This is a genomic window from Marivita hallyeonensis, from assembly GCF_900129875.1.
GTDB classification, from domain to species: domain Bacteria; phylum Pseudomonadota; class Alphaproteobacteria; order Rhodobacterales; family Rhodobacteraceae; genus Marivita; species Marivita hallyeonensis.
Genome location: NZ_FQXC01000001.1, coordinates 1 through 57671 on the forward strand (window position 1 = coordinate 1; position 57671 = coordinate 57671).

General features: G+C 58.9%; 53 protein-coding genes, 1 tRNA gene, 1 rRNA gene and 2 riboswitches (1 of these 57 running past the window's edge). Of the genes, 31 read left to right on the forward strand and 24 right to left on the reverse strand.

Annotated features, from left to right (window positions below; all coding sequences use genetic code 11):
• Positions 1-350 precede the first annotated feature (350 nt).
• The 3 genes from rrf to BUA42_RS00015 all read left to right on the forward strand — a co-directional run bounded on the left by rrf (position 351) and on the right by BUA42_RS00015 (position 2466).
• Positions 351-465 (forward strand): 5S ribosomal RNA (gene rrf / locus BUA42_RS00005).
• A 64-nt stretch (positions 466-529) separates the two neighbouring features.
• Positions 530-606 (forward strand) — tRNA-Met (locus tag BUA42_RS00010).
• Positions 607-831: 225 nt separating this feature from the next.
• Complete coding sequence (locus BUA42_RS00015) at positions 832-2466, forward strand: ABC transporter permease (protein ID WP_425435021.1); 1635 nt, start codon at positions 832-834, stop codon at positions 2464-2466.
• A 48-nt stretch (positions 2467-2514) separates the two neighbouring features.
• Here BUA42_RS00015 and BUA42_RS00020 read toward each other — a convergent pair whose 3' ends face one another.
• Complete coding sequence (locus BUA42_RS00020) at positions 2515-3540, reverse strand: extracellular solute-binding protein (protein WP_072775677.1); 1026 nt, start codon at positions 3538-3540, stop codon at positions 2515-2517.
• A gap of 307 nt (positions 3541-3847) precedes the next feature.
• On the opposite strand from BUA42_RS00020, the gene BUA42_RS00025 reads away from it, so the two are divergent.
• Positions 3848-4276: a hypothetical protein gene (locus BUA42_RS00025; protein WP_072775678.1), complete on the forward strand. Its 429-nt coding sequence runs from the start codon at positions 3848-3850 to the stop codon at positions 4274-4276.
• Between the two features lie 107 nt (positions 4277-4383).
• Entirely contained in the window at positions 4384-4854 is a 471-nt protein-coding gene (locus tag BUA42_RS00030; protein WP_072776649.1) for a Dps family protein, read from the forward strand.
• A gap of 51 nt (positions 4855-4905) precedes the next feature.
• Here BUA42_RS00030 and BUA42_RS00035 read toward each other — a convergent pair whose 3' ends face one another.
• The 3 genes from BUA42_RS00035 to hemP are packed head-to-tail and all read right to left on the reverse strand — an operon-like array spanning position 4906 to position 5853.
• Entirely contained in the window at positions 4906-5163 is a 258-nt protein-coding gene (locus BUA42_RS00035) for a DUF1289 domain-containing protein (protein ID WP_072775679.1), read from the reverse strand.
• Between the two features lie 37 nt (positions 5164-5200).
• The gene (locus tag BUA42_RS00040) at positions 5201-5674 is read right to left on the reverse strand and encodes a hypothetical protein (RefSeq protein WP_245818898.1); all 474 of its coding nucleotides are present in this window, start codon (positions 5672-5674) and stop codon (positions 5201-5203) included.
• A gap of 2 nt (positions 5675-5676) precedes the next feature.
• Positions 5677-5853: a hemin uptake protein HemP gene (hemP, locus tag BUA42_RS00045; protein WP_072775681.1), complete on the reverse strand. Its 177-nt coding sequence runs from the start codon at positions 5851-5853 to the stop codon at positions 5677-5679.
• A 329-nt stretch (positions 5854-6182) separates the two neighbouring features.
• A riboswitch (cobalamin riboswitch) is annotated at positions 6183-6396 on the forward strand.
• A gap of 130 nt (positions 6397-6526) precedes the next feature.
• On the opposite strand from hemP, the gene BUA42_RS00050 reads away from it, so the two are divergent.
• The 3 genes from BUA42_RS00050 to BUA42_RS00060 all read left to right on the forward strand — a co-directional run bounded on the left by BUA42_RS00050 (position 6527) and on the right by BUA42_RS00060 (position 11122).
• Positions 6527-8356: a TonB-dependent receptor plug domain-containing protein gene (locus tag BUA42_RS00050; protein WP_072775682.1), complete on the forward strand. Its 1830-nt coding sequence runs from the start codon at positions 6527-6529 to the stop codon at positions 8354-8356.
• A gap of 3 nt (positions 8357-8359) precedes the next feature.
• On the forward strand, positions 8360-9184 hold the full coding sequence (locus BUA42_RS00055) for an ABC transporter substrate-binding protein (RefSeq protein ID WP_072775683.1): 825 nt from the start codon (positions 8360-8362) through the stop codon (positions 9182-9184).
• Between the two features lie 174 nt (positions 9185-9358).
• The gene (locus BUA42_RS00060; RefSeq protein ID WP_072776650.1) at positions 9359-11122 is read left to right on the forward strand and encodes a sugar phosphorylase; all 1764 of its coding nucleotides are present in this window, start codon (positions 9359-9361) and stop codon (positions 11120-11122) included.
• On the opposite strand, the gene BUA42_RS00065 is transcribed toward BUA42_RS00060, so the two are convergent.
• Genes BUA42_RS00065 through BUA42_RS00080 form a run of 4 tightly spaced genes read right to left on the reverse strand, consistent with a single transcriptional unit; the run spans position 11116 to position 15265 of the window.
• A complete protein-coding gene (locus tag BUA42_RS00065; RefSeq protein WP_072775684.1) occupies positions 11116-12336 on the reverse strand; it encodes a glycosyltransferase family protein in 1221 nt (406 codons plus the stop codon). The two genes, BUA42_RS00060 and BUA42_RS00065, sit on opposite strands and share 7 nt — an antisense overlap.
• Positions 12329-13132, reverse strand: a complete 804-nt coding sequence (locus tag BUA42_RS00070) for an HAD-IIB family hydrolase (protein WP_072775685.1) — start codon at positions 13130-13132, stop codon at positions 12329-12331. Before BUA42_RS00070 ends, BUA42_RS00065 begins: the two co-directional genes overlap by 8 nt.
• A 60-nt stretch (positions 13133-13192) precedes the next feature.
• A complete protein-coding gene (locus BUA42_RS00075; protein ID WP_072775686.1) occupies positions 13193-13864 on the reverse strand; it encodes a hypothetical protein in 672 nt (223 codons plus the stop codon).
• A complete protein-coding gene (locus tag BUA42_RS00080) occupies positions 13865-15265 on the reverse strand; it encodes a selenium-binding protein SBP56-related protein (RefSeq protein ID WP_072775687.1) in 1401 nt (466 codons plus the stop codon).
• A gap of 359 nt (positions 15266-15624) precedes the next feature.
• Between BUA42_RS00080 and BUA42_RS00085 the strand changes: the two genes are divergently transcribed.
• Positions 15625-17406 carry a gamma-glutamyltransferase family protein gene (locus BUA42_RS00085; RefSeq protein ID WP_072775688.1) on the forward strand — a complete coding sequence of 594 codons (1782 nt, stop codon included), beginning with the start codon at positions 15625-15627 and terminating at the stop codon, positions 17404-17406.
• Here BUA42_RS00085 and BUA42_RS00090 read toward each other — a convergent pair.
• Positions 17388-17861, reverse strand: a complete 474-nt coding sequence (locus BUA42_RS00090) for a MarR family winged helix-turn-helix transcriptional regulator (protein ID WP_072776651.1) — start codon at positions 17859-17861, stop codon at positions 17388-17390. The genes BUA42_RS00085 and BUA42_RS00090 overlap by 19 nt on opposite strands.
• Positions 17862-17992: 131 nt before the next feature.
• Here BUA42_RS00090 and BUA42_RS00095 point away from each other — a divergent pair, with 131 nt between their 5' ends.
• The 5 genes from BUA42_RS00095 to fahA are packed head-to-tail and all read left to right on the forward strand — an operon-like array spanning position 17993 to position 23473.
• Positions 17993-18943: an MBL fold metallo-hydrolase gene (locus tag BUA42_RS00095; protein WP_072775689.1), complete on the forward strand. Its 951-nt coding sequence runs from the start codon at positions 17993-17995 to the stop codon at positions 18941-18943.
• 22 nt (positions 18944-18965) lie between these two features.
• A complete protein-coding gene (locus BUA42_RS00100; RefSeq protein ID WP_072775690.1) occupies positions 18966-20600 on the forward strand; it encodes an FAD-dependent oxidoreductase in 1635 nt (544 codons plus the stop codon).
• On the forward strand, positions 20600-20788 hold the full coding sequence (locus BUA42_RS00105) for a DUF2783 domain-containing protein (RefSeq protein WP_072775691.1): 189 nt from the start codon (positions 20600-20602) through the stop codon (positions 20786-20788). The genes BUA42_RS00100 and BUA42_RS00105 overlap by 1 nt, the downstream gene beginning before the upstream one ends.
• A 41-nt stretch (positions 20789-20829) precedes the next feature.
• Complete coding sequence (gene hmgA, locus BUA42_RS00110) at positions 20830-22185, forward strand: homogentisate 1,2-dioxygenase (protein ID WP_072775692.1); 1356 nt, start codon at positions 20830-20832, stop codon at positions 22183-22185.
• A 46-nt stretch (positions 22186-22231) separates the two neighbouring features.
• Positions 22232-23473 carry a fumarylacetoacetase gene (fahA, locus tag BUA42_RS00115; protein WP_072775693.1) on the forward strand — a complete coding sequence of 414 codons (1242 nt, stop codon included), beginning with the start codon at positions 22232-22234 and terminating at the stop codon, positions 23471-23473.
• A 65-nt stretch (positions 23474-23538) separates the two neighbouring features.
• On the opposite strand, the gene BUA42_RS00120 is transcribed toward fahA, so the two are convergent.
• Positions 23539-24489, reverse strand: coding sequence for a LysR family transcriptional regulator (locus tag BUA42_RS00120; RefSeq protein ID WP_072775694.1), 951 nt, complete (start codon positions 24487-24489; stop codon positions 23539-23541).
• An 87-nt stretch (positions 24490-24576) separates the two neighbouring features.
• On the opposite strand from BUA42_RS00120, the gene BUA42_RS00125 reads away from it, so the two are divergent.
• The 12 genes from BUA42_RS00125 to BUA42_RS00180 all read left to right on the forward strand — a co-directional run bounded on the left by BUA42_RS00125 (position 24577) and on the right by BUA42_RS00180 (position 38320).
• On the forward strand, positions 24577-25638 hold the full coding sequence (locus BUA42_RS00125; RefSeq protein WP_072776652.1) for a maleylacetate reductase: 1062 nt from the start codon (positions 24577-24579) through the stop codon (positions 25636-25638).
• 30 nt (positions 25639-25668) lie between these two features.
• Positions 25669-26943: an ABC transporter substrate-binding protein gene (locus BUA42_RS00130; protein ID WP_072775695.1), complete on the forward strand. Its 1275-nt coding sequence runs from the start codon at positions 25669-25671 to the stop codon at positions 26941-26943.
• Positions 26944-27018: 75 nt separating this feature from the next.
• The gene (locus BUA42_RS00135) at positions 27019-27738 is read left to right on the forward strand and encodes an ABC transporter ATP-binding protein (RefSeq protein WP_072775696.1); all 720 of its coding nucleotides are present in this window, start codon (positions 27019-27021) and stop codon (positions 27736-27738) included.
• Positions 27738-28445, forward strand: coding sequence for an ABC transporter ATP-binding protein (locus BUA42_RS00140; protein WP_072775697.1), 708 nt, complete (start codon positions 27738-27740; stop codon positions 28443-28445). Before BUA42_RS00135 ends, BUA42_RS00140 begins: the two co-directional genes overlap by 1 nt.
• On the forward strand, positions 28442-29305 hold the full coding sequence (locus BUA42_RS00145) for a branched-chain amino acid ABC transporter permease (RefSeq protein WP_072775698.1): 864 nt from the start codon (positions 28442-28444) through the stop codon (positions 29303-29305). The genes BUA42_RS00140 and BUA42_RS00145 overlap by 4 nt, the downstream gene beginning before the upstream one ends.
• Entirely contained in the window at positions 29305-30375 is a 1071-nt protein-coding gene (locus BUA42_RS00150) for a branched-chain amino acid ABC transporter permease (RefSeq protein WP_072775699.1), read from the forward strand. The genes BUA42_RS00145 and BUA42_RS00150 overlap by 1 nt, the downstream gene beginning before the upstream one ends.
• 3 nt (positions 30376-30378) lie before the next feature.
• Entirely contained in the window at positions 30379-32163 is a 1785-nt protein-coding gene (locus BUA42_RS00155; RefSeq protein ID WP_072775700.1) for an FAD-dependent oxidoreductase, read from the forward strand.
• 5 nt (positions 32164-32168) lie between these two features.
• Positions 32169-33053 (forward strand): intradiol ring-cleavage dioxygenase, encoded by an 885-nt coding sequence (locus tag BUA42_RS00160; RefSeq protein WP_072775701.1) that lies wholly within the window; start codon positions 32169-32171, stop codon positions 33051-33053.
• Positions 33054-33158: 105 nt separating this feature from the next.
• Positions 33159-34907, forward strand: a complete 1749-nt coding sequence (gene acsA, locus BUA42_RS00165; RefSeq protein ID WP_084066045.1) for an acetate--CoA ligase — start codon at positions 33159-33161, stop codon at positions 34905-34907.
• The gene (gene pdhA / locus BUA42_RS00170) at positions 34904-36898 is read left to right on the forward strand and encodes a pyruvate dehydrogenase (acetyl-transferring) E1 component subunit alpha (protein ID WP_072775702.1); all 1995 of its coding nucleotides are present in this window, start codon (positions 34904-34906) and stop codon (positions 36896-36898) included. Before acsA ends, pdhA begins: the two co-directional genes overlap by 4 nt.
• 16 nt (positions 36899-36914) lie before the next feature.
• The gene (locus BUA42_RS00175; protein ID WP_281249769.1) at positions 36915-38081 is read left to right on the forward strand and encodes a dihydrolipoamide acetyltransferase family protein; all 1167 of its coding nucleotides are present in this window, start codon (positions 36915-36917) and stop codon (positions 38079-38081) included.
• Positions 38078-38320 carry an acyl carrier protein gene (locus tag BUA42_RS00180; protein WP_072775704.1) on the forward strand — a complete coding sequence of 81 codons (243 nt, stop codon included), beginning with the start codon at positions 38078-38080 and terminating at the stop codon, positions 38318-38320. Before BUA42_RS00175 ends, BUA42_RS00180 begins: the two co-directional genes overlap by 4 nt.
• Positions 38321-38390: 70 nt before the next feature.
• On the opposite strand, the gene BUA42_RS00185 is transcribed toward BUA42_RS00180, so the two are convergent.
• Positions 38391-39047, reverse strand: a complete 657-nt coding sequence (locus tag BUA42_RS00185) for a GntR family transcriptional regulator (RefSeq protein ID WP_072775705.1) — start codon at positions 39045-39047, stop codon at positions 38391-38393.
• Positions 39048-39161: 114 nt separating this feature from the next.
• Between BUA42_RS00185 and BUA42_RS00190 the strand changes: the two genes are divergently transcribed.
• The 5 genes from BUA42_RS00190 to BUA42_RS00210 all read left to right on the forward strand — a co-directional run bounded on the left by BUA42_RS00190 (position 39162) and on the right by BUA42_RS00210 (position 43017).
• Positions 39162-39455 (forward strand): ribbon-helix-helix domain-containing protein, encoded by a 294-nt coding sequence (locus tag BUA42_RS00190; protein WP_072775706.1) that lies wholly within the window; start codon positions 39162-39164, stop codon positions 39453-39455.
• A 109-nt stretch (positions 39456-39564) separates the two neighbouring features.
• A complete protein-coding gene (locus tag BUA42_RS00195) occupies positions 39565-39960 on the forward strand; it encodes a VOC family protein (RefSeq protein WP_072775707.1) in 396 nt (131 codons plus the stop codon).
• A 20-nt stretch (positions 39961-39980) separates the two neighbouring features.
• A complete protein-coding gene (locus tag BUA42_RS00200) occupies positions 39981-40505 on the forward strand; it encodes a twin-arginine translocation signal domain-containing protein (protein ID WP_072775708.1) in 525 nt (174 codons plus the stop codon).
• 21 nt (positions 40506-40526) lie between these two features.
• Complete coding sequence (locus BUA42_RS00205; protein WP_072775709.1) at positions 40527-42098, forward strand: GMC family oxidoreductase; 1572 nt, start codon at positions 40527-40529, stop codon at positions 42096-42098.
• Between the two features lie 106 nt (positions 42099-42204).
• Positions 42205-43017 (forward strand): class II aldolase/adducin family protein, encoded by an 813-nt coding sequence (locus BUA42_RS00210; RefSeq protein ID WP_072776654.1) that lies wholly within the window; start codon positions 42205-42207, stop codon positions 43015-43017.
• 56 nt (positions 43018-43073) lie between these two features.
• Here the strand turns inward: BUA42_RS00210 and BUA42_RS00215 are convergent, their stop codons facing one another.
• The 13 genes from BUA42_RS00215 to BUA42_RS00275 all read right to left on the reverse strand — a co-directional run.
• Complete coding sequence (locus BUA42_RS00215) at positions 43074-43493, reverse strand: hypothetical protein (RefSeq protein ID WP_072775710.1); 420 nt, start codon at positions 43491-43493, stop codon at positions 43074-43076.
• Positions 43483-44727 carry an agmatinase family protein gene (locus BUA42_RS00220; protein ID WP_072775711.1) on the reverse strand — a complete coding sequence of 415 codons (1245 nt, stop codon included), beginning with the start codon at positions 44725-44727 and terminating at the stop codon, positions 43483-43485. The genes BUA42_RS00215 and BUA42_RS00220 overlap by 11 nt, the downstream gene beginning before the upstream one ends.
• Entirely contained in the window at positions 44708-45475 is a 768-nt protein-coding gene (locus BUA42_RS00225; RefSeq protein WP_072776655.1) for an ABC transporter ATP-binding protein, read from the reverse strand. Before BUA42_RS00225 ends, BUA42_RS00220 begins: the two co-directional genes overlap by 20 nt.
• Positions 45472-46284: an ABC transporter permease gene (locus BUA42_RS00230; RefSeq protein ID WP_072775712.1), complete on the reverse strand. Its 813-nt coding sequence runs from the start codon at positions 46282-46284 to the stop codon at positions 45472-45474. The genes BUA42_RS00225 and BUA42_RS00230 overlap by 4 nt, the downstream gene beginning before the upstream one ends.
• A 23-nt stretch (positions 46285-46307) precedes the next feature.
• Positions 46308-47366: a putative urea ABC transporter substrate-binding protein gene (locus BUA42_RS00235; protein ID WP_072775713.1), complete on the reverse strand. Its 1059-nt coding sequence runs from the start codon at positions 47364-47366 to the stop codon at positions 46308-46310.
• Positions 47367-47457: 91 nt separating this feature from the next.
• Positions 47458-47570: riboswitch (guanidine-I (ykkC/yxkD leader) on the reverse strand.
• A gap of 429 nt (positions 47571-47999) precedes the next feature.
• Complete coding sequence (locus tag BUA42_RS00240) at positions 48000-48785, reverse strand: hypothetical protein (RefSeq protein WP_072775714.1); 786 nt, start codon at positions 48783-48785, stop codon at positions 48000-48002.
• A 3-nt stretch (positions 48786-48788) separates the two neighbouring features.
• Complete coding sequence (locus BUA42_RS00245) at positions 48789-49121, reverse strand: hypothetical protein (protein ID WP_072775715.1); 333 nt, start codon at positions 49119-49121, stop codon at positions 48789-48791.
• Between the two features lie 94 nt (positions 49122-49215).
• Positions 49216-50292, reverse strand: coding sequence for a dynamin family protein (locus BUA42_RS00250; protein ID WP_084066047.1), 1077 nt, complete (start codon positions 50290-50292; stop codon positions 49216-49218).
• Positions 50289-52463 carry a dynamin family protein gene (locus BUA42_RS00255; RefSeq protein ID WP_072775717.1) on the reverse strand — a complete coding sequence of 725 codons (2175 nt, stop codon included), beginning with the start codon at positions 52461-52463 and terminating at the stop codon, positions 50289-50291. The genes BUA42_RS00250 and BUA42_RS00255 overlap by 4 nt, the downstream gene beginning before the upstream one ends.
• A gap of 132 nt (positions 52464-52595) precedes the next feature.
• The gene (locus tag BUA42_RS00260; protein WP_072775718.1) at positions 52596-53882 is read right to left on the reverse strand and encodes a GTPase; all 1287 of its coding nucleotides are present in this window, start codon (positions 53880-53882) and stop codon (positions 52596-52598) included.
• Positions 53882-54874 carry a PP2C family protein-serine/threonine phosphatase gene (locus BUA42_RS00265; protein ID WP_084066048.1) on the reverse strand — a complete coding sequence of 331 codons (993 nt, stop codon included), beginning with the start codon at positions 54872-54874 and terminating at the stop codon, positions 53882-53884. Before BUA42_RS00265 ends, BUA42_RS00260 begins: the two co-directional genes overlap by 1 nt.
• On the reverse strand, positions 54858-55697 hold the full coding sequence (locus BUA42_RS00270) for an FHA domain-containing protein (RefSeq protein WP_072775719.1): 840 nt from the start codon (positions 55695-55697) through the stop codon (positions 54858-54860). Before BUA42_RS00270 ends, BUA42_RS00265 begins: the two co-directional genes overlap by 17 nt.
• 34 nt (positions 55698-55731) lie before the next feature.
• Positions 55732-57671, reverse strand: partial view of a serine/threonine-protein kinase gene (locus tag BUA42_RS00275; RefSeq protein WP_072775720.1) — the 3' portion only. It continues 376 nt past the right edge of the window; only the last 1940 of its 2316 coding nucleotides appear in the window; its start codon lies beyond the right edge, outside the window; it ends in the stop codon at positions 55732-55734.

Genomic DNA, 57671 nt, shown 5'->3' on the forward strand with positions numbered 1-57671 from the left:
TACTAATGGCCCGATAGGCTTGATTTGATCCAGTAATAATAAAACCGGCGCGCTAAAGTCAGAGCGCGACGCACTGGAACCAAGATCAAAAGCACCAAAACGCTGTGCCTGACTTGGACAACATACGTCGCACCAAACATTCGAACGGTGCGGGAACTCGCTGGCATCAAAGATGCTCAGCCTTGGCATCGCTGCGCGATACCCTGCCTGCCGCCGCTCACACCTGCGGTGTGACAAGTTGATTTATCCGACGCACCCAGACGACGACGGTGTGGCATCGGGCATTCTGTGAACAAAACACCCTGCCTGCCACCCGACGATCCAAAGGTGCGTCGTTGACACTTTCTCGGTTTGGTGATCATAGCACGAGCAAAACACCCGGCTCCATTCCGAACCCGGCCGTTAAGTGCCGTCGCGCCAATGGTACTGCGTCTCAAGACGTGGGAGAGTAGGTCATCGCCAAACCTAGTAAGTGTCAATACAATACACAAATCAAAAACGTATCTCTCAATAAAACGATGACAACTGTCGCGGGGTGGAGCAGCCCGGTAGCTCGTCAGGCTCATAACCTGAAGGTCGTAGGTTCAAATCCTACCCCCGCAACCAATTCCGAGATTTGTTCACGCCAAACGTTGTGCCCGTTACCTGCATGATGCTGTCGTGTTGTCGGCGGAATGTCACAAATTCGTCAAATGCAATGTGAAGTTGACCCGTGTTTCCTTCCTGAATTGGAGGTGCTATCGCGGGTAACTTACCTTAGTGATGCTGTAAGGTAAAAAGGCGCGTTTTGAGGCGGACGGTTTAGTTATGACCGAAGCGACACTTCAGCCGATGGAAACCCATCAATCATGGCGCGCGCGTCTGCCATGGGTTGCGGCTGGGATTGCTGCGGCGATCTGCGTGATGCCGCATATCAGCGTCCTCATAGCGGCGGTCATGGGGTCGACGGAGACGTTGCAGTCTCTCGCGGAGTCGGTGCTGGGGCGCTACACGCGCACGACTGCGCTGCTGTTGCTGTTTGTTGTCGCTTTCAGCACGATCATCGGGACGACCACTGCATGGCTGGTGACCACCACCGAGTTCCGGGGGCGACGTCTTCTGGAGATCGCGCTGGTCTTGCCGCTCGCGTTTCCGGCTTACGTGTTGGCCTATGCCTATACCCACGTTCTGGATCATCCGGGGATCGTGCAATCCACCCTGCGCTCCGTGATGGGCTGGGGGCCGCGAGACTACTGGTTTCCCGAGGTTCGGTCCTTGGGAGGCGCCGTCGTCATGCTGACGCTGGTCCTGTATCCTTACGTCTATCTTCTGGCGCGGGCCGCGTTTGCGTCGCAGAGCGCGTCAACATTCTATGCGGCGCAATCGCTTGGTCAGTCACGGTTGGGGGCTTTTTGGCGCGTCTCATTACCCATGGCGCGGCCCGCGATTGCCTCGGGCGCCATGTTGGTGGGCATGGAGACCATCGCCGATTTTGGCACTGTGTCTTATTTCGGTGTGCAGACCTTTGCCGTGGGCATCTATTCGAGTTGGATCAGCTTTGCGGACCGTGCCGCCGCAGCGCAGTTGTCTTTGGCGTTGCTGACTTTCGCTTTGCTGCTTGCCATCCTCGAGCGGATCAATCGGGGTGAGGCGCGTTATGCCTTTGGTCGAAAGTTCGAACACATGCCGCGTGTCACCTTGCGCGGTCGGCGCGGTGTCCTGGCGTTTCTCGTCTGCTTTCTGCCAGCGTTTCTGGGCTGTTTTCTTCCCGTCATCATGTTGGCGGACATGGCCGTCGGCTCAGGGCAAGACCTGCTGAGCCCGCGTTACCTCCACTTCCTGCGCAATTCCGTCATCCTTGGTGTTTGCGCGGCAGTGATCACCGTGTCGGTGGCCATTCTATTCGGAAGTCTGGCGCGCAATACAAAGTCGGTTTTTGCCACGATCGCGCTCTACATCGGGCGGATGGGCTATGCGGTGCCGGGTGGCGTGATCGCAGTCGGCCTCCTGGTTCCGTTCGCCTATTTCGATAATACGCTGGACGCATTCATGCGCGAGAGGTTCGACATCTCCACGGGGTTGTTGTTCACCGGATCGATCTGGTTGCTTGTCTGCGCCTACATGATCCGCTTTCTGGCGGCGGCCATCGGGGCATACGAAGGCGGGGCGGCGATCATCAATCCGAACATGGATGCGGCGGCACGCGTGTTGGGGCAGAGCGAGTGGGGGCTGGTGCGACGGGTGCATTTTCCGCTGTTACGGCCCAGCCTGCTGACTGCACTGCTGATCGTATTTGTGGATGTGATGAAGGAACTGCCTGCGACGCTTATCATGCGCCCGTTCAATTTCGACACGCTGGCGGTACAGGCTTATCGGCTTGCGTCCGACGAACGGCTTGAAGGCGCCGGAGTGCCCAGCCTTGTGATCGTCGCGGTTGGATTGCTGCCGGTCATTCTTCTGTGCCGGACAATGCGGCGGGACAGGTAGTCCAGAAAAAAGGCGGGTCTAAACCCGCCTTCTATATTTCGATCGGGCTTATTCCCACTCTGCGGCGTTCAACACCTCGACCGCCGCGTCGATATTCTCGGCGATATCAGACAGGTCGATGGTGTCGGGACGGAAGATGCCCAGCGCCGCGACGGAGGGTGACAGGCCGACACCCGGAACAGCCGGATATTCATCGTTGCCTGCCGAGAAGTATTCCTGTGCCTGTTCGGACGCGAGGTATTCCAGGAACTTGATCGCGTTTTCGCGGTTTGGCGCGTTTGCGGCAACGCCGCCACCCGAGATGTTCATGTGCGCGCCGATATCGTTCTGGTTCGGGAAGACCCAGCCGATGTTTTCAAGGTCCTCGGCGGTCATTGTGCTGTCGCCTTTGCGCAGGGCGCGTGCGTAGTAATAGGTATTGGACATCGCGATATCGCATTCACCCGACGCAATGCCGCGCAGCTGATCGGTATCGCCGCCCTGGGGATCGCGCGCGAAGTTGTTGACGACCCCGTTGGCCCAATCCTGCACCGCGTCCTTGCCCAGATGCGCGATCAGCGCTGCCGTGATGTTCTGGGTGTAGACATTGGTGGAGGAGCGAATGCAGACTTTGCCCTCGTATTCGGGGTTTGCAAGGTCCTGATATGTCTTTGGCGGATTGGTGACATCGGTCTTGTCATAGAACAGAATGCGCGCGCGCTGAGAGAAACCGAACCATTGGTTGTCATCGTCCTGCAGATAGGACGGTACGCTCGCCTCGATCACATCGCTTTCAATGGACTGAAGCAGACCAAGGCTTTTGGCGCGTGCAAGACGCACCGTGTCCACCGTCAGGAATACATCAACGGGACTGTTGGCACCTTCGGCTTGCATGCGCGCGATCAGCTCGTCCGCATTGCCTTCGATCCGATTGATCGTGATCCCGGTCGCGTCGGTAAAGTCCGAGTAAAGCCGTTCGTCCGTGTCGTAGTGGCGGGACGAGTACAGGTTCAAGTCGCCATTGGCGTAGACCGCCGAACCCACAAAGGTGCTGGCGATGACGGCAAGAGCGGATGTTTTCGAGAGAACAGACATGGAATCCTCCGTGTGGCGTAAATCTTATAAAAAGAGTCAGTTACACGATTCAAATATCACTGCAAGACTTTCTGACTAAAACTGTCGGAAATTAATTCTGAGGCGTAACCGGACCAATCCGGAATGGTTCGCTCCATTATGCGTACCTCGTATCAACGCGTGACCAGCACTCTCAACTAACGATCAGGCGAATCCCATCCGAGGGTCTTTTACGAAAACATGTCGCATGGTTTAGACTATAATCCTGATTATCTTTGTCGGGAATTTGCCGTGGGAGAGGCGTGTGGCTCAATTCGGGAAGTCGATAATGACGGTTGCCATCCATGTGGACACTGGCCGCGGCTGGCATGACACCGGTCGCGTCGTCGATGCAGAAGAACGCCGGCTTCTGAACACCCTAAGGCTTGTTGGTCGCCAGTGTCGCATCAAGGCACGAGCGGATCTGTTCAAGGCGTGCGCGGTTCTGTCTTGCGACAACACAGTGTCGTTGACCTCATACGCGGAAACCCTGATGCGCAGTCTGTCACAAGCGCTTGGCATGATGCCCGTCTTGCATGCCCCAGGCGAAGACGAGATTTCCTTTGACGAGACTTGGTTGCTTGGCTTGGCAAAGGCCATTGCTCGAGAGGACAGGACAAGTACGGACTTCCTTCTACGGTCGCGGGTTCATCCTCATGCGCGGCGTCACTGCGGGTTTCTCATGGCCGCTATAGTTGAGCATTTCGATCTGATTTAGAATTATTCTAAAAAGCTCTTGGCAAGCGTTTCGGAAGACGTATTTATAGTTCCAAGCGAGCCAGCCCAATGCCAGCCAGCGATAGTTTAACCGATACGGAGGGCGACATGACCGAAACAGCGATGTCCATGTCCACAGATGCTCAGAAACAGATTGCAGATGCGCTCAACCAGTGTGTGGCCGAAACGGCAGTCACAACGATGATGGCGCAGAACTTTCATTGGAATGTAACCGGGATGGCGTTCGGCCCGTTGCACGAACTGTTCCAGAAAATCTACGAAGACCACTTTGTGGCGCAGGATGATTTGGCCGAGCGGGTCAAGGCTCTGGATGCGCATGCAGAAGGTACGCTCGCAGGCATGATCAAACGATCGAAGGTGGTCGAACATGACGGCCATGCGTCGGCGGAAGAAATGATCAAGACGTTGAAAGAAGCTCAGGAAACGTTGGCGGCGACGCTTGCGGGGGCGGGTGAATTGGCGGCCGAACACGGCGATACGCTGACCGAAGACCTGTGCATTGCGCGCGGTCAGGAGCACGAAAAGTTCGCATGGTTCCTGCGGGCGCATTTGCGCTAAGAGATCTCACATCAAAGAAAAGGGCGGTGCGAAAGCGCCGCCTTTTACATGTCAGGCTGCCTTGTCCTTGTCCCAGACCAGCTTGATCTTCTTCTTTTTGAGCTTCTTGGCATAAGCCGCGTCCCAGTGGGTATACTTGCCCAAATCGGCCTGCTGACTGCGCAGCATGTCGATGAAGGCAAGGCGGTGCTTGTCTTTCTTCAACTCTTTGAAGAGCGACTTCTGTGCCTTCGTCATCGAACACCCGATGCAATGCCCGGCGCGTTTGAATTTACAGACGTCGATGCAGGGGCTTGGGACTTTTGCCATAGGTTCCTCGTTCGTGCGTTGCCGGGCCCGCGTATTTTCAGTGCAGTCGAAGCGAAGCGGCGGTAAGGCCGTCTCGAGCGGTGTTGTGCTCTTTGGCCAACTCACGGGTGGCGACTCCCACCTCACCGGCCAAAAGCGCGACATGCTCTGCATGTGCAGGGCGTACAAGAAGGGTCGCAATGAGTGTCGCCTCGTGCAGTTCGCCGTTGCTGGCAAACCGGACAAGATTGGCGAAAATTGCTTCGTCCGACCCCACGCAGCGGCACGCGACGCCGTGACGAAGTAAGGGGCGCAGCATGTTTGCCTCGATCACCGAAAGCAGCCTTTCGAAATCTCGCAGCCGGTGTCGCGCATCGCCCGGTCTGAAAGCCCGTGCATAGGCACTCCAGACCTGCGCCTGCCCGGTCGGGCCATCTTGCCAAAGGCGCATGTTGAGGATGAGCTCTGCCTCCCAGGCAGAGACCTCCGCCAGCTGACCGACCGCCATGGCGCCACGGATATCACGCTCCATCTTCATTTTGTCAGGATCAACTTGCCAGCGCGCGTGATGCGCAGTGTGTAGACCTGCCCGTCGAGGACGATCTTGGCCTGCGCACCGTTCGAAATCAGGACGCGCGCGTCGTATGTCGGAATGTCATCATGCAGCGCTTGCGGTGCAGGGATGGGCTGTTCGCGGTTCATGGCGTTCATGTTTCGCCTCCACGAAGGTCAGCGAGTGTTTCTATGTTCATCTCCGCCGCGCACTCTTGGCAGAACCCGGTATAGAGCGCCTCTTTCCAGCAGCACGTGTCGGCGAATAGTGTTTTCAACCAAACCATCGGACGATCCTTTTTAGCATCCGGGCTGTGCTGCCAAAGCAGGTGGCTGGGATTCGCAAGGATATTAGTTGATGATTTTTATCAAGAATGCAATCCCGAGTATTTTTGTCAATTGTCGCAGTTTTGGACGTTTGAGGTCCCGTGGCGATCTGCCTCTCGAGCGCAAGTCGTTCTTCTATTGACCGAATCCGGGATCAGGGTGCAGATGACCGTGCTTTCGGTCCGGGCGTTTGAAAAAGCGTTTGGTGAAAAGGGAACGCGGTGCTTTGGCAATTGCCAGAAAATCCGCGACTGCCCCCGCAACTGTGAGCGGTGAGCGATGCTGCATATGCCACTGGCGCCATAGACGGTGTTGGGAAGGCCAGCAAAGCGAAGACCCGCAAGTCAGGAGACCTGCCGTTGGCCAACACCCAGTCTGGGCGCGGGGCGCGTTCGGGCGGCGGCACGTCCGCAGTGGTGTCCATCACCGTCTGCGGGCAAGGACATGTCCCAGATTCGTTTCAAACTCCGGCGCGTCGCGTCGGTCAAGGCTGGGAATAACCTATATGGTACGCCTTACTTCAAAACTCCTTCTCTGCACGACGCTGGTCGCGCCATCTTTCGTGGCCGCGCAAGACGGGGGAACCGTGATCGAACTTGATGACATTGTCGTCTTCGGTGGACTGCTTCCGACCAATCTTGAAACCACCGGCGCCACAATCGACGTCGTCGAAAGCGATGAACTGACGACCGAAGGCCTGGGCAGCGTCGCAGCGCTTGACGCGGTGCCGGGTGTCTCTGTCGCGTCGAACGGAGGTCTTGGGTCGCAATCCGCCGTGCGTATTCGCGGGCTCGCCGATGCGTATATCGGCGTCCGCATCGACGGCATTGACGTGACCGACCCGTCGATTACCCAGACCCGCTTCAACTTCGGAAACCTTACCACCGGTGCGCTGGACCGCGTTGCCGTGATCAAGGGCACACAATCGGCGATCTACGGGTCGGACGCGATTGCGGGCGTGATCGAGGTTGAGACCTGGCGGCCGGAGGTCGATGGCTTTTCGGGACGCGCCGGTGCGGAAATCGGAAGTTTCGAAACTTACGCAGGCCGATTGAGCTTTGGCTATCTTGATGACCGCGCCGAACTTGCGCTGAGCCTTGGCCGGATCACGTCCGAAGGCTTCTCTTCGCGTGTGGACGACGACGAAGATGATGGGTTCGAGGAAAGCTCGGCCAACCTTTTCGCTGCGTACCAGATCAGCGATGACATCCGCGTCGGGATCGCCGGACTGTGGGCGGACAGCAGCAACGAATTCGACCGCTCGACCTCCGATAACTCCGGTGAATTGGACGAAACCCGGCGCGGGGCGCGCGTGTTCGGCGAATTCCAAACCGGCGCGTGGACGCACGAGCTGTCTTTCAGCCGCTATGAAACCGAACGCTTCGACGCGGGTGGTTTTACGCAGGAGTTTACCGGCGAGCGTGACACGGCCGCTTATCTGGCGCGGGGAGAGATTTCGCCAACCGTTGCACTGGCCTTCGGCGCGGATTGGACAGAGGAGCGGTCATCCCTCGACGGTGCGGAATATGATGCCGAGAACTCTGCCATTTTCGGGGAAATCAAGACAACGCCGAACGACGCATTGGAACTGTCTGTGACATTGCGCTACGACGATTATTCGGATTTCGACGGGCAGCTGTCCGGTCGTGCGGCGCTGTCATACCAGTTGAACGACACCACCTTGCTGCGAGCTTCCATTGGAACAGGATATCGCGCGCCGTCCCTCTATGAACGGTTCGGTCCTTTCGCCGGAAGCGGGACGCTTGATCCGGAAAGCAGCCGCAGCATCGATCTTGGGATCGAGCATGATTACGGCGACCGCGGATTTGTTCGGGCAACGGTCTTTTGGACCGAGATTGACGATCTCATCGGTTTTGGCACGTCCCCGAATTGTCTGCCGTCGCAAACTTTTGGCTGTTACACCCAGCTTGACGGCGTGACGCGGACCCGCGGTCTTGAACTGAGCGGGGCTTATGATGTCACGGATCGCCTTCGGTTCTCGGGAGCCTATACCCTGACCGATGCCGACACTGACGGTGATCGCCTCATCCGCGTGCCGCGCCATGATCTTTCGCTGGCTCTGGAAGCGGACGTCACGGATCGCCTGCAAGCAGGGATCACTGTCACGCGGGTCGCCGACATTCTCGACGGATTCGGAACCCCGACACCGTTGGATGATTACACAGTGGTCGACGTGTCGGCGCGGTACGCCTTCAACGACACTCTGAGCGTCTACGGCGCAATCGATAACCTGGCCGATACCAGCTACGAAACCGTCCGTGGCTTCAATGCGCCAGAGCGTACGATCCGTTTTGGCATTGAAACTACGTTCTGATCCATGCGGCGTCTCCTGACGCTCATCATCACGACGCTGGCCGCCACGGTGGCCAGCGCCTCTGACCTGCCGAAGGTCGTGTCCGTCAACGTGTGTACGGACCAGTACGTCTTGCTTCTGGCAGACAACGCGCAAATCCTTTCACTCTCCAGACTGGCCGATGATCCCTTCAGCTCTGCCATGGCGGCCCGGGCGAAGGACTTTCCCAAGACAGCAGGCAACGCCGAAGCGATTGCCATGCAACAGCCCGATCTGGTCGTCGCCAGCGAGTGGACCGACCCAGCGCTCGTCACCATGCTGCGCGCTATCGGCGTGGAGGTCTTACAGGTTTCCAGCATCACGCGGCTGGATCAAATTCCCGACCATCTGCGCCTGATGGGGCAGGCGTTGGCGCAAGAAGACCGCGCGGAGGCCTTGGCGCAAACGTTTGCAGAAGAGCTCGCGCAATATCGACTGACTGACGGCCCAGGCCCATTGGCCGCGTTCTATTATCCAAACGGTTATGCCTTGGGCGCCGGGACACTCAGCCACGATATCCTGACCCATGGCGGCGCGCGAAACCTGTCAGTTGAACTTGGTATGCAGGGCGGTGGGCGTCTGTCATTGGAACAAGTGGTGCTCCTTGAGCCGGACTTCCTGATTGGATCGCCGTCTTACAATGGCCATTCCCGATCTGAGGAAGTCACACAGCACCCGGCCATCGATGGGGTCCCGATCCTTCAAAGCTCTGCAGAATGGTCCTGCGGAACGCCTTCCAGTCTGAATGCGGCGCTGCAAGTGAGAGAGATGGTCAAAACAGTCGAGGCCGCGCAAACGACGGACAAGTAGAATGCAACCGGTCAACACGGGGCGGCCATTGGGCACTTCCAAATTGCCGCATTCCCGGCGACAGATGTTTCGTGGCTTGCTGAAAACGCGGGCAGTGGCTCTGACTCGGTTGCTTTGCATCGCCCGGAACGTCGGACTATTTGAAAATCTGCGAAAGGCATGCTTGGTTACGGGATGGCCCAAGATACTCTGACCAAAGAAAAATCTCCTGCGTTGAGCCGCGCCTTGGCATCACGCGTGAGCGAGATTTACCCGGATTTCGACGCGGATATTCTGGCAAGCAAGATCATCGAAGCGTTCTGGCCGGAAGGCACGCATCGTCGCAAGCGAGGCAGGCCACCGGGGAACGCGCTTTGGTCACAGGGCGATGCGCTTTTGATCACCTACGGCAACTCACTGGTCGACGGCACACACAAGCCATTGGACTTGCTAAACGATTTTCTGCGCCGATACCTCAAAGGCGTCGTCAACGGGGTGCACATCCTGCCGTTCTTTCCGTTCACCTCGGACGACGGATTTGCGGTGACAGACTACCTGTCGGTCAACCCACAGCTGGGCGATTGGGCCGACATCAATCGCATTGCCGATGAGTTCAAGCTGATGTCGGACCTCGTGCTGAATCACGTGTCGAGCCAGGGCAACTGGTTCAACGCCTACCGGCAGGGCCAACCGCCCTACGACAAATTCTTCTTCGAAGCGGATCCTAGTGATGATCTGAGCATGGTCGTGCGCCCGCGCACCACGCCGCTGTTGCAGAAGGTCGAGACCAAAGATGGCCCGCGCCACGTCTGGTGCACATTCAGCCATGACCAGATCGATCTCGATTTCCGGAACCCGGAGGTGCTGCTGGAATTCCTGCGCACCATTCGCACACATATCGACAACGGCGTTCAAATCATTCGCCTCGATGCGGTTGCGTTCCTGTGGAAAGAGGTCGGGTCGCCATCGATCCACCTGCCGCAAACCCATGCCATCGTAAAACTCATCCGATTGCTGTGCGACTACGCGCAAGAGCCGATCGTGCTTTTGACGGAAACCAACGTACCGAAGGCAGAGAACCTCAGCTATTTCGGCAAGCGGGATGAAGCGCATGTCATTTACAACTTCCCGTTGCCACCTCTGATCCTGCACGCGCTTCTTTCTGGCACGGCGACGCATCTGAACCGGTGGCAACGCTCTATGCCGCCCGCGCCGTTGGGCTGTGCCTATCTCAACTTCACGGCCAGCCATGACGGTATCGGTATGCGCCCGGCCGAAGGATTGCTGTCGGCGGAAGACCAGGTCGCGATGATCGACACGGTCAGAAAGGTGGGCGGCCTCGTTTCCATGCGCGCGCTCCCGGACGGTGGCGAAGCGCCTTATGAACTGAACTGCACATTCTTCGAAGCACTCAGCCAGACCTTCGATGGTCCGGACGCGCACCATATCGAACGGTTTCTTTGTTCGCAGACAATCGTCATGTCGCTCGAGGGCATTCCGGCGTTTTACATTCATTCGCTTCTGGCCACGCCGAATGACACGGAAGCCGTCGAGCGGCGCGGCATGAACCGGGCCATCAACCGGCATCGCTGGGACTACGAAGATTTGCGCTCAAAACTCGAAGACAGCGAAACCGTCCATGCCCGGGTGCTCAAAAGCATCTCTGACCGCTTGCGTGCCCGGAAGAAGCAGGCGGCGTTCCACCCGAACGCCACGCAGTTCACCGTTCACACAGGCGACAACCGGGTGTTCGGTCTCTGGCGTCAGAGCCTGGATCGGAGGCAGTCGATCTTCGCACTCCATAACGTGAGCGCTGATACGGTGACGATCCCTCTCAGCGCCCTCAATCTGATTGAGGACGAGGACTGGCGGGATCTGTTGTCAGACGAAGCGATGACCGGAGACGAAATCGTTCTGGCCCCGTATCAGTGCCGTTGGATCAGCAATACCGATCATTGAAAGTCTTCTGTATCCGCCGCTGCGGCGGCCTGCATATCGCGGATGAAATACGGGTCGGCGGCATGCACGCGGTTCCACGTGGCGATAAACGGCGTCTCGTGCGGATTGTCGAGGAAGGTCTGTCCGGCGCGCATGATGTTATTGGCAAAAAGCTCAATGGATTGCTCTTCGGCGTGGCGGTCGATGCTGAGACCGTTCATTTGGGCGTCACTGTAATAGGCGTCAAGCAAGTCGAGCGCACTGCGATAGTACGTGGCTTTCAGCGTGCGGAATGTGTTGGTCGTGAAGATCGTGCCATCGGCTGCAAGCTTGCGGAAGATCGCTTTGCAGATGTCTGTCGACATCCGATTGAGGCCAGTGGCCGCGTCTTCGGGGCTGAGCAACTGATGTTTGTGATCGTAGCCATCGGCGATTTCCACTTGGCACACCGCTTTGGGCGCAAGGTTTCGCCACGCTTCGGACAGAACGCCGATTTCCAGACCCCAATCAGACGGAATGCGCAAGTCGGGAAGGATATTGGTCCGCATCGCGAACTCGCCTGACAGCGGATAGCGGAAACTGCGCAGGTAATCGAGGTAATCGCGATCCCCGATCACGCGCTTCAGCGCAATGAGCAGCGGACTCACCAAAAGCCGCGTCACCCTGCCGTTCAGCTTGTTTGCGCCGATCCGCGCATAATAGCCTTTGGCAACCTGATACGGGAAGGTCGGGTTGGCCACCGGATAGACCAGACGCGCCAGCATTTCGTTCGTGTAGGTCAGGATATCGCAATCGTGGATCGCCATGACGGCGCTGTCCTGGCAACCGATCAGATATCCGATGGAGGACCACACGTTCTTGCCCTTGCCCTGTTCGGCTGGCAGGAGGCCCATCTGCTCCAGCCGATTGCCAAGCGCCAGCATCCGCGGGCTATCGTTCCAGATCACGATGTGGTTCTGGTTCAGACCCTCGAAAAAGGTGCGCGCGTGGCGGAACTGCTCTTCGGTCGCACGGTCCAGGCCGATGATAATGCGATGCAGGTAGGTGACGTTCGACAGCTCTTTCAGGATGCGCGGCATCGCGTCGGTTTCTAGCTCGGAATAGAGACAGGGCAGGATCAGCGACATCTTTCGCGTCTGCGCAAAGGTCTCCAACTCATAGGTCATTTCGGCCAAGGAACGGGTGCGCAGATTGTGCAGGGTCGCGATGTTCCCGTTCTGATGAAAATCAACCATTTGCGTGTGTTCCCGTCGTCAAGCCAAGCTGGTACAGCAGGGCGCATACTGCCGTGTTCCAGCCATGGGGACCAGCGTCCCGGGTGCGGCTGATGCGCCCTTCGGCTTCGCCTTTGAGGTGGGGCAGGGGGTCACGATGAGGATTGGCGACAATCACTCCGAATTCCGCCGCCTCGAGCATCGCAATATCGTTCGGCGCATCCCCCAGTGCGATGCTGTGTTTCGGTTTGTAACGCGCAAGCACGCGCGCCATGCCATCCGCCTTCGTCGCACCGAACGACAGGGTGAGAAATCGTCCGCCTTGTGTGGCTGTCAGTCCCTGCTCTTGGATCGCCGCGAGAAACGCATCTTTTGCCGCGTCGTGCCCTGTCCAAAGCCCCGGCTCCGAGAAATCCCGCTTCATGGCAAGCCGGGCAGCGTCCGGTGAGAGGCCGGTCAGCGTGGCGATCTCATCCGCGGACATATCGCCGAACCCTGTGAAATGCTTTCTGAGAGACGGTGGAATGGCATCGAGCATCTGGCGGACCTTTTCGTAGTCCTCCGCAATGTCGTCCTGCCCCGGCAGACCAATCACACCTGCTCCGTTCTCGACGATTGCGGGATAGTCAGAAAGACCCATCGCTTGCTGCAGGACGACTATCTCTGCGGCGGTCTTACTGCTGGTCAAAACAACCGGACACCCAATTTGCGCCAGCCGATGAAGAGCGGGTTTTGCTGGCGACCAATCGTACGTTTCGTGGTCCAGAAGCGTACCATCGAGGTCAGAGAACACGACAAGGTCGGGAGGATTCGTCATATCCGCGAGTGTTCCGCGCGGTTGTGGCAGGCTCAACCATGAAACGTGCCAATTTGCGGATCAGTGACCGTAAAGCGCCGAATAGATCCCAAAGAAACCAACACAAACAAGGCTGAGCGCCCAGACCACATCAAGGTTCAGCCATGTTTTCGAGAGGAACTTCAAACCCAGCCAGAGATAGATGAAGACCGCGATGACGGCACCGGCCGAGGTCATGGCGACGGTGTGAACTGCGGCCACCAGAAAGGCGAGGCGGATGTTGCTTGTCATCAGTGTCTGAGCCGCCTCGTGGCCGACGTCCTGCTGTTCAAAGCCGCAAATGCCCAGAAAGATCGGTACCAGCATCAAACCGGCCCCATGCGCCAGCGCTGCAAGGAACGACCAGAGCGCCAAGCGCGCCGGGTGGACGCGGGCAAGGAACCGGGGGTGGCGACGATTGACCAGAAGGTAGATACCCATCGCAACCACAATCAGGCCAGCGCCCATGCGTATCTGCAATTCCCAGTCGACCAGGAACAGCATCACGGAGAACGGTAGAAGGATCGCCAGCATGGACAGGAAATGCCCGAGCGCAAGAAGCCCAAGCGCTTTGGGAAGCGCGCGGTGATCGCGCTCCATCAAAGCGGCGGACACGGCCAAGGGCCAGCCCATGCCGGGGTTCACTCCGTGATAGAACCCGGAAATGATAACGGCCCACCAAAGGGCCGCTACCGACAGGTCTTCTATGCCCATTTAGGCCGACGGATAACAGAAGCTGTCCGTTGAACAGTCACCACCTTCAAGACGGATCTGGTGGCTGCGATAACCCTTGGGGAAGTCGATGTAGAAATCCGGATCAAGCTCCAGCCCGCCGTTTTCACCGACGCGGGCCATCACCATCTGCCCGCCTTCATCGTTCGGGTAGAACTGGTCATCCCATGTCGAGTAAAGCGAGTTCGTCCAGTAGACCCGTTTGCCGTCACGGCTGATCTCGACCATCTGCGGGCCGTAGACGAAGGGCTTGCCATTCGGATGCGGTGTCCCGCGGGCGATGCCGCCCACCTCGACCTTGCCGGCAAGCACTGGGTTCATCGGGTCGGACACGTCATATTGATGCATCTCGCCCAAGCCCCAGCACGCAACGTAGAGATACTTGTCATCGAGGCTGAGGTCGATATCCGTCACAAGGGGCGGCACAGCTTCGAAACCTTGCAGAAGCGGGGGCAGGTTATCGGCCTTTTCGGGGCGCGGATCGATGGTGATTGTCTTCTTCGCCTGCCACTTCCCGTCATCGTCACGCCACCAGGTGAAGATCGCACCTTGAAGGTTTGTCGTGTCGACGACGACACCACAGAAGCCATAAGATTTCTTCGGATCATGCGCGGGGCGGATCTCGAGCGCCATCTGGTGGTTCTCACCCAGGTCGATGGTCTGAATGTTCTTTCGCGCGCGCAGGTCCCAGAAATGGATGGAGTGGCCGTACTTGTTGGACAGCAGATCCTCGGCCACCAAACCGTTTTCAAACTGGGGCGGCAAACCCCATTCCGAACTGACCATGTAGTCCTGCGGCAGGTTCCACCAGAAATCGTAGTGCTTGTCCTGCGGGCCACGGTCCATCTCGTACTGGCCGATCACCTCGAAGGTTTCGCAATCCATGATGAAGATCCCCGGAGGACCATCGGTGCCATCTTTTCCGCCGCCGCCAAGGGTCGAGACATAGATCCCCTCTGGGCCGCAATGGATCGTGTGCGGACGGGAATAACCTGTCTTCTCGAAAATCTCCTCCGGTTCGATGATCTTGTGGATCTTCGCCTCAAGCGGCTCTTTCACATCGATGATGTAAACGCGGCTCGACCGGATGCCGGGAACAATCAGATAGCGGCGTTCGAGAAAGGCGTGGCCGGTGAGTGGTGACAAGGCTGACGAGCAGGCGTTCCAGCCGAAATGGTGAAACTCGTCGCCTTTGTAAGGCACGATCACCTGATGCACGATCTGGCCATAGGTATCCGACTTCGGGTTCACATCGACCACGGCGATGCCGTCTTCTTGGGAGCCGTCCGGGCTGAGCATCACGGTGAAGGCGAAGTTCTCCACCGGGGCTTGCATCGCGATCTTGGGTGACGCGTAAAACGTCGGGTCTGGTCTCAAATTCATCACTTGTCCTCCCTTGGATGAATGTTGCCCTCTTTTGTGGGGCTTAATAGCGCGCCTTATCGGGGCCTTTCCGGGGCACATCGGCCTTCCCGGCACGGCGCTTGTTTCCCGTCCCAAAAAGGGATTCGGTTTAAATGTCTGACATTAGTCTGCGCGCGACTCGGGTGACCTGTAAACCGTCCGTTGTAACGCGACGGTTTGGGCTAACACTTTCGTCGTAGAGCCAAAGCGGAAAACCGCCGGTTCTGACGCGCTGCATGGTTGAGAGATTCGCCGATGCGCAGTGCTCATACGCATTGACAGGCCCGGTCTCAGGCGCAGGTTAGGCCGAAACAGACCATAAACTGACAGGACAGTGCATGACCGACTTCACAACCCGTCCAGATATCCGAGGCACTTTCGGCGTCGTGACTTCGACGCATTGGCTGGCCTCGGCGGTCGGAATGAGCATCCTCGAAAAAGGCGGCAACGCTTTTGACGCGGCGGTTGCGACCGGCTTGACCTTGCAGGTGGTCGAACCGAATTTGAACGGCCCGGCAGGTGATATGCCAGCGGTGTTCTATTCTGCGGAAACAGACGAGGTCTCGGTGCTGTGCGCGCAGGGTGTGGCCCCCGAAGCCGCCACGATTGCGCATTACAAGGCCGAGGGCTTGACGCTGATCCCGGGCTCGGGGCTTTTGGCGACGGTTGTGCCCGGCGCGTTCGACGGTTGGATGCTGATGCTGCGCGATCATGGCACGATGTCGCTGCGTGAGGTGATGCAACCCGCCATCGACTACGCCCGCGACGGTCACCCCATGCTTCCGCGTGTGGCGAATGCCATCGCTGGATTGGCCGACTTCCTGAAAGAGGAATGGCCGACTTCGGCGCAGGTCTGGTTGCCAGACGGAAAAGCCCCGGAAGCGCATAGCCTCTTCAGGAACCCGGACCTCGCCGCAACATACGATCGGCTTGCCTCATCCGACGGCGACACGCGCGAGGCCCAGATCGATGCGGCCCGCAAAGCGTGGTGCGAGGGTTTCGTGGCCGACGCGATCTTCGATTATCTGAAGGACGCGCATGTGATGGATGTGTCCGATGCCAAGCATTCCGCCGTGCTCTCACCCAAGGACATGGCGGAGTGGCAGGCGACATATGAAGAACCGCTGTCGTACGATTATCATGGGTGGACCGTACACAAGACACATCCTTGGTCTCAGGGTCCGGTGCTTTTGCAGGCACTTGCCATCCTGAAGGGGATCGATCTTGGGTCCATGGACCCGAACGGTGCGGAGTTCATCCATACCGTCATCGAAGCCATCAAGCTCGCTTACTCGGATCGCGAGGCCTATTATGGCGACCCGGATTTCAGCGAAGTGCCGATGGATGTGCTGTTGAGTGACGCTTATAATGCGGAGCGTCGCAAGCTCATCACGGACACGGCTTCGCACGAACACCGGCCCGGACACGTGCCGGGATTCGAGGCGCAGGCGGACGCCTATGTCGAACGCGCTCAGCGGGATTTCGGGGTTGGCGCAGTGGCGGCGCAGGAACCAACGATGGCGCATCTGACGGACAAGCGCGGCGATACGGTCCATCTCGATATTATTGACCGGTGGGGGAATATGGTGTCGGCCACGCCGTCCGGGGGCTGGCTGCAAAGCAATCCAGTCATCCCGGGGCTGGGTTTCCCACTCAATTCGCGCGCGCAGATGTTCTGGCTGGACGAGGGTCTACCCACGTCTCTTGCCCCGAAGCGCCGCCCTCGGACGACGCTCACCCCGAGCCTCGCTGAAAAGGACGGACGACAAATCGCGTTCGGCACACCGGGCGGCGATCAGCAGGATCAATGGCAGCTGATCTGGTTCCTGCGCTTCGTGCATTTCGGAATGGGGCAGCAGGAAGGGATCGATCGTCCACTGTTCCATTCCATGCATTTCCAAAGCTCGTTCTATCCGCGTCAGGCCAAGCCGGGTGAGATGATGATCGAGCCGAATGTCGGCGATGCCGTGATCGAAGAGCTTCGCGCGCGGGGGCACATCGTGACCGTGTCCGAGCCGTGGGCCATCGGGCGTCTGACGGCAGCGATGCGGGAACCGGACGGTCGCCTGAGCGCGGCGGCCACACCGCGCCTGATGCAGGCCTACGCCATCGGGCGCTGATCCGGGTCTGCCCGCATCTCGTCCAATCGCGCGTGCAGGCGTTCGGCGATCGCCAGAACCTGCGCCAGTTCTTCTTTGGAGACCACGCTAGTCAGGCTGTCTTCGAACGCCAGAGCCTTCGGCAAAATGTCGTCAAGGATCGCGCGTCCCTGCGCAGTGAGCGAGATTTTGACCAGCCGCTTGTCGGCGCGGTCGGTGACCTTTTCAAGGTGACCGAGTGCAACCAGACGGGACACGGATCGGCTGACGCGAGGCTTTTCGAGGTTCACGGTGCGATGGATCTCGCGGACGGACACTGCCCCTTCATTCGCCGTGTGCACGAGGACGCGCCAGTCGGACACGGTCAGGTCGTAGGGATCGGTGTAGACGGTCGACAACGCCTTGCTCACCCGTTCGGACAGGACGGCCAGCCGGTACGGCAGGAACTGGGTCAGGTCGAAGTCCTTGGGTGACATGATCGGCCTCGCCATCGAAAACGCTGTCTTCCGGCCTACATTGACTTTCGTTGCGTATGCAACGAAAATTGTTGCAAATGAAATGAGTCTATTCCTTTTGGACCAGACCAGACGATGCATGGGGAGGCACTATGGCGAAGGCATTCGCATCGCAGGGTGACATGTCGGAAAAGACCATCAGCTTCACGGAGGTGGGCGATGGGCTCTGGGCCTTCACGGCAGAGGGCGACCCGAATTCCGGCGTTATTATTGGCGACGACAGTGTCATGATCGTTGAGGCGCAGGCGACGCCCCGGTTGGCGGCCAAGGTGATCGAAAAGGTCCGTGAGGTCACCGACAAGCCGATCAGCCATCTCGTGCTGACCCACTACCACGCGGTCCGCGTGCTTGGCGCGTCGGCGTATGGTGCCGACCAGATCATCATGAGCGACACAGCCCGCGCGATGGTGGCAGAGCGCGGCCAAGAGGATTGGGACAGTGAGTTTCAGCGCTTTCCGCGTCTGTTCGAAGGCCATGAGAGCATTCCCGGCCTGACATGGCCAACAACCACCTTCCACGACCGGATGACGGTGTATCTTGGCAATCGCCGGGTGGACCTGATGCATCTGGGCCGCGCGCATACGGCGGGGGACATCGTGATCCATGTGCCGGATCAGAACGTGATGTTCACCGGCGATATCGTTGAATACCACTCCGCCTGTTATTGCGGCGACGGGCATTTCGGCGATTGGGGTACGACGCTGGACAACATCGCGGCCTTCGACGTCGATGCCATCGCGCCCGGTCGCGGCGATGCGCTGGTGGGAAAAGAGATGGTCAACGCGGCGCTCGTCAACACGCGTGATTTTGTCGACAGCACCTATCGCCCGGCGGCCAAGGTCGCGGCACGCGGCGGCAGTTTGAAAGACGCCTGGGACGCCGTGCGTGCGGAATGTGATCCGAAATTTGCGGATTACGCGATCTACGAGCATTGCCTGCCGTTCAACGTCTCTCGCGCCTACGACGAAGCGCGCGGGATCGACACGCCGCGCATCTGGACGGACAAGCGCGACATCGAGATGTGGGAGCAACTTCAGGGATAACATCGCGGTCGGGAGGAGACCCATGTTCGACGAACGCTACAAGCTGGCTTTCAAAGCCTATCCGTACGAAAGGTCCGCAGATCAGGACGCGTCGATACCCGTGCGCCATCCGGTCGTTGTGATGGGCGGCGGTCCTATCGGCGTCGCCACCGCGCTTGATCTTGGGCGGCAGGGCATTCCGGTTGTCGTGCTGGACGACCACGAGGGTGTTGGCATGGGCAGCCGTGCCATCTGCTTTGCCAAACGCAGCCTCGAGATCGCGGACCGCTATGGCTGCGCGCAGCCGATGCTGGACAAAGGCGTGGTGTGGAACCTCGGCAAAGTGTTCCACGATGACCGCAAGGTGTTCGAGTTCAACCTGCTGCCTGAAGACGGCCACAAGTTTCCCGCCTTCATCAACATGCAGCAGCCGTATTTCGAACAGTTCATGATCGACGAAGTGCGCGCGTTGCAGGCGCAAGGCGCGCCGATCGAGATCCGAGGCAAGAACCGGGTCGAGAGTGTCGACGTGAAGGACGACCACACGGTCCTCAACATTCTCACGCCGGATGGGCCTTACACGATCGAAGCCGATTGGCTGATTGGCTGTGACGGTGCGAATTCTCCGTTACGGTCGATGATGGGCCTCGACTTCAAAGGTCGGGTCTTTCAGGACAGCTTCCTGATCGCAGACATCCGTATGATCAACGATAGCTTCCCAACCGAACGCTGGTTCTGGTTCGATCCGCCGTTCAAATCGGCAGGCGCGTCGACGCTCTTGCACAAGCAGCCGGACGATGTGTGGCGTGTCGATTTCCAGATCGGATGGGACGTGGACCGCGTCGAGGAGTTGAAGGAAGACAACATTCGCGCGCGGCTGGATGCGATGCTGGGGCCTGACGTCGAGTATGAGCTGGTCTGGTCATCAATTTACACGTTCCAGTGCATGCGGATGGACAAGTTCCGCCACGGGCATGTCATCTTCGCGGGAGATGCAGCGCATCAGGTGTCGCCATTTGGTGCGCGCGGGGCCAATTCGGGGATGCAGGACGTCGACAACCTTGGTTGGAAACTCGGCCTTGTGATCGCGGGGAAGGCGCCCGAGGCGCTACTTGACAGCTATGACCGCGAACGCATCCACGGGGCCGACGAGAACATCAGTAATTCCACCCGCTCTACCGATTTCATCACGCCGAAATCCGAGACGAGCCGCCTTTTCCGCGACGCGGTTCTGCACCTAAGCGAGAAATATGAGTTTGCGCGTCCGCTCGTAAATTCCGGTCGTTTGTCGGTGCCTTGCGTATACGATGGCTCGCCGCTCAATTCCGAGGATGGCCTGCCCGGTGGCCCGCTGCGCACACGCCCGGGTGCACCATGTCCCGATGCGCCCTTCCAAAGCGGGTATCTGCTTGACCATCTGGGGGACGAGTTCGTCCTGCTGGGGATCAATACATCGGTTCCATCGCAATTGGAGGATGGCGGCGTCGCGGTCAAAGGTTTCTCGGTCAGCGCGGCGGATGATACTGCAGGCCACATTGCGGGCCGCTACCTTGGGGATGCCGATACTGCGGTCTACCTCATCCGCCCGGATCAACATGTGGCGCTGCGCATGACCAAATTTGACGAGGCCACTGTTCGCGCCGGTCTCCGCCGCGCTCTGGCGAAGGAGGTTGACTGATGTCCGCGCTCAACCTGAAGCCCAATATCGATGGCCCTGACGATTTCTACGAAGACCTGCTTGCCATCCACGAAGGCAAATCGAAGGACGAGAGTGATGCCATAAATGCGCGGCTCGTTCTCATCCTTGCCAATCACATTGGAGACCGGGACGTATTGAAGGCGGCCCTTGAAGCTGCGGTCGCCTGAGCATTGCGGGCGCAGCCCCTGTCCCAAAACGGAGACGCCAGATGAATGACTTGAACATCCAACCGATGGTGCAGGCGGACGGAACCCTGACGACGCCGGGATACATGCCGGGCTTCGGCAACGACTTCGAGACCGAAGCTTTGCCGGGCGCGCTGCCACAAGGGATGAACAGCCCGCAGAAGTGCAACTACGGCCTCTACGGAGAGCAATTGAGCGGGACGGCATTCACCGCGCCGTCGCACCAGAACGAACGCACATGGTGCTACCGCATCCGTCCGTCGGTGAAGCATTCGCACCGCTATACCCGCATTGATCTGCCATACTGGAAATCCGCGCCGCATGTGGTCGAGGATGTGACAAGCCTTGGCCAGTACCGTTGGGATCCGGTGCCGTTCACCGAGGAGCCGCTGACGTGGCTGACTGGCATGCGCACGATGACGACGGCGGGCGACGTCAATACGCAGGTTGGCATGGCGAGCCATATCTATCTTGTCACCAAGAGCATGGTGGACAGCTATTTCTACTCGGCGGACAGCGAGCTTCTTGTCGTGCCGCAGGAGGGCAAGCTGCGCTTTGCGACGGAGTTGGGGATCATCGATCTGGAGCCGAAAGAGATCGCGATCCTCCCCCGTGGTCTGCTCTACCGCGTCGAAGTGCTCGACGGTCCGGCGCGCGGGTTCGTGTGCGAAAACTACGGTCAGAAATTCGAACTTCCGGGTCGTGGACCCATCGGGGCCAACTGCATGGCCAATCGGCGTGACTTCAAAACACCAGTTGCCGCGTTCGAGGATCGCGAGGTGCCGTCAACGGTCACGATCAAATGGTGCGGACAGTTCCACGAGACAAAGATCGGACACTCACCTCTCGATGTTGTCGCGTGGCACGGCAACTATGCACCGGTGAAGTACGACTTGCGGAACTACTGCCCGGTCGGCGCGATCCTGTTCGACCATCCCGACCCGTCGATCTTCACTGTCCTGACGGCGCCATCGGGACAAGCCGGCACCGCGAACATCGACTTCGTCCTGTTCCGCGAACGCTGGATGGTGATGGAGGACACGTTCCGCCCGCCCTGGTACCACAAGAACGTCATGTCCGAACTGATGGGCAACATCTACGGCCAATACGATGCCAAACCGCAGGGCTTTGTCCCCGGCGGGATGAGCTTGCACAACATGATGCTGCCGCACGGGCCGGATCGGGAGGCGTTCGAGAAAGCCTCAAACGCCAACCTCGGGCCCGACAAACTCGACAACACGATGTCCTTCATGTTCGAAACCCGCTTCCCGCAGCACCTGACAGCATTCGCTGGCAAGGAAGCACCTCTGCAGGACGATTACATCGACTGCTGGTCGGACCTCGAAAAGAAGTTCGACGGGACGCCCGGGAAGAAGTGATCTTGATGACGATGACTCTCAGGAAAGCCATTCAAGGCGCGTCTTCATGACAGGTCGCCTCGACTCCTGGGTCGCGTCTGCCAATACGCCCGAGACGGACTTTCCGCTCAACAATCTGCCATATGGCACGATGCGTCACGAAAGCGGTCAGTTGCACGCCTGCGTGGCGATTGGAGATCAGGCCCTCGACGTGACCGCGATGGCCAAAGACGGTTTTCTGGACCTGCCGGAAGAGGTGTTTCGAAGCGGTGTGTGGAACGATTTCATGGCGCTTGGTCCGAAGACGTGGCAGTCGTTTCGAGACTACCTGTCCGGGGCTCTAAGCGCTGGCTCCGATCAGAAGGAGAGGCTCGCCCCCTATCTTTCGCCACTGGAGACAGCACGGCTGGAACTGCCTTTTACGGTCACCGAATACACCGATTTCTACTCCTCTCGCCATCATGCGTTCAACGTCGGCAGTCTCTTCCGAGGTCCGGAAAACGCCCTGCCGCCCAACTGGCTGCACATGCCTATCGGATACAACGGTCGTGCGTCTTCCGTCGTCGTCAGCGGTACCGATATCGTTCGACCGCATGGACAGCTGAAACGCCCGGACGAGGAGATGCCGGTCTTCGCCCCGTCGGAGCGGTTTGATTTCGAACTGGAGCTGGGCGCGATTGTCGGGCAACCGTCATCGGGCCCTGTGTCTGTGCAACAGGCCGATGACATGATTTTCGGCTACGTGCTTCTAAACGACTGGTCCGCGCGAGACATCCAGGCGTGGGAATACCAACCGCTTGGCCCGTTTCAGGCCAAGGCGACGGCGACCACGATCAGCCCGTGGATTGTTACCAAAGACGCGCTTGAGCCGTTTCGCACCTCCACACCCGCGCGTGAGAAGGCGCTTCTTCCGCACCTTCGGGATGCTGGTCCGATGCTTTATGACATCAAGTTGGAAGTTGGCCTTGCACCGATGGCGCGAGCGGAGACCGTGATCTCACGCACAAACTACAGCCAGATGTATTATTCGGCGGCGCAACAGCTTGCGCATCACGCTTCAAGCGGGTGCCCGATGCGGGTCGGAGACCTGCTTGGGTCGGGTACGATCTCGGGGCCGAGGGAGGACAGCCGCGGTAGTCTGCTCGAGTTGAGCTGGTCTGGCCAGCAGCCGCTGAGCCTGACAACGGGCGAAACGCGCACGTTTCTGGAAGACGGGGATACGGTCACCTTGCGGGGCGCAGCGGTTGCTGCAGACCACCGCATCGGGTTCGGTGAGTGCAGGGGCACTTTGCGGCCGGCCCGGGCCTGACGCGCGCGCCGGTTTCCGCATCCACGTCGACTTTGACAGCGCGGGTGCGGTTTTTGGAAACGTCCCTACGGTCTCCACACCGTGCTTTGACTGACCCGGGTGATGCTCGTAGCGAGTGTTTCGAATTCGCTGCGGATGTGGTTGCGGACACGATTGGCGGCTGGACTGAGTTTGAGACCGTCGTGGCGCAGAACACCCAAGTGACGGTCGGGATCACCGATGCGGATCGAGAGTGCGCTCACCGCGCGCTGCTGGCGCATCATGAAGACCACAGAGAAGGGAAGGACCGTCAAAGCGTCCGATCCGGTCAGGATGCTCACCGTCGCGCTGAGTGATCCGCCCGTGAAGCTCACTTTGAAGTCCTTGATGCCGATCTCCTTTAGGACGTTGCGAAGGTCCTGGTAGAGCGGGCTGTCAGCGGGAGGCGCGATCCAGGGGTATTGACCAATATCCGTCAGCTTCACCGCGCTGCGGCGGGCAAGTGGGTGACCGGCGCGGCAGGCGATGACATTCCGACCGGGCAGAATCTGCTCGAATGAAAAGCCCTGTGGGATCGATGACGCCCGCATCGGGAGGATCGCAAGGTCCAGTGACCCATCCTCCAGACGCGGCAGAAGATCATTGGCGTAGCCGTAGATCTGGTCGATCCTCACATCCGGATGTTTGAAGTGAAAGGCGGCGATCATGCCTGAGATGACGCCGTCCAGAAAAAATGGGGTGCCGCCGACACGCACGGCGCCCGTCATGCCGCCTTGATAACGGGACAGGATATCGGCGCTCGCCTTGCCCGCCAAAAAGACTTTCCGGCCCTCGGCAGCCAGCGCTTGTCCGAGTTCTGTCGGGCGCAAGGGTCGCCGATCAGGTTCGAATAGCGCGGCACCCACCCTGTCTTCGAGGATCGCCAAAGACCGGCTGAGACTGGGTTGCGATTTGCCCAGTAGGGCCGCGCCTTCGGTAAGTCCGCCCTTTTCGACAATCGCAAAAAGCATCTCAAGGTGTCGCGGATCGAGTTTCATAACGCAGCGTTATAAAGACCGCCCATAATTCGATCAATACGCAACGTGCGTGATGCAATGCTGACGGTCAGCGAAAGGAATCACGACGTGTTGGATAGCGACATTCAGGGCATCGATCAGACCGTCGCCTTCGGGGCTGGCCTCCGCCATCACGTGCGGAAATATGCGGCCCAAGCTGGCGCGATACGCGTTCTGATCCTGACGACGCCGCATCAATCGGACCTTGGGCTGGAACTGGCCGAGACCCTTGGCGGCTCCGCGGCCGGGATCTTCTCAAAGGCCGCGATGCACACGCCAACGGATATCACGGAAGAGGCGTTGCAGCACCTCAATGAGGCCGGCGCGGATGCGGTTCTTTCTGCCGGAGGCGGCTCTACCATTGGTCTTGGAAAAGCACTCGCCTTGCGCGCTCCGCTGGTCCAGATCGCCCTTCCGACGACCTACGCCGGAAGCGAATGCACACCGATCCTTGGCCAGACCGAAAACGGTGTGAAGTCCACGATGAGTGACCCGAAGCTGCGGCCAGACGTGGTGCTTTACGACCCCGAACTGGTCACAACTTTGCCAGTGCCGATGACTGTCACCAGCGCGATCAACGCGATGGCGCACGCGGTCGAGGCGCTTTACGCCAAGGATCGCACTGAGGCCACAGATGCGCTTGCGGTGCAGGGATTGAAGGCGTTTCACGAGGGTTTGCCAGCGGTTCTGGAAGATCCGTCGGATTTGCACGCGCGTGAAGAGACGCAGAAAGGCGCGTGGGCCTGTGGAACCGTGTTGGGTCAAGTGGGAATGGCCTTGCACCACAAGCTTTGCCACACTTTAGGCGGCGCTCTGAACCTGCCGCATGCCGAAACCCATGCCATCATTCTTCCGCACGCCACATCCTATAACTGGCCCGCTGCACAGACGGAGCTGGCACCCGTTGCCAAGATGTTCGGTGCCGAAGAGCCGGGTGAGGCGCTATGGAATTTCGCCACGTCACTTGGCGCGCCGACGTCTTTGCAGGCGCTTGGCGTTGCCGAAACAGACCTCGACAGAGTGGCGGCCTTGGCCGCGCAAAACCCGTACTGGAATCCGCGAGACATCACGCAAGACGGCATCCGGGCCCTGCTGCAGCGCGCATGGGACGGCACTGCGCCACAGCCCTGAGCATCAGAACATCGTTTGGGAGGACGAGACATGATCACAAGACGCAATCTACTGAAGACATCAAGCGCAGCAGGTTTCACGCTTGCCGCGAGCGGTTTGGCCGCCCCGGCGATTGCGCAGGGGGCGAAGATCAGGCTCGGTTATGTCAGTCCTCAATCGGGTCCGCTCGCCGCGTTTTCCGAGGCCGATCAGTACATCCTGAACGGATTTGCAAATTCAGAAGTGGGCGCAAATTTTGAAGTGATCGTCAAGGACAGCCAGTCCAATCCGAACCGCGCTGCGGATGTGGCAGGCGAGCTAATCGTGGATGACGAGATTGACATGATGCTTGTCGCTTCGACGCCCGAGACTACCAACCCCGTCACGACCACATGTGAAGCCGAGGAAGTGCCCTGCATTTCGACGGTCGCACCTTGGCAGCCCTGGTTTATCGGACAGCAAGGCAACCCGGGCGATCCGTCAAGCTGGGAGCGGTTCTACTATTCCTACCACTTCTTCTGGGGGCTTGAGGACATCATCGGGGTCTTCACGGCCATGTGGAATCAGCTCGACACCAACAAATCCGTTGGGGCGCTCTACCCGAACGATGGCGACGGCAATGCGTGGGGCGACCCGGTCGTTGGCTTCCCGCCGGTGCTGGCGGATCAGGGCTATACGCTGTCCGATCCCGGGCGGTACCAGAACCTGACCGACGACTTCTCTGCGCAAATCAACGCCTTCAAACAAAGCAATGTGGAGATTGTCACAGGCGTGCCGATCCCGCCGGATTTCACCACCTTCTGGACGCAGGCCAAGCAGCAGGGCTTCACACCCAAGGCGGCCTCCATCGGGAAGGCGATCCTCTTCCCTCAGGCGGTCGAAGCGTTGGGCGACACCGGTCATAACCTCAGTTCCGAGGTGTGGTGGTCTCCGTCTCACCCGTTCAATTCGTCTCTCACCGGCGAAAGCTCTGCTGACTTGGCCGGCGGTTTCACCGCGGCAACCGGGCGGCAATGGACCCAACCGATTGGATTTGTTCACGCGCTGTTTGAAATGGCGGCGGATGTGATGGGGCGGGTCACGGACTCCGGCGATGCGGACGCCGTCGCCGAAGCGATTGCGGCGTCGCAGCTGGAAAGCATTGTGGGTCGGATTGCATTCGATGGTGCAGGTCTGCCACCTTTCGCCGCTGCCAATGTCGCCAAGACACCGCTCGTCGGCGGCCAATGGCGGCTGCGCGACGGTGGTGGCTATGACCTTGTCATCGTTGACAATTCGAGTGCGCCAAACATCCCGACGGGTGGAGCAATGGAAGAAATCAGCTGATCGAGCTCCCAAGCGGCCGGGGCGGTTCTAGGGCCGTCCCGGGCACCCTTCCATTGGCAAAAGAAGTCTCCTGACATGTCGATCCTATCCCTCAAAACCGTCTCTAAGAGCTTTGGGTCCCTGAAGGTCACTGACGATGTGAGCTTTGAGGTGCCCGAGGGACAGGCGTTGGGCATTATCGGCCCGAACGGTGCGGGAAAGTCGACGCTGTTCAACCTGATCACCGGAAACCTGACAGCTGATGCAGGCACAATCCGGTTCCAGGATCAGGACGTCACGCGCGTTCCTGCGATGCAGCGCTGCTTTGCCGGTGTGGGCCGGTCGTTCCAGATCCCGCAGCCGTTCGATCACCTGACGGTGTTTGAGAACTTGCTCGTCGCGGCGTCGCATGGCCGGGCCTTGGACGAACACGAGGTCGAGGCCGATTGCGCGCGGATCCTGGAGCAGACGGAGCTTCTGCCTGTGGCCAACAAACCCGCTGGTGGTTTGTCGCTCTTGCAACGCAAGCGGCTGGAAATGGCGCGCGCGCTCGCGACCGATCCGAAACTCCTTCTGCTGGACGAGATCGCGGGCGGGCTGACGGACGCGGAATGCGTGGCGTTGATCGACACGATCAGATCGGTTCACGCGCGCGGCGTAACGATCATCTGGATCGAGCACGTCTTGCACGCGCTGACCAGCGTGGTTGAACGGCTTCTCGTGCTCGATTTTGGCAAGATCATCGGAATTGGCGATCCCGAAGACATCATGTCCCGTCCGGAAGTCAAAGAGATCTATCTGGGGATCGAGGTCTGATGGCGCTTCTCGAGACATCCGGCCTCACGGCGCATTACGGCGATTTCCAAGCCCTGTTCGGCGTGGATATTCGCCTGGAGCAGGGTGAGACCGTCGCGATCATCGGCGCGAATGGGGCGGGCAAGACGACGCTGATGCGGTCGCTCTCTGGTGTGCTGCAAAACGCACCAGACATGATCCGGCTGGATGGCACCGCGATCGGAGGCCTGAGTGCGGAAGACGTCATGCCGCTCGGCCTTGCGATGGTTCCGGAAGGACGACGGCTTTTTCCGTCGCTTTCCGTGGAAGAGAACCTCCTGATCGGCACCTACGGTCGCAAGGTCGACGGCCATTGGACGCTTGAGACGATCTACGACCTGTTTCCAATCCTGAGGGAGCGCAGGAACAGTCCGGGCACGGCGCTCTCCGGGGGGCAGCAGCAGATGGTGGCCATTGGACGGGCACTGATGTCGAACCCGAAAGTGCTTCTTTGCGATGAAATCAGCCTTGGCCTTGCGCCTGTGGTCATCAAGGACATCTACGCTGCGGTTCCGAAAATCCAGGAAAGCGGTGCGAGCCTGATCGTGGTGGAGCAGGATATCGGTCAGGCGATGAAAGTGGCCGACCGTGTCTACTGCATGATGGAAGGTCGCGTCACGCTCGAAGGCACGCCAGACACGCTCAGCCGCGATGACATTCACAACGCCTATTTTGGAGTGAGCGCATGATCTGGGTCGACACCGTTGTCCAGGGTGTGCTGCTTGGTGGGCTATACGCGCTTTTTGCGGCCGGGCTGAGCCTTGTTTTTGGCATCATGCGGCTGGTCAACCTCGCGCATGGCGATCTGATCGTGATGGCGGCGTATCTTATCCTAGTGCTTGTCACTGTCCTTGGACTGCCACCGTTTCTGGCCGCTGCGGTTGCGGCACCCGTCATGTTCGGCATTGGGTGGGTGCTGCAGAAATACCTTCTCAACCGCACCTTGGGGTCGGATATCCTGCCGCCGCTGCTGGTCACGTTCGGTCTGTCGATTGCACTGCAAAACGCCCTGCTCGAAGGGTTTTCGGCAGACAGCCAGCGGTTGCCGACGGGGGCGATTTCGACAAGTTCGCTCGAGATCGGCGCGCTGAATATTGGTGTCCTCCCGTTGCTGACCTTCGCGTCGGCGATTGCGGTCATCATTGGTTTGAACCAGCTCTTCTATCGCACATCCCTTGGACGGGCGTTCCGCGCGACGTCCGATGACCCGGTCACCGCAAGCCTGATGGGGATCAAGCCCGGGCACGTCTTCGCCACAGCCACCGCTATCGCAATGCTCGTCGTCACATTGGCCGCGCTGTATCTGGGGATGCGAGCGAACTTCGATCCGAACATTGGCCCCGCGCGCCTGATCTATGCATTTCAGGCTGTCATCATAGGAGGGTTGGGCAGCCTATGGGGTACGCTTGCGGGAGGCGTCATCATCGGTGTTTCGCAAACCATCGGCGCGGCGATCAATCCGGAGTGGCAGATCCTCGCGGGGCATGTCGCGTTCCTGCTTGTGCTTCTCGTCCGCCCGCGCGGCCTCTTTCCTAGGGCCGTTGACTGATGAGCGATATATCCACCACGCCACGCTACGTCGTCACGACCCACACCACCGCGTCACGGATCGCCGCGACGGGTGCGGTCATCCTGTTTCTCGTGCTCGTCATGGTGCCCTTCTTTGCCGGACGCGGCTTGATCCAGGACCTCTTCTTCATCCTGACCATGCTGGTTCTGGCGCAATTCTGGAACCTCTTGGCGGGTTACGGCGGACTTGTCAGCATCGGCCAACAGGCGTTTGTGGGCATGGGGGCCTACGCGATGTTCGGCGGCGTCATCCTTGCCGGAATGGATCCGATCCCGGCAATCCTGCTTGGCGGCGTCGCAGCGTTCCTCGTGGCGATTCCGACGGCCTTTTTCGCGTTCCGTCTTCAAGGACCGTATTTCGCCATCGGCACCTGGGTCATCGCCGAGGTCATGCGGCTTATCATGGCGCAGGTGAAAGCGCTGGGCGGTGGCACCGGCACGTCCTTGCCACGCAGCGCAACGCGCGAGATGTGGGCGACGGAATGGATCGCAGGGATGCTCGACGTGCGCAATTCGGCGGCGCGGGACATCCTGACGTATTGGCTCGCGCTGCTTTTGGCGGCGGCGACGATTGCGGGCATCTATTGGCTCTTGCGGTCGAAGCGCGGTCTTGCGCTGTCGGCGGTGCGCGACAACCCGGAGGCGGCCAAGTCGGTGGGCGTCGATGCTGGGCGGATGAAGTGGTTGGTCTTTCTCACGTCTGCCTTCGGCACCGGATTGGCGGGCGCATTGATCTACGTCCAGAAGGCGCGGATCAGTCCCGATGCGGCGTTCAGCGTGACCGATTGGACAGCTTATGTGCTTTTCATCGTCATCATCGGCGGGATTGGCACCATCGAAGGGCCGATCATCGGCGTGATTATCTTCTTCCTGCTGCAAGCGCTGCTTGCCGATTACGGAACGTGGTACCTGTTCACGCTTGGCATCATCGGGATCGTCGTGATGCTTTTTGCCCCACGAGGCGTGTGGGGCCTGATTTCAGACAAGACCGGAATTCAGCTCTTCCCCGTCCGGCGGCGGTTGAGCGGTGGAACGCTTGGAGAGGAGTAAGACATGGCTGAGATTGAAACAGACGTTCTGATTATCGGGACGGGACCTGCCGGGTCTGTGACAGCGGCGCTCCTGTCGTCCTATGGCATCGAAAACATGGCGATCAACCGCTATCGCTGGCTCGCCAACACACCGCGGGCGCATATCACCAACCAGCGCACCATGGAGGTGCTGCGGGACCTCGGCAAGGAGGTCGAGGCCGAAGCGTACATGCACGCCGCCCATCAGGACCTCATGGGCGAGAACGTCTTTTGTGAAAGCCTTGCCGGGGAAGAGATCGGGCGGATGAAAAGCTGGGGCAATCATCCGCTGTCCAAGGCGGAACACCTGCTTTCAAGCCCGACGATGATGAATGACCTGCCACAGACGTTCATGGAACCGATCCTGTTCGGCACCGCATGCCGACGCGGGACACAGGCGCGCATGTCGACGGAATATCTCAGTCACGAACAGGACGCCGAAGGCGTGACCACAACCTGCCGGGATCGCCTGTCCGGTCGAGATTTTACCATCCGGTCAAAATTCCTCGTCGGCGCTGATGGCGGCAACTCGCTTGTGGCAGAGCAGGCGGGCCTTCCTTTCGAAGGTCAGATGGGTGTTGGCGGGTCGATGAACATCGTCTTCCGCGCCGATCTGTCCAAATATGTCGCACACCGCCCGTCCGTTCTCTACTGGGTCATGCAACCCGGTTCGGATGTGGGCGGTATTGGCATGGGTCTTGTCCGGATGGTGCGCCCTTGGAACGAGTGGCTGATCGTCTGGGGATACGACATCAACGAACCGGCGCCCGTCGTCGATGAAGCCATGGCAACTCAGGTGGCCCGGCAGCTTGTCGGAGATCCGGAACTGGAGATCGAACTCCTCAGCGCCAACACCTGGACTGTAAACAACATGTACGCGACCCACATGCAGAAGGATCGTGTGTTCATCATGGGCGATGCTGCACACCGGCATCCACCGTCGAACGGGCTTGGATCGAATACATCCATACAAGATGGGTTCAACCTCGCCTGGAAATTCGCGGCGGTGATCAAGGGGCAGGCGGATCAGAGCCTCCTCGACACGTACTCGGTCGAGCGTGCGCCCGTGGCCAAGCAAATCGTCACCCGGGCCAACCAGTCGATTGGTGAATTCGGACCGATCTTCGAGAGCCTGGGCATGACAGGCGGCACCGACCACGAAAAAATCCAGGCCAACATGGATGCGCGCTGCGACGCGGGTCCCGAAGCCGAGAAGCAGCGGGAAGCGATCCGCGAGGCGATTGCGTTCAAGAAGTACGAATTCGACGCCCACGGTGTCGAGATGAACCAGCGCTACAAATCGGACGCTGTGGTCACCGACGGACAGATGGAACCCGCTTTCGAACTGGATGCGGAATTGCATTATCAGCCCACCACATGGCCCGGAGCGCGGATTCCGCATGTCTGGGTGTTCGAACACGACACTGGCGACAAGCATTCGACGCTCGATCTTTGCGGGCAGGGGCAATTTACCATCCTGACCGGTATCGGTGGTGAAGCGTGGGAGCGAGCCGCAAAAACGGTCGGCGCTGAGTTCAGCTTGCCAATCCGGGTGCATATCATTGGCCCCCGCAGGCCGTTCGTCGATCACACCGGTGACTGGGCTCGCGCACGGGAAATTGGGGATACCGGGTGCCTTCTTGTCCGCCCCGACCAACACGTGGCGTGGCGCGCCGAAGAGATGGTGGGCGACCCCGAAGGCGAATTGCGCCGGGTCTTGGCCTCTGTCCTCGGGCGCAGCGACGCCTCAGCGATTGCAGCGGAGTAAGAGCAATGGTGGCACCACACGAAAGCGGATATTTCACCGAAGAGAACAGCGCAGACGTCGTTGCGGCGCGCAATGCAAATGCGGAAAACGAACGGCTGCGGGATTGCGTGAACATCCTCGTCAAGCACATCCACGCTGCCGTGAAGGAGATGGAGCCGTCGCAGGAGGAGTGGTTCAAGACCATCATGTTCCTGACGGAGACGGGTCACATGTGCAACGACTGGCGACAGGAATTCATTTTGCTGTCGGACGTGATGGGCGTGTCGATGCTTGTCGATGCGATCAACAACCGCAAACCGTCCGGGGCCTCCGAAAGCACCGTGCTTGGTCCGTTCCACGTGGAGGATGCTCCCGAGCTTCCGATGGGCACCAATATCTGTCTCGACGGGAAAGGCGAACCGATGCTGGTGCGCGGCCGTATCTTGGATGTCGACGGAAATCCGATCAGCGGCACCAAGATCGACGTCTGGCAGGCCAACGACGAGGGCTTCTACGACGTGCAGCAGAAGGGCATTCAGCCGGACTTCAACTTGCGCGGCGTGTTCCGTACAGGCGCGGATGGCAGTTATCATTTCAAGGCAGTGAAGCCCAAATTCTATCCGATCCCCGATGACGGACCGGTCGGCAAACTGCTTCGGTCGCTCGGGCGTCACCCCTACCGACCGGCGCATTTCCACTACATCCTGGAAGCTGATGGTTTCGAAAGCCTGACGACCCACATCTTCGACCCCGCCGACCCCTACATCCACTCCGATGCCGTGTTCGGCGTCAAAGAAAGCCTCATGGCGAAATTCGAACTGATCGACGACCAAGCGGCCATCGCCGAAGCCGGCTTCGGCGGTCCATTCTACCTCGTCGAACACGACTTCGTACTGGCCAAGGAGGGTTGATGCGGCTCTCACCAACTTGGCGATTTGAGGCACCGACGGTGACTTGACCTGAGTCATTTTAACATTTCCCTCCGACGCGCACACTGCTCGCGGGAGGAGAGACCAATGACACAGGATAGCGATACTCTCGCGTCAGGTGTCGGAGAGTATGCCGACACCGGTGCCGCACCTAAGACTTCCAACACAAGTGACGACCCTTGGGAGGGTGCTCGAAATCTGATTGACGGGTGGCAGGGCGGGATCAACATCGCGCACGAAGCGTTGGATCGTCATGTCGCTCAAGGCCACGGAGATCAAATCGCGATTAGATGGCTCGGAAAAGATGGCTCCAAGCAGGACCTAAGCTATTCTGACCTCAGTGAGTTGGCGTCGCGCTTTGCCCACGTGTTGACGGCGCACGGGCTTTCAAAGGGTGATAGCGTCTTTGCCCTGATGGGGCGCGTCCCAGAGCTATATGCAACCGCGCTGGGCACGCTAAAAGCTGGGTTGATCTTCACGCCGCTTTTTTCGGCCTTTGGTCCAGAACCGATCCGCACCCGTATGGAGATTGGTGACGCGAAGGTGCTTGTGACAACGGCGTCTATCTACAAGCGAAAGATCGCCAAATGGCGGTCGGAAATTCCCACGTTGCAGCTTGTTCTGATTGTTGGCGAAGGTGCCCCTGACGATTGCGTGGCACTCGGGCCTTCTATGGCCGCCGCCAATCCGACATTCGAAACGGTGAAGACCGCACCGGAAGATCCGGCGCTCATCCACTTTACATCGGGCACAACCGGAAAACCGAAAGGAGCCGTGCATGTCCATAACGCTGTGATCTATCACGCGTTCTCCGGCTCTTACGCGCTGCGCCTGACGCCTGGTACGATCTACTGGTGCACTGCCGATCCGGGTTGGGTCACCGGCACGACCTACGGCATTATTTCGCCCTTGGTGAATCGTGTGACTATGATAGTTGACGAAGCGGAGTTCGATCTCGATCGCTGGTACAGCATTATTGAAAAAGAACGCGTCGAGGTCTGGTACTCCGCGCCAACGGCAATTCGGATGATGATGCGCGCGGGTAACGAGGCGGCCGCAAATTACGATTTCTCGTCACTCGACTTCCTTGCCAGTGTTGGTGAGCCGTTGAACCCCGAAGCTGTCATTTGGAGTCAGGAAGTCTTTGGACAGCCGTTCCACGACAATTGGTGGCAAACCGAAACCGGCGGGATCATGATTGCCAATAGACCTGGTGCCGAGGTGCGGCCCGGTTCCATGGGCAAACCTTTGCCCGGGATCGAAGCGGCCATTGTGTCCGAGACCGAAGACGGATTCGCGGAACTTGGTGACGGGGAAATCGGCGAGCTGGCCTTGCGGCCAGGATGGCCGTCTATGATGCGCGCGTATTTGAACGAAGCGGCGCGTTACCAGAAGTGCTTCAAGGATGGCTGGTACCTCTCAGGCGACCTCGCGATGCGGGATACAGAAGGGTATTTCTGGTTCGTCGGTCGAGCCGATGATTTGATCAAGACCTCTGGTCATCTGATCGGTCCTTTCGAAGTCGAAAGTGTTTTGATCGAACACGAAGCAGTGGCCGAAGCTGGCGTAATCGGCGTTCCAGATGAGACCGCTGGCGAACGTGTCAAAGCATATGTCACGCTCAACCCTGGATTTGATCCTGATGACGCGTTGGAACAGTCCATCCGTGGCCACGCACGCAAGAAGCTTGGGCCTGCTGTCGCCCCAAGGCAGATTGTCTTCCGCAACACACTGCCCAAAACGCGATCCGGAAAAATCATGCGACGGCTGCTGAAGGCGCGAGAGTTGGGGCTTCCGGAAGGTGACATTTCCACGTTGGAGACCGATGAGACATGACCGTGATCGATAAACCCCATCTCGACCGGACGCATGTCCTGGACCTGCTGGCTCACATGATCCGTGTCCGGAAATTCGAAGACAAGTGTGCCGAGCTGTACACTCAGGAGAAAATCCGAGGTTTCCTTCACCTATACGACGGGGAAGAAGCGATTGCGGCGGGCGTGATCCCGGTTCTGCGTGACACGGATCGGATCGTCGCCACGTACCGCGAACACGGTCATGCACTTGTTCGGGGCGTACCGATGACAACCGTCATGGCCGAAATGTATGGCAAGGCGGAGGGGTGTTCCGGCGGTCGTGGCGGTTCGATGCATCTCTTTGATGCCGATACCGAATTCTACGGTGGCAATGCGATTGTCGGTGGTGGATTACCGCTCGCCGGCGGGCTTGCACTTGCCGACAAAATGACCGGCGAAGACCGCGTGACGGCCTGTTTCTTCGGCGATGGCGCGGTGGCAGAAGGGGAGTTTCATGAGACCCTCAATCTCGCCGAATTATGGGATTTGCCGGTCCTCTTCATCTGCGAGAATAACGGCTATGCCATGGGCACGGCAATATCGCGATACGAGTCTCAGACAGACATTCGTGCCAAAGCCGCATCCTACAATATCGTTTCCGAGGCGATAGACGGCATGGACGTGGTCACAGTCGAAGCGGCGACCCGAAGGGCATTGGCGACGATACGAGAGACGGGACGTCCGTATTTCCTCGAATGCAAGACGTACAGGTTCAGGGCGCATTCAATGTTCGACGCCCAGCTTTATCGCGAGAAGGCCGAGATCGAGACCTGGCGCGAAAAAGGGCCTATCGTGAGATTTCAAGGCTGGCTTCTCGACAACGAATTGATCCACGACAGTGATGTGCAAGACATCGAGGCGCGTATCGATGCTGAAATCGCCGAGGCGGTCGACTATGCCGAAGCGGGAACTTGGGAGCCGGTCGAGGATCTGACAAAACACGTTCTCGGTCCGCAGAACTCCGCAGTCGAACCGATCGCACCTTCTGGTGAAATGGTCGAGACCACCTATCGCGAGGCCGTCAAGCAGGCCATTCGGGATGCCATGATCCGCGATGATCGCGTGTTTCTGATGGGCGAAGATGTGGGTGCCTACGGTGGCTGCTACGCGGTCACCAAGGGTCTTATGGAGGAGTTCGGGGAGGATCGCATCCGTGACACGCCTCTATCAGAGTCCGGTTTTACGGGCGCAGGCATCGGTGCCGCTGCAGCGGGGCTGCGACCGATCGTTGAGTTGATGACAGTGAATTTTTCGCTTCTGGCATTGGACCAGATCATGAATACGGCGGCCACTATTCGCCATATGTCGGGAGGACAATTCGGAGTCCCGCTTGTCATTCGAATGGCGACAGGTGCCGGAAAGCAACTCGCGGCCCAACATTCGCACAGCCTCGAGGGCTGGTACGCCCATATCCCTGGATTGAAAGTACTGGCGCCCGCTACTGTTGAGGATGCCCGCGGCATGCTCTGGTCTGCGCTGGAAGATCCCGATCCAGTTCTGATCTTTGAGAACGTGATGCTCTACAATCGTACGGGGCTGATTGATGCCAATGCCGGTGCAGTCGATATTTCCCGCGCGTGTGTGAGGCGCGAAGGGACTGATGTCAGCCTCATCACCTACGGCGGATCGCTTTTCAAGACACTGGAGGCTGCCGAAGCCTTGGAAGCGGATGGGATCAATGCCGAAGTCGTCGACTTGCGTACGCTGCGGCCACTCGATGACGCGACAATCATGGCGTCAGTCGCCAAGACGCGGCGCGCGGTGATTATCGACGAAGGCTGGCGAAGCGGATCCTTGGCCGCAGAAATCTCAGCGCGGATAATGGAGCAAAACCTCTGGTCGTTGGATGGACCCGTGGGTCGGGTTTGCGCCGAGGAGGTCCCCATCCCGTATCCAAAGCACTTAGAAGACGCTGCAATCCCCCAAGTGCCTTCGATCATCATGGCAGCCAAGGCTCAGTTGGGGCGTTGAGATGAGTGTTTTTAGAATGCCTTCTCTTGGCGCTGACATGGAAGCGGGCACGCTGGTTGAATGGAGTGTCAAACCGGGAGACACCGTTAAGCGCGGCGACATCGTTGCAGTTGTTGAAACTCAGAAGGGCGCGATCGAAATCGAGACATTCGAAGAAGGCATCGTCGCAGAACTGAAGGCGGAATTGGGACGAGAACTTCCCGTCGGTGCTCCACTCGCGGTCATTCTGAAGCAGGGTGAAGAGGCCATCTTGGAAGCGGGTAGTGAGAAACCACACGTCGAGCCTCCGGCACCTCCGCAAGCGGAGAAACCAACACACACCGCTGCGCCGGCACCAGCGCTCGCTTCGGCTCCCTTGGCCTCGCCGGCAGCGCGCGTTCGAGCGCATGAACTGGGTATTGATCTAGCGACCCTAGCAGGCAGCGGACCTGGCGGGGTCATCGTGTTGGGGGATGTTGAAGGCACGGTGGCGCCAAGAGAACCGAAGACCAAGAAGCAAAAATCCTCAGGTTCGCCTTTTGAAGAAATGCGCAAAGCCATTGCCGCCGCAATGACCCGGTCGAAACAGACAATCCCGCATTTCTACCTGTCCGAAACGATTGATGTGGAGGCCGCGATCCGCTTTCTTGAAGCCCGAAACGCGACGCTCTCACCCGACAGGCGCATGCTTCTAGGAGCGCTGTTCGTTCGTGCCACGGCTCTCGCAGCCGCGAAGGTTCCGGTTATGAATGGTCACTACACGGACGAAGAGGGGTTCAAGCCTTCTAAGATCGTGAATCCTGGAATTGCAGTTGCACTTCGCGGTGGCGGCTTGGTCGCGCCGGCCTTGATGGACGTAGCCACCATGACGCTTGAAGATACGATGTCCGGAATGCGCGACCTTGTTGCAAGGGCACGCGCTGGGCGGCTGCGGAGTTCGGAGATGACGATGGGAACCATCACAATCTCAAGCTTGGGGGAAACGGGTGCCGAAGAAATGACGGGTGTCATCTTTCCACCGCAAGTGGCACTTGTCGGTCTTGGTGCGCCGCATTTGAGACCTTGGGTTGTCGATGGAGAAGTCGTCCCAAGACATGTGGTGACGTTGACGGTGTCTGCTGATCACAGGGTCAGTGATGGCCGTCAGGTCGCGCGCTTCATCGCAGCATTTGAAGATGCCGTGCAATCGCCGGAGGGATTATGACAGAAAAAGACTATGGTGCGATCTTCCTTGAAGAATTGATACGTGTCGCGCCCGATATCGAAGCCGCCGATGTTAGTCCTGAAGATCATATCCAAGACGATCTCGAACTCGATTCCATGGATGTGCTCAATCTCGTTACCGCGCTGCACGAGCGGCTAGGCATAGACATTCCGGAGAAAGATTATCCAGAAATCTCAACCCCTGCACGCGCTGCAGCGTATCTTGAACGCGCCGTATAAAGTAGCGGTCTGCAGACCTCAGGAATTGTCCACAACCTATTGATCAGACCCAGTGTAAGCGCTGGTCGCTTTAGCTTTGTGAGAGAAGTGTCAGAGTCTTGCATTGGGCATTTTCAATATGCGCTTTCATGTCCCGTGCCGCCGTCTCCACATCATCCCGCATTAATGCATCGATGACTTTCTCATGCTCCTCCCATGATGTCGAAGAGGCGACGCCCTGGCGCAGGACGACGCCCATTGATCGTCGGATGTGGTGCCAGTTTGTGCGCATGGATTCCAAGATGGTGGAATTGCCAGACCATCGGTAAATCATCGTGTGAAATTCGAAATCGACCTCGATCTGAGTTCGTGCATCCCGTGATTTCACCGCGTCCCAGCCGCGCTTCAGCATGGCCTGCGCCTGCTGTGCGGCGTCCGGGGGTTTGCGTTCATGGGCAAGGCGGACCGCGAATGGCTCAACTGCGCTTCGGAATTCGTAGATCGACAGGAAATGATCGACGCTGATCTGTGAGACGACCACACCGCGGCGTCCGGTATCTTCGACGAATCCGTTCGCCTTGAGAACCGATATCGCGCTGTTGACCGGCTGGCGCGACACCTTGAGTCGTGCCGCGATATCATCCTGGTTCAATCGCTCGCCCGGTTCGAATTCTCCTGAACATATCGCATTCAGCAGAATGTCATGGGTTTGTTCCGTCAGCGATTTTGGCTGCTCGATTGCGTCCATCAACGGCCTCCCTGATCGCAACTCTGATCATCATTTTCTCGTTGGTTCTAGACTCAATGTCACATTTCGTATACGAAATTCGACAGTCTCACATCAGACGAATGGGAGGTACCGATGTGTGAAGTTTTCGCGGGACAGGATCCCGAACGATACACCTGCACGACGCGGCGCCTTCGTCTGAATGGCCAAAGCACGTCGATTCGACTCGAGAACGCGTTCTGGCGAACACTCGACGACATTGCTGCGCGCGATGGGGTGACAACACCGATTTTCATCTCGACACTGCACTCCGAAGTGCTGGAGCGCCGTGGCGAGCCGTCCAATTTTACGTCCCTCCTGCGCTGTGCGTGCCTGAAATTCATGGAACTTTCTGACACCCGTCACGCCTCGGCAATCGCGGCCGAGTAAGGCGAAAGATATCCGCGAAAAAACTGCGCGGGTAGTAAAGGCATACTACCCGGTCGCTTTTGACCCTCGCTACCCTGCCATCAACGACACTTGATTGCAGGAGCGCACTTTGGCCAAGCAAATCCATTCGATGATCCGGGTTCTTGATGAGGACCGGTCGGTTCAGTTCTACGACACGGCGTTCGGCCTGAAAGTTGCGGACCGGCTCGATTTTCCGGATTTCACACTGATCTATCTCAGCAATCCGGAAACCGAGTTCGAGCTTGAACTGACCGTGAACAAAGGCCAGTCGGAGCCATACGATCTGGGCAACGGATATGGCCATCTTGCCGTTTCGGTTGCCGATCTCGATGCAGAACATGCGCGCTTCGAAGCCGCAGGCTTGTCTCCAAGAAAACTCGTGGAATTCGCACCCGCAGGTGACGTCATCGCGCGGTTTTTCTTCGTGGCCGACCCTGACGGGTACCAGATCGAGGTGCTCGAGCGCGGTGGCCGTTTCAAATGACATCACAGGGAGGAACAGCGATGTCCGATACAGCAAATCCCAAAGGGATGACGCGACGCCAGTTGTTGTCGCGCGCAACCGCCGCGGGCGCATCATTTGTCGTTGGCGCAGGCTTCTTGGCAGCGCCGAACGGAGCCTGGGCAATGGAAACCGCGGCGCTACAGCCGGAAACCATGGCGACGCTCGTGCAGATGGCACGCGATATCTATCCGCACGATCAGGTGGCCGACGAGTACTATGTGCTTGCAGTGAAGGGCTACGACACCGCCGACGCGGCAGACGCTATCGAGGCGGGGATCGCAGCGTTGGACGCTGCGGCGCAGGGCAAAGGCTTTGATAGCTACCTCGCCATCGGATGGGAGCGCGATCGCGTCGATATCCTGCGCGGCATGGAGGATAGCGCTTTCTTCCAGCAGATCCGCGGCGGTCTGGTGACGGGCCTTTACAACCAGAAAGCGGTCTGGCCGATCTTTGGCTACGAGGGCGAGAGCTTTAGCCAGGGCGGCTATATCGACCGCGGTTTCAACGACATCAACTGGCTTTGAGCCATAAGGGAGGACAGACTTATGGCAGCTCCATTTGATCTGAACGACGACAACGTGGTCGTCATCATCGGCACCGGTGCGGGCGGCGGTGTGCTGGCCAATGAGTTGGCCCAGAAAGGCGTAAGCGTCGTCGCGCTGGAAGCGGGCGGTCGCCATCTGCCCGAGGATTTCATCAACGACGAGTGGGAAAGCTTTGGTCAGCTTGCCTGGCTCGACCCGCGCACGACGTCGGGCGACTGGCGCGTGGCGAAGGACTTTTCCGGTCTTCCCGCATGGATCGTGAAATCCGTTGGCGGCACGACACAGCATTGGGCGGGCGCGTCTCTGCGGTTCCAAGAGCATGAGTGGAAAGCCGCGACCACCTACGGCAACGTGCAGGGCGCGTCTTTACTCGACTGGCCGATCGACGCCGAAGAGATGGCACCGTGGTACACCAAGGCGGAAGACAAGCTGGGCGTGACCCGTACCGGCAATCGTCCCGGCCTTCCCGGTAGCAACAACTACCTCGTGTTCGAGAAAGGCGCCAAGGCGCTGGGCTATGACGAAGTTCACACCGGCCGCATGGCGATCCAGACGCGTGACGACGGCGACCGCATCCCCTGCCAGCAGACCGGCTTCTGCTTCCAGGGCTGCAAGTGGGGCGCGAAGTGGTCGGCGGGCTATGTCGACATCCCCGAAGGTGAAGCAACCGGCAATCTTGAAGTGCGGCCACAAAGCCACGTGGCGCGCATCCTGCATAACGATGCGGGGAAGGTCACAGGGGTCGAGTATTACGACGCGGATGGCACTCTGCAGATGCAGAAAGCGCGGATTGTCTGCGTTGCGGGCAACTCCTTCGAAAGCCCCCGTCTGCTTTTGAACTCGGCCTCGGCGATGTTCCCGGATGGTCTCGCCAACAGCTCGGGTCAGGTCGGGCGCAACTACATGCGGCACATGACCGGGTCCGTCTACGGTGTGTTCGACAAACCGGTGAAGATGTGGCGCGGCACGACGATGGCCGGCATCATTCAGGATGAAGCCAAGCATGATCCGTCGCGTGGCTTTGTCGGCGGCTACGAGTTAGAAACCCTGTCGCTGGGTCTGCCCTTTATGGCGGCTTTCCTTGATCCGGGTGGCTGGGGCCGCGAGTTCACCTCGGCGCTTGACCAGTACGAGAACATGGCTGGGATGTGGATTGTCGGCGAAGACATGCCACAGGAAACCAACCGCGTGACGCTGAACCATGACGTGAAGGATCAGTTCGGTCTGCCGGTGGCAAACGTACATTTCGACGACCATCCGAACGACATCGCGATGCGCAACCATGCCTACAAGCAGGGTCAGGCGATCTACGAGGCGGTGGGCGCAACCCGCACGTTCCCGACCCCGCCTTATCCGTCGACGCATAACCTTGGCACCAACCGGATGTCAGCAAATGCACGCGACGGGGTGGTCAACAAGTGGGGCCAGACGCATGACATTGCGAACCTGTTCATCTCGGACGGATCGCAATTCACCACAGGTGCTGCGGAAAACCCGACGCTCACCATCGTGGCGCTGGCCATCCGTCAGGCGGATCACATCGCCCGCGAAATGAGCGCGCAGAACATCTGAACCTCACGCGCCCCCGGCATCCACCGGGGGCGTGCGGCACGTGACGCCGGGCGCATTTCGCGATATGGCGTATCTCATATACAGCTTTAAGGGGGCGATCAGAGCGATGCTTGATCTTGGTAACCGCGTTTCGATTTACCAGCCTGAACAGGAAGGGCTGATCTTTCCTGAAATTCCGGAATTCGCGTCTTTGGCCGAAGAACGTCAGTATCGCAAAGAGCGCCTCGTCGCGGCCTGCCGCGCCTTCGCGCTTCAAGGGTTTGACTACGGCTTTGCCGGACACCTGACCGTGCGCGATCCGGAACGCCCAGAGCTCTACTGGACCAACCCGATGTGCGTGCATTTCGACAAGGTGAAGATGTCGAACCTGATCCTCGTCGATCATGAAGGCACCGTGATCGAAGGCGACTATGCCGTGAACCGCGCGGGTTTCGTGCTGCACGCCAACGTCCACGAAGAACATCCCGACATCATCGCCATGTGCCACGCGCACACCACCTATGGCACCGCATGGTGCGCAACGGGCCGACCGATCGACCCCATCACGCAGGACGCCTGCGCCTTCTTCGAAGATCACGTGGTCATAGGTGAACAGGGCGGGCAAGTCGCGGTTGAAAACCACGCAGGGTCGGACGTCGCAAAGGCATTCAAAGGCGTCAAAGCCGCGCTGCATCAGAACCACGGCTTGCTCACCGCCTCACGCCACTCCATCGACAGCGCCGCATTCTGGTTCATCGCCCTCGAACGATGCTGCCAGCAACAACTGGCAATCGCGGCCAGCGGGATCGACCCGATCCGCATCCCCGATGACCGCGCCCGCTACAGCCGTGAACACGTCGGCAGCGATTACATCGGGTGGCTTCACTTCCAGACGATCTGGAATCAGTTGACCGAAGATCAGCCCGATATGTTCGACTAATCGCATTGGCCAAACGGCTTGAAGGCGGGGTCAGTGTTGGGAAAAGGCGCACGCCACTAAGGCGTATGAGAGTGCTTCCTGTGCAAGAAGGTGCGCAGGTCCAAAACGTCCTTGGAGTCGAGTGAAACGTAAACGAAGCTCATATTGGTACGCTCTGTCACCATTTCACCAGGATAGGGCAGGTAGCTCAATTCACGCGATCCGAATGAAGGCGAGGCGGTTCCGACCTGCCATTCTGTGGTAAGGCTTACATCGACGAGCTTCAGTGTCGGTCCGCCGCAGGGAGAGTCGAGTTCTAGGGGAACTCCGGCCAAGCGGAGGTAAGACATTTTGTCGGCGGCTTGGATAAAGCCATCGATGAACTGGGTCGCGAGGACCTGAAGCTCGGCTGCCTCATCCTCGGATGGCAGATGGCTGTGCAGATGGTCGTGGCTGTGATTGTGGCCGATATGGCCGTTCACGATGTCATGTGGCATTGGACCAGCGCTTTCCTTGGAATTCTCCGTGCGGGATGGTGACGGGCTTGTCGATATGAGCCTTGTGCTTGCCAAGGTTGCCGGACGCGACGAGGCTTCCCAGCACATCGACGATCACACGAGTACCCATCAGGGCGGTGATGTCGGATGTGTCGTAGGGCGGTGAAACCTCGACCAATTCCATGCCGCAGATGCCTTCTGCCGCGACCTTGGACGCCAGCGCCAGGGCCTCGCGCGGCAGGAACCCACCCGGTTCGGGCCAGCCGGTCCCGGGCACGAACCCGCAGTCGATACTGTCGATGTCGAAGGACATGTAGACCATGTCCACCCCGTCCCACGCCATCTCAAGCGCCATCTCGGCGGTCTTGTCGATGCCCATCTTTTCCATGTCGGACATGGTGATGATGTTGGTCTCGCGTTCGCGCGCGACCTTCACCGCCTCGCGCGGAACCTGCCAGCCGCCGATACCGACCTGCACGAGGTTCTTAGCGGGTACATTGGGCAGGTTGGTCGAATGGAACCACGGAGTTGTGTGCATGCGCTCGTCCAGATCTTTTTCCTGAATGTCCGCGTGCCGGTCGAAATGCACGATACCGATTTTCTTTGACGTGCATTCCGCAATCCCACGCACACAGGGAAACCCAATGGAATGGTCCCCCCCGATCATGATCGGCAGCGACCCGGACGAAAACACGTGGCTGACCGCGCGGCTGATCTGATCGAAGCTCTTTTCAAGATTGGCCGGGATCGTGAACACGTCGCCCGCATCGCAGAGCGTCATCTGTTCGCGAAGGTCGACACCCATCTCGTAATTGTACGGCGTATAAAGCGCGCTGATCTTGCGCAGGCCCTGAGGGCCGAAGCGGGTACCGGGGCGGTAGGTTGTGCCGCCGTCAAACGGGATCCCAAGAACGGTGGCGTCATAGTCTTTCACCTCTGTCACGTCTTCTGCGTAAGGGGCTTTGAGGAAGGTGTTGATCCCGGCGTAATGCGGCAGTTCCCCGCGCGCGAAAGTGGGGATCGACTTGTCCTCGATGCTGTCAGCCCCGGTCAGACCCATGCGCAGCGCCCAGCGACGTTCTTCGTCCCAGCGGCCTTCGGGCAGGTCAGCTTCGGCCTTCATCGACCGCCAGCCTTGCAGCTTGGTCAGGTCAGGATGGTGGAACCGGCGCGCATCATGTCGCTGATCGGCGGGGTGATGGGACCGCGTTCGGTCAGGCGGGGCGAAGTACATGGGTGTCCTCCTCAATACGTTGGAACGGGATGCCGCCATCGCGGGCGTCAAAATCGTAGGTGATGGTCGCGCCATAGGCATTCGGATCGGTGGGATCCCAGCGCGGTTTATCGAAGACGAGAACGCGGTCGCCCAGCTTGAACCCCTCTTCGAGGTCATGCGTGACCATGAACACAGTCATGCGTGTCTCGGCGCGCAACTCGGTCAGGAAGTCGTGCATCGAAAGTCGCGTGCCCGGATCAAGCGCGCCAAACGGTTCGTCCAAGAGCAGGATGCGCGGTTTCGCGGCCAGTGCCTGACCGATGGCAAGGCGTTGTTGCATCCCGCCGGAAAGCGTTGCCGGGTATTGGTCGGCCACATGGTCGAGGCCGATGCGGGCAAGGGTGTCGTCGGCTCGGTCACGCGCGGCTTTCTTGTGCGCCCCCGAGAAAACGCCCCACGTGGTGCGGAAGCTTTCACCGGCAACGATGTTCTCGCGGACGGTCATGTGGGGAAAAACAGAGTATTTCTGGAACACCACGCCCCGGTCGAGGCCCGGCTCCACTGCAGGCGGCGCACCGGCGATGCGGATCTCGCCGCGGGTTGGACGTTCTTGCGCAAGAAGCAGCCGCAGAAAGGTGGATTTGCCACAGCCGGACGCGCCGACGATCGAGATAAATTCACCCTCGTCGACGGTCACGTTAACCCGTTCGAGGATCGGGCGTGCGCCGTAAGACTGGAAGATGTTTTCGGCAGTGACAAAGCTCACAGGCTGGCCTCCGTCCATGGAAACGCCTTGCGAGACAAGGTGCGCAGGGCGAGGTCCATCAGAAAGGCCAGAAGCGTGATCCAGAGCACGTAGGTCAGGATCACATCCATCGCGAGGAAGCGGCGGACGAGGAAGATGCGATAGCCCAGCCCGACCTCCGACGCGATCGCCTCGGCCGCGATCAGAAACAGCCACGCGGGGCCAAGTGACAGGCGGACAGACTGAATGAGACGTGGAAGCAGCTGAGGCAGGACCACGCGCAGCGCGATGACGAGTGACGACGCCCCAAGCGTTTCGGCCTTTACGATCATCTCGCGCGGGATGTCGAGAACGCGCTGGCTCTGGTCCCGAATGAGAAACGGCAGGATACCGACGATAATTAAAACCACCTTGGACAGTTCTCCAAGGCCGAACACGATGAAAAGGATCGGTAGGATGGCCAGCGGCGGGATCATCGACACCACAGCCACGAACCCCGCTAGTGTCGCCCGCACGTGCGGCAGAAGCCCGATCAGAACGCCAAGGATCGTGGCCAGCAGTGCAGAGATGCCGACACCCAGAAACAACCGCATCAGGCTTGCGGCTGTGTCGTGCCAAAGCAGGATACGGTCGGAGCGCCGGTCTGGTTCTGTGAACAGCCGTTCCGCCGTCGCGGCGATGGTAGACGGTGCGGGCAGAAGCTTGTCGGACGGGTTCTCCGCCAGACGGATCTCCGAACCTATCCAGTAAGCGACGAACGTCAGAACAAAAGGCAAAGCCATGAGCGCTGCCTTGAGCGCAACACCCGGCTGGCGATTGATCAGTCTCATCGCTTCCGGCCCGCAGCGCGCCTTTACAACGCCCCGTCAGCCGCCATTTGCATGTAGGTGGTGTCGAACCGGAACTGCACGTTGTTCGGATCTCCGGTGGTGGACCCGTCTGGATAGGCGATCCCGACAAAATCCGCCGACGGCGCTCCTTCTCCAAGGATGCCCTTGTCGAACAGGAATTCGGCCACGCTCACCATCGTTGCCGGCAGGTCCGCACTTTGCGTGAAGGCGACAGCGTCCGCCGGGTCGTAGAACATCTCCGTCGAGTCGAGCTGTGCCTTGTACCCGTCAAGGTCCGTGCCCGAGGCTTCTGCCATCGCCGTCAGGACCGCCTCGTCACCTGCTGCCATGAGCGCCATCACCTCGTACCATGCGCCGACCATCGCCTTGCCAAAATCGGGGTTGGCTTCAAGCGTTTCGGTATTCACGACCATCAGGTCGATGATCTCACCCGGGATGTCAGAGCTGTCGAAGAGTTTCGTGGCGTTCGGGTCTTCGAGGATGGTTGACACGAGCGGGTTCCAGGTGACCACCGCCTCAACATCGTCGGTCTGGAATGCGGCGATCATGTCGGCGTCGGAGGTGTTGATCACACTGGCAAGATCCGCTTCGCGCAGACCGACGCTATCGAGCGCGAGGGCCAGCAGGTAGTGAGATACGGACAACTCCACCAGATTGACCGGCTTGCCTTCGAGGCTTGCCAAATCGCCCTCGCCCTTGAGGATGACCGCATCGTTGCCGTTCGAGAAATCACCGACGATCAGGGCTGTGGTGTCCACGCCCCCGCCAGCCGGAATGGACAGTGTGTCCATGTTCGTTGCCGACACACCATCAAAGGCACCGGCAGTGTATTGGTTGATCGACTCCACATAATCGTTTATCTGAACGATCTCGACATCGATGCCGTATTTCTCGGCCCATTTGTCCATTATGCCGGACTCTTCAAGATAGCCCCACGGCATCCAGCCGACATAGATCGACCACGCGACACGGAAGTCGGTTTTTTCCTGCGCCAAGGCTGGTGTGCTCAGGCTCATCGACAGCGCGGCAGCGCCAATCGCGAAATGACGAAGTGCAGACATGGGATTTCCCCTTCTCGCATCGTTCCGCCATGGACAGGTGTCAGGGCACCCGAGGCGGAACTTGAGAGATCGGACAACCCATTCTGCAGTGCTCTCCCGGGATTTTGCCCCGCCGTGTACCGCGCGGAATTTGCCGCAGCGGCGGCATCTCTCGGACCAGTCCCTCACAACAACGAATGAGGCGGAACCCTAGATGCGCTGCTCGCCCCAGCATGTTTTCAAAGCCATCCGAGTCACGAAAAACCAACCTGCCACACCAGCCGGATCAAGTAAGATGCACAATATTGCACCTGAAATGTGGGTGTCTGGCGTAAAATCAGGCAGGCTTCCCGACTTGGCGTTGGCTGATTTTCTTTTTGCTTTTGCCCTAAAGTCGCGATCCCAAGGTCGCGTGTTCTAATCCTGCAGTCTGTTTCTCGTGAACTGCCTTGGATGACACCCCGTTATTCGCAGCCGAGTGTGCTGAAGAGGGAAGATGTATTTGTCCTAGAAGCGTTTAATAAGGTATTTTTTCGAACTATCGTGTATGCCATTCATCTATGGTTTGAGCCTGATTGCCTGATTGCTCTGATCTGGCTTGAGAAATCGACCTAGCTCCAAGACGCTTTTACAGGTGCGTCGAACGCATTTTGCCTATCGCAAAGAACTCGCCCATGCCGCAACGATTTGCGGAACTGCATCAGTGCCGACCAAGGCGATGCATTGGCGATTGTCGATGACACTGAAGAGCAGCGACTGCCCGTTCGGCCCAAATCGATCCAATATGCGCATGTTTATGTTTTGGTCCGACGCCAGAAAGCGGGCATGTTCGTCTTCGAAAGACTGCCAATCAGGGCCAAGAACCTCTTGCAACTGCACGATCGCGGTATCGTCGCCGGTGACTGTTTCGATCTCACCGTCGGTCAGGGCGATCAGCGTCGTTGCATGCGGCGCGACGTGCTCAAGAAAGTGATCCATGGGAGCGGCGACTCGCGGCGCAGGATCGGCGTTCCAGTGATCGGAGAGCACTTGGATTCCGACGCCAGATCCAGTTTTCTCGGGCGCGCCCTGAACGAGGCGGCGTTCGATCTTTAGGATACCGTCTTTTTCAACCAAGGCCTTCAGCACCTCACCGAGACGCGTGATGGTCTCTGGCTCCTCACTGCGGAGGGGTACGTTCAGCACCTCTGTTGGCGCGTTCAGGTCGTCGGAGGCAGCAACCAGCTTATGCACCCGTTTCCCGCTGATCCGCAGGGTCGCGGAAATATCTCCGACAGAGAAAACGGCGTCTCGTTCAAGCATCGTGTCGTCGATGCCCTGCAGGAGACGTGCGAGGCTGTCCGGTTCGCCGGAGCGACCGAGGTGCAACGCTTTGCCGTCGAACGTGTCCTGCGACGTCAACGCATTTAGCTTGCGGGCCAGCGTGTCCTTGTCAGTCATGCATCAGTCTCCCGACGCGATCTGGGCGAGGCAGCGTTGAGCGGCCGGCACAAGTCGTGCGACGTCGGATGTCAGGTTACACAGGCCAATCAACCCATCGGTCGAGGTGTCTCCGTCCCTGAGAAAGATGCGGAAGCCGGACTGCGTTCCGACCACCGCGACACCTCCGCCGTCGAGCAGCAGCGTCGCTTCCGCACAAAGCGTGTTCAGGCTGTCCTGAGTTTCGCGGGTCGTTGTGTTCGTGGCGAGGACAAGATTGGTCGACAAATCGGCATATGCGAGCGTCTCGCACCCGTCGAATGTCTCACAGACAGCATCCAGTGCCTGTCGAACCATGCCTTACATACCCCATTGTTGCCCTTCTTCTTCAGTAAGGCATTCGAAATGACAACAAAAGTCCCATCGAGAACAATAGACGAGGCTGTGCAGGTCAGTCTTCTGCGGGAACCGGCGATTCCTGGAAGATCGACCGAAGTCTGGACGCTTTCGTCGATATCGCGCGGGCGGCGGATTCGAGCGTGGGCGACGACGTTTCCATGAAACCTCCTGACTTCATACGCCTGCCCGGACCGGGCCGGGGAGACGGGCTCCCTTTGGGGCGCACGCGACGCGGAACGATACGCTTGGGCTGGGCAGTATCTTCGGATTGGCCTGTCACCTCTTGTGACGCGACTTCCGTCTCATGATCCTGGGTGGCTTCATCGGCTGGGCTGTACTCTTCCTCGAGCTCAACCGGCATCGCAGGTTTCAAATCGCGAACGCTTGTCACATCTGGTCTTGGTGCGGGAAGCGTTGCGTGGCTCGCGAAAACGCTCTGTTCGGTATCGGCGGTCGTCTCTGACAGCGTTTCGATCAGTTGCAGCAGATGCTCCAGAAACGCGATGCCGCCGCTTGCTTCGAACGCAGCATAATCATCCCCGGCGGCAAGGGCCGACGTCAAGGAGATTGGGAAGGTGGCCGCGAACAAGCCTTCCGTTTCCTTTGCAAGACGCGCCAAAACGCGTTGTCCGTCCCGCTCTGTCGTGAGCTTGTCGAACTTCGTCACCAGAAGGATCGAGTTCGCACGAACAGCCTCGGGGATGGTGTTCCAGACCGAAGCTTCGGATTGCCGCCAGGCTTGTGTCGCGTGGGTGCACCAAACGATGGCATCAACTTCGTCCAGCATCCGCTCCCATACTTGGGACGCCATGTTGGGATCGGAGATGCCCGGAAAATCGATGAGATCACAAAGGTTCAGGATTTCCGCCTCGAAAAATAGGCGGATCACCCGTGTGGTATCCACCGGGATCTCATCCAACCTGTCCAACGACACTGGTTCTTCGGTGCCATCGACATCGACACGGTACGGATCGCCCGTGCCCATGGACATCCACACCGGAGACAGACGCGTCGCCGTCACTTTCTGGGGGAGCGGCCGTGCGCCCAAAAGAAGGTTTGAAAGTGTGCTTTTGCCCGCGCTGAATTCGCCCATCAAAGCAATACGTGGTTTGCGGTTTACCGGTGTCATTCCTGGTCTCCAGGCTGGGTTACTTCAGTGATGGCAACCGGTCGCGTAGGGCGCGCCGGACGCTTGGGACGACTATCCTCTTCTTCGAGCACGAGGTCGTCGACGGCGAATTCCTCGAATAGGATTTCGAACAGTGCGTCACGTTCCTGTTGTTCCGTGATTCCGAAGAGGTTGTTCAACTCATCCCGTGAAATGAGCGACTTCTGACTGACGTCCGTAAGAATGCTGCGCTGCTCGGCCAGAAACTCGGTCAGTTCCGCGATGGCAATCTTGCGAATATCTTCGGTCTGGGTGACCTTCATATCCGTGATCATCGGCGCGGTTTCTGCCTCGATCAGCTTGTGGAACTCGTCCGCGTAAGACCGATACCCTTTGCGGCGCTGCCACCAACCAGACCACCACGAGGTCTGCATATCCAGGGCAATGGTCTGACCCAATGTGGCTGGCGGCGGGAAGGACGGTGCTTCCGGCGGTGTGACCTTGAAGCCGTCCAATGTGACCGAAAGCATGTTCTGGTAGGTTTCCGTGATCGATGCAGACCCGGTTGAAAACACTTCCCGCGTTGCCTTTTCCGCCTTGCGGCTCAGCATGTGGTAGCTGGACCGCAGCAGGACGCGCAGACCATCAGGTGAATACTGCCAAAGCTCTTCCTGACCTTTGCGTTCTAGGTGGTGCAACAGCGACTCCACCGCACGATCGAGGAACCGCTTGTGCGCCTGATCGACACGTTGCTCGTAGCTTTGGAACAGCTCATTGAGCTTGCGGTCGAGTTCCGAAATCAAACGCTCTTCGTTCTGTTCAAGTGTTTGCGCCAGCGTATCGGAGTCCATCATTTCGAGCTCCGTATCGTCTAGCCGAAGCGAGACCACCGAGCACGATGCCTGAAGACCCTGAAGGTGGTTGAGTGCCCGGCGACGAACGGAGCTTAGAATTTCCCTGCCCTCGCCCGCGACGACGCGATCGCCGATCTCGGTAAACAGCTGTGGTATTCCGGACATCTCCCAAACGCCCGCAGCGCTTTGCGGCGCGTCAGGCTGTCCAAGACCGCCAGCATAGTCTTCCAGTGCTGCGGCGCTGTCTGGAACAATGTGATCGACTTCATCTTTCAGGGCCATGTTTCCCCAATACGCGGATCCGAAAAGAACCTTCAGATTTGCGGGGCCATTGTGCTCTGCCAGAGTCCGGTGAATGGATTCCTCGATTTCCTGAACTTCCGTTGCCGGGTTCGCCAATTCGTCAATGCGGTTGACGAAGATGATCACTTCTCGGGACTTCACGTTCGCGATCAATCGGATCAACCCGAGATCGACCGAGTTCAGAGCCTGCGTCGCAGAAAGGACGACCACGCATATACGGCTGCTGCGCAACGCGTTGATTGTCACCTGTTCGCGCATCATGAACGTGTCGTTCACGCCGGGCGTGTCTCGGATACACATCGGGATCGGAATGCCCGGTGCATTAAGGAACAAATCCGCCGATTTCGTGATGTCGGCGAATTGGCCCTGGGGATCGTGCATTTCGGGATCGCCGAAATCGTCCCCCATGCAGACGTACCGTTGGACCAGCGCGTCATCAAGGTATTTGTAATTGTGCGTCTGGCCAAGCAATAGCTCGAACTTCCGGCCCAGTCTGGCTTTCGACTTCTCGCGCATTTCCAGAACCTGCTCACGCACTTTCTGGGTCTCTTCATCGGCGCCTGCACGGCTGGACAGTTCACCAAGCCGTCCGCCTTTTTCGACAAGGTGTTCCCACTCGTCCTGGTCGAAGAACTGGAAGGATGCCCGTGGATCGTCGTCTTTCAACGGCGTGTTCAGATGCAGAGACGTGACCACAGAAGTCCACGGGTTCACATCGGCAGGAAGAAGATCAGGCATCCCGACCATCGCGTTGACCAGAGAGGTTTTGCCCGACTTGATCTGACCGATCATCGTGATCGAAGGTTTGAAATCCTTGAGAGAGCGGATGAGCTTTTCAGCCTTTTTCGCGACCTCGGCACCGCCAAAGCTTTTGAGATCCTCAATAGAATGCTGGACGTCGAAAAGATCGTCCTTGAGCTCAAGGAGACTGCCCATACCACGTTGCGAGAAACCGCGCTTGATCCCCTGGCGCGTCCCGGAAAGATCGGCGGCCACGGGTTCACTTGCTTCGACGCGAATGCATTCCGCTCTCATGCTGTCCTCCTTTGTTTACTCGTCAGGTTTCGGCGGCGACGTGCCGCCCGTTCAGTGGCTACTCGGTCAAGGCTTCGAGGCTGCGGGGCATTGGGTTCTTCATACTGGTCAACATCGACACACTCCGCGAACTCACGCGGCGAGTTCGGCCTGCAACTCCTGTTTCAGTTGGATCATCAGGCTCAGCGCATCGAGCGCGACATCATCGCCCTTCTCAAGCTGGATGAGTTGAACCAGATCGGCAGCACCGTTCGCCAATTCGCAGGTGCGCTGCATGGCGGTGTCGTTCGCAACGGCGGCCTCGGCGAGGTATTCGGCAATCCATGTCACGGTGTCGACTGAAACCTCGACAACATCATTGTCGGTGATCTGGTTGCTTGCCAGCCTATCGGCAAGCGCCGCTCCCTCGGCGACAAGCTGGTCTACGACCTGTGCACACGCTGCTCGCGCCGCGGGGCCCATAGACGTCTGCGGATCGGGAACATTGCTGCTGGAAGAGTGCGTTGCCACCGGGGTCGGCGCTTCAATTGGCGTCGCCACCGCTTCGTTTGTGGTTGCCGTGGATACTGGCTCCACGCGTTCGATGTGGCGTTGCGCAACGCGGGTCGGATCAAAATCTACCTGGCGCAGGAATACATCAGCCGCGTCAGACGCCGCGCGCTGGCCGTTTTCCACTTCGCGCAGGATCGCTGATATCAGAGCCATGCCGCCGGAGGCGCGCAGCGCCTCTTTGTCGACGGTCCCATCCGGCTTTCGTGCGTCGACGGCTGCGACTGCGTCGATCGGAAGGGCCTGGAAGAAAAGCTCTTCTCCGATCTTCCTTGCGTGGTCGATGCGACTTGCATGTGATGCAGTTTCGGCCTTGGTCACCATCAAGAACGAATGATCCAGTAGCCGGTCTGGCAAGAGTGCCCAGAGCTGCTGGTCCAGCGGAGTTGGATTCGTAGTGCACCAGAGCGCGATATCTGACCGCTTGGCTGCCCACGCGACCGCGCGCTGCTGTTCGGTGGGGTCGTCTCCGGCAACCACTTCCATCAAAGAGAGTTTGCTCAGCGCAGGCAGAGGCATCGACACGTCGACGAACGCGGGTTGAAAGTGCGAAATGGCGTCGAAGTCGGCGTGGTTCAACGTTTCGACGCTTCCGTCAGCAAGGGTGCACTTCGCGCTGGGTGCCTCGCCGTACTGCATCTTCAGCGTTGGCAACCGTACTCCTTCAGGGATCACGCGTGATCCCAAAAGAAGATTCAACAACGTAGACTTGCCCGACCCGGGAAGACCAAGGACCGAAAGGCGAAGCACAGATTGCATGCGCGCGAGAATGTCCTGACCTTGCGCCACAAGAGCATCGGACAACTGTCCGGACTCGAGCGCTTCGATCAGGTTTCTCTGGCTTTCCTGTGCTATGCCCTCAGCCGACATCACTTGCCTCCAGCTACGACTTTAAGGACGTTTTCCTCACCGCCGGATTTTGCCGAAACGATCTGATCAGTTGGGCCGCTTACTGTGTTGGCCACCTCGTCAGTCTTCTTTGCAGTGTCCAAGCTGACCACACGCGTTACCTTGGCCCCGTGGTCCGTAACCGCGTCGACAGGTTTTGGCGCAATCACCCGTTCCATCGGTGTGTTGTGGTTCAGCTTGATCACCGCAAGGGACACGTTGTCCTGATCCGGATCTGCCAGGGCTTCGATGGCTTCGAGCAGGTAGCCTGCAATCTCTGCGCTGCTGCGACGGCGGTAGCGCTGTAGGATTTTCTGGATCTTGGCCTCTTCGAGATACTGCAAACCATCGCTCGAAACGACCACAATGTCGCCGACCCTCAGCTCGAATGGCGTCCGTGGGCAATCTGTCCGCGCGACATTCTCGCCGATCAGAACCGACGTCAGACAGTTGCGATCCGGGTGGTTTTTCGCCGCTTCCTCGTCGATCAAGCCCTGCTTCGCCATGAAGTCGATTTGAGGCGCCATGGAATGATCTTCGTTAAGCTGCTGCAGTTTCCCGGAGCGAAGGTGGTAGAGCGGGCTGTCGCCGATCGACAACCAGAACATCCGGTTTTCGACCAGAATGAGCGAGACAAGTGTCGCGCCCATACCGCGAGTCTTCGGATTCGACCGGATGTAGTCGCGTACCGATGAATTCGCGTCAGAGGCGGCCTTTCCCATCAGGTCGGGAATATGCCGCTCTTGCTGAACGAAGTTCGCGCTTTGGAACTTCAATTCACTGAAGACTTCCGTCACGATGAGCTTGGAGGCTACATCGCCGGCTGCGTGTCCGCCCATTCCATCGGCAAGAACAACGACACCGGTGTCCGTTCCAAACGGAAAGTCGGTGACGATCGCGTCTTCCTGATAGTCGCGACCGCCGAGGCAAATCGCTGACGCCACATCGAATCTTGGTTTAGGCGATCGCCACATCATCGTTCTCCTCAGAATTGTCGTTGTCAGACCAGTTGAAGCTCTCCGAGCACAGGGGAACGAAGTACAATACAGTCTCGCCGATCTTGATCTTGTCGCCCGCCTTGAGCGTCTCGTTCGAGATGACCGGCTGCCCGTTCAAACGGACTATGTTTTTCTTGCCGCCGTGACCGAGCATGAAACTGTGCGTTTCGGTGTCGTAGACGACTGCCGCGTGATTGCTGCGCGAGATGGAGTTGTCGCCGAAATCAAGCTGGATCGCCTGGTCTTCTCCGCGTCCGATTTGCGACATACCTGCCTCGAGCGTGAAACACTCACCGCGCCCGGGACCTTCGGCCACCAGAATCCAGCCGACCGGAAAGCGCGTGCGCTCTGCAGCTTTTGCTTTCGGCGCTTCGTCAAACAGGGAAACCACATCGGACGCGCTGCTATCGAACCCGAGCACTCGCGTCTGGTTGCGACGACGCCTATTTGCAGAAGCAGACGGCGCAGGCATAGCCATTGGCTCTGTCTCGTTCTCGTCTTCGATGTCCCATATGTTCACCGCAGGCTTCGGCGCGTCCTCTGCGACCATTGCACGGGCTTTGGCGAGAACGCCGTCGCTGTCACCTGTGGAAGTGGTTGTCTCTTCGGATTTCTGCGCCTTCGGCAGTTCGTCGACAACTTTGATTTTCGCTGTGCGATGCACCTCGGATGTGTGGTCAACGGCCGGCTGTGTATCTGCTTCGGTGCGTCCAGCCACCTTGTCAAAGGCAGGGGCGTCATCTGACGCAGTTGCTGCCGACTTGGATTTGCGGGACATCATGTCTCTGATAAATTTCATGGATCTGCCTTTCTTCTCGCTCACTTCGTCGGAATTACATGCCTTCGGCATGGGTCATCGACACGACCCACATTTGCCCGTCACGCGTCACTGCGAAGCTGAGTTGTTCGGTGCCTTGTGCCAATTCGCGGGACAGGATGCGGCGCAAGCTGTCTTGATCCCCGATCTTTTCCGAAGTCGGCACATAGGCGACGATCTCATCACCAACCTGCAACTCGCTCTCGGCGCTCGGTACCGCCTTCACGGTCGTTCGCGGCTCACCGTCAATCAGACGGGTTTGAAAGACCGTGCCATTTGGAAGTGCCGTGTCATGCAGAACGGGAACTGTCCAATCATGTGTCGACGTCGTGGTTTCATCGGCGGAGAGCACCGTGAATTCCAAAGCGATGCTTTCTTGACCCGCCTGTGCGATACCTTCGGCTAGGGTGTCGATATCGGAGATCTGAGAAACCGCGACACCGTTGACTTCGAGGACACGCGCACCGGGACGAACCCAAACCGGGGACACGATTGCGGCCTCGCGGATGACATTTGATCCGTCTTCTCCAACGAACGGCAGATCGACGCGGAACGTTGTCTGCACAGAGGTATTGAGCTCGTCAGCGGAAATCGGAGCATCTTCAACTGCAATTGCTGCCGTCTCTGTCTCAATGGTCGCTGCGGTGCTTTCCGACGACGCGATCTCTACCGAAGGTTCCGGCGTGACTTGTTCCAACGCAGCCTGGCGCTGGCTTTCGTCCAGGGGATCGAGAACAGGAGCTGTTTCGCCACCCGTCGCCGGAGGGATCACCAGTGCATCCGCAACGACAATGTCAAGCGGCGCGATGGGTGTGATGGCCGACAACGGCGTTTCCGTTGTCTCTTCAATTTGGGTCAACTGCGGCACGTCGACAAATTCGACCGTCGGCGCAACGCGTGAGAGCTCGACGGGTTGTTGCTCGACCAAGGTTTCCGCAACAACGCTGTCTGTTGCCGCGTCCGTGACCGTGTTGTCCTCGGGTGCGTTCAGAGTGCCACCCGCAGCCGGAATATCGGCGGCAGCGCTTTCGATCTGAGCCTCTTCCTCCGGCTGTGCAACCGTCACGACGTCTTCTGTCTGCGCGATGACGGTCTCTTGCACAGGCGTTTCAGAAACAGCGGCAAGCTGAGGTGTTTCCGTGACACTGGCGACTTCCGGGTTGGACCCGTCTGCGACCTCTGTCTCAACCGTTGCAGCAGGTGCTGCAGTCCGCACCTCGGAAACCGAGGGTGCATCACCCGGCATGGAAAGTTGCCCTGTTACTGCCAGCCCGCCTACTGCGAGGATAGCAATGACGGCCACGGAGCCCATCAGAGGAACCAGCTTTGAACGTTTCTCCGACTCGGCGGTCGCTGCGGCTGCAGAGGAGATCGGGACCTGCTGTGTGACGACACGCGACTTGCGACGGCCACCTTCCATGATGTCGAGCCATTCCTCGGCGGACTGAACACGATCCTTGGGCAGAATTCCCAGTGATTTGTCGATGGCGGCAAGAAACTTGTTTTCGAACCCTTTGATACGGCCAACCAGCGGCTCGTACGGGTCCGCGTCACCGGCGGCGATTGCGGCCAGACGGGCCTGACTGTTGGGCGGGATTTCTCCGCTGATCAGGTGATAGAATGTGGCACCAAGAGCATAGAGATCGCTGGACGGGGATTGGGCGCTCCCCTGAACGTAGAATTCCTGTGGGGAATACCCGTCCTTGACGACCCGCATCGCTGAAAGAATACGGCTCTTCTTGGTTGCTTCTTCACGTGCCGCACCGAAATCAATCAGAACCGGGCGCAAATCAGCGTCGAGCAGGATGTTATCGGGCGAGATATCGCGATGCAGAATGTCCTGGTCGTGGATGAACTGCACGGCGCCAAGCACATCCTTCAGGATGCCCTTGATCTGCGCGGCGTTGAGGCCGTGGTTCGGGTCTTCGAGCGTATCGAGAAGATCGCGCCCTTCGA

Coding starts and splice junctions, on each gene's coding strand:
- BUA42_RS00015 (WP_425435021.1), top strand. CDS start 832: ATGGAAACCCATCAATCATGGCGCGCGCGTCTGCCATGGGTTGCGGCT.
- BUA42_RS00020 (WP_072775677.1), bottom strand. CDS start 3,540: ATGTCTGTTCTCTCGAAAACATCCGCTCTTGCCGTCATCGCCAGCACC.
- BUA42_RS00025 (WP_072775678.1), top strand. CDS start 3,848: ATGACGGTTGCCATCCATGTGGACACTGGCCGCGGCTGGCATGACACC.
- BUA42_RS00030 (WP_072776649.1), top strand. CDS start 4,384: ATGACCGAAACAGCGATGTCCATGTCCACAGATGCTCAGAAACAGATT.
- BUA42_RS00035 (WP_072775679.1), bottom strand. CDS start 5,163: ATGGCAAAAGTCCCAAGCCCCTGCATCGACGTCTGTAAATTCAAACGC.
- BUA42_RS00040 (WP_245818898.1), bottom strand. CDS start 5,674: ATGGAGCGTGATATCCGTGGCGCCATGGCGGTCGGTCAGCTGGCGGAG.
- hemP (WP_072775681.1), bottom strand. CDS start 5,853: ATGAACGCCATGAACCGCGAACAGCCCATCCCTGCACCGCAAGCGCTG.
- BUA42_RS00050 (WP_072775682.1), top strand. CDS start 6,527: ATGGTACGCCTTACTTCAAAACTCCTTCTCTGCACGACGCTGGTCGCG.
- BUA42_RS00055 (WP_072775683.1), top strand. CDS start 8,360: ATGCGGCGTCTCCTGACGCTCATCATCACGACGCTGGCCGCCACGGTG.
- BUA42_RS00060 (WP_072776650.1), top strand. CDS start 9,359: ATGGCCCAAGATACTCTGACCAAAGAAAAATCTCCTGCGTTGAGCCGC.
- BUA42_RS00065 (WP_072775684.1), bottom strand. CDS start 12,336: ATGGTTGATTTTCATCAGAACGGGAACATCGCGACCCTGCACAATCTG.
- BUA42_RS00070 (WP_072775685.1), bottom strand. CDS start 13,132: ATGACGAATCCTCCCGACCTTGTCGTGTTCTCTGACCTCGATGGTACG.
- BUA42_RS00075 (WP_072775686.1), bottom strand. CDS start 13,864: ATGGGCATAGAAGACCTGTCGGTAGCGGCCCTTTGGTGGGCCGTTATC.
- BUA42_RS00080 (WP_072775687.1), bottom strand. CDS start 15,265: ATGAATTTGAGACCAGACCCGACGTTTTACGCGTCACCCAAGATCGCG.
- BUA42_RS00085 (WP_072775688.1), top strand. CDS start 15,625: ATGACCGACTTCACAACCCGTCCAGATATCCGAGGCACTTTCGGCGTC.
- BUA42_RS00090 (WP_072776651.1), bottom strand. CDS start 17,861: ATGTCACCCAAGGACTTCGACCTGACCCAGTTCCTGCCGTACCGGCTG.
- BUA42_RS00095 (WP_072775689.1), top strand. CDS start 17,993: ATGGCGAAGGCATTCGCATCGCAGGGTGACATGTCGGAAAAGACCATC.
- BUA42_RS00100 (WP_072775690.1), top strand. CDS start 18,966: ATGTTCGACGAACGCTACAAGCTGGCTTTCAAAGCCTATCCGTACGAA.
- BUA42_RS00105 (WP_072775691.1), top strand. CDS start 20,600: ATGTCCGCGCTCAACCTGAAGCCCAATATCGATGGCCCTGACGATTTC.
- hmgA (WP_072775692.1), top strand. CDS start 20,830: ATGAATGACTTGAACATCCAACCGATGGTGCAGGCGGACGGAACCCTG.
- fahA (WP_072775693.1), top strand. CDS start 22,232: ATGACAGGTCGCCTCGACTCCTGGGTCGCGTCTGCCAATACGCCCGAG.
- BUA42_RS00120 (WP_072775694.1), bottom strand. CDS start 24,489: ATGAAACTCGATCCGCGACACCTTGAGATGCTTTTTGCGATTGTCGAA.
- BUA42_RS00130 (WP_072775695.1), top strand. CDS start 25,669: ATGATCACAAGACGCAATCTACTGAAGACATCAAGCGCAGCAGGTTTC.
- BUA42_RS00135 (WP_072775696.1), top strand. CDS start 27,019: ATGTCGATCCTATCCCTCAAAACCGTCTCTAAGAGCTTTGGGTCCCTG.
- BUA42_RS00140 (WP_072775697.1), top strand. CDS start 27,738: ATGGCGCTTCTCGAGACATCCGGCCTCACGGCGCATTACGGCGATTTC.
- BUA42_RS00145 (WP_072775698.1), top strand. CDS start 28,442: ATGATCTGGGTCGACACCGTTGTCCAGGGTGTGCTGCTTGGTGGGCTA.
- BUA42_RS00150 (WP_072775699.1), top strand. CDS start 29,305: ATGAGCGATATATCCACCACGCCACGCTACGTCGTCACGACCCACACC.
- BUA42_RS00155 (WP_072775700.1), top strand. CDS start 30,379: ATGGCTGAGATTGAAACAGACGTTCTGATTATCGGGACGGGACCTGCC.
- BUA42_RS00160 (WP_072775701.1), top strand. CDS start 32,169: ATGGTGGCACCACACGAAAGCGGATATTTCACCGAAGAGAACAGCGCA.
- acsA (WP_084066045.1), top strand. CDS start 33,159: ATGACACAGGATAGCGATACTCTCGCGTCAGGTGTCGGAGAGTATGCC.
- pdhA (WP_072775702.1), top strand. CDS start 34,904: ATGACCGTGATCGATAAACCCCATCTCGACCGGACGCATGTCCTGGAC.
- BUA42_RS00175 (WP_281249769.1), top strand. CDS start 36,915: ATGCCTTCTCTTGGCGCTGACATGGAAGCGGGCACGCTGGTTGAATGG.
- BUA42_RS00180 (WP_072775704.1), top strand. CDS start 38,078: ATGACAGAAAAAGACTATGGTGCGATCTTCCTTGAAGAATTGATACGT.
- BUA42_RS00185 (WP_072775705.1), bottom strand. CDS start 39,047: ATGGACGCAATCGAGCAGCCAAAATCGCTGACGGAACAAACCCATGAC.
- BUA42_RS00190 (WP_072775706.1), top strand. CDS start 39,162: ATGTGTGAAGTTTTCGCGGGACAGGATCCCGAACGATACACCTGCACG.
- BUA42_RS00200 (WP_072775708.1), top strand. CDS start 39,981: ATGTCCGATACAGCAAATCCCAAAGGGATGACGCGACGCCAGTTGTTG.
- BUA42_RS00205 (WP_072775709.1), top strand. CDS start 40,527: ATGGCAGCTCCATTTGATCTGAACGACGACAACGTGGTCGTCATCATC.
- BUA42_RS00210 (WP_072776654.1), top strand. CDS start 42,205: ATGCTTGATCTTGGTAACCGCGTTTCGATTTACCAGCCTGAACAGGAA.
- BUA42_RS00215 (WP_072775710.1), bottom strand. CDS start 43,493: ATGCCACATGACATCGTGAACGGCCATATCGGCCACAATCACAGCCAC.
- BUA42_RS00220 (WP_072775711.1), bottom strand. CDS start 44,727: ATGTACTTCGCCCCGCCTGACCGAACGCGGTCCCATCACCCCGCCGAT.
- BUA42_RS00230 (WP_072775712.1), bottom strand. CDS start 46,284: ATGAGACTGATCAATCGCCAGCCGGGTGTTGCGCTCAAGGCAGCGCTC.
- BUA42_RS00235 (WP_072775713.1), bottom strand. CDS start 47,366: ATGTCTGCACTTCGTCATTTCGCGATTGGCGCTGCCGCGCTGTCGATG.
- BUA42_RS00240 (WP_072775714.1), bottom strand. CDS start 48,785: ATGACTGACAAGGACACGCTGGCCCGCAAGCTAAATGCGTTGACGTCG.
- BUA42_RS00245 (WP_072775715.1), bottom strand. CDS start 49,121: ATGGTTCGACAGGCACTGGATGCTGTCTGTGAGACATTCGACGGGTGC.
- BUA42_RS00250 (WP_084066047.1), bottom strand. CDS start 50,292: ATGACACCGGTAAACCGCAAACCACGTATTGCTTTGATGGGCGAATTC.
- BUA42_RS00255 (WP_072775717.1), bottom strand. CDS start 52,463: ATGAGAGCGGAATGCATTCGCGTCGAAGCAAGTGAACCCGTGGCCGCC.
- BUA42_RS00260 (WP_072775718.1), bottom strand. CDS start 53,882: ATGTCGGCTGAGGGCATAGCACAGGAAAGCCAGAGAAACCTGATCGAA.
- BUA42_RS00265 (WP_084066048.1), bottom strand. CDS start 54,874: ATGTGGCGATCGCCTAAACCAAGATTCGATGTGGCGTCAGCGATTTGC.
- BUA42_RS00270 (WP_072775719.1), bottom strand. CDS start 55,697: ATGAAATTTATCAGAGACATGATGTCCCGCAAATCCAAGTCGGCAGCA.